The following is a 54,019-nucleotide window of genomic DNA, read 5'->3' as shown; positions in this document are numbered from 1 at the left end:
CAGCCAGACCGCCACGCCCGTCGCCGCGACCACCAGGCTCTGGATCAGGTCGTTGCGCGTGCAGAGCCAGACCGAGCGCACATTGGCGTCGCCCTCGCGATGGCGGACCAGCAGGAGCGCGGCCAGGGCGTTGGCGAAGAAGCCCAGGGCGCCCAGTCCGGTGATGATGAACCCCTCCGGCGCCGCCCCGGACGTGGCGCGCCAGATCGCATAGCCCAGAATGAACAGGGCCAGCGCCGCGAGGCTGGCGCCCTTGACCACGGCGGCGGTGGATCGCACGGCGACCGAGCGGCCGATCACGGCCAGGCTGATGCCGTAAGTGGCGGCGTCGGCCAGGAAGTCGAGGGCGTTGGCGCCCAAGGAGGCCGAACCCTGCAAGGCCGCGCCGCCGGCGATGGCCACGAAGGCCAGGCCGTTGATGGCGATCACCGCCATCAGGATGCGGCGGTAGGCCGGGGTGGCGCCGTCGAATTTGACGGTCGCGCCGCAGCCGCAGCTGGAGGCGGCCGGTTCGGAGGATGAGGGATGTTCAGTCATGGAGCTCCACCTGTCATCCTGAGGATGCATCCTCCAGTCGCTCGAGGATCAAGAGCAAAATGCACACCGTCCCGCGTGGCTCGATCGTCCCCCAGAAAGGGCTTGATCCTCTAGTAGCTAGAGGGCGCACAAGAGAGCGGCAACAGGAGGCCCCATGATCACAGTGTTCCCGGCGCGTCGCGGCCCTGGCCCTCTCCAGGCGACGGCGCTCGCGCTTGCCGCTGTGGCCGCCGCCATCGACCAGGCCGCCAAGGTGCTGGCGCGCGCCCGGCTCGAGACCGCGGTGGACCTCACACCCTTCCTGGCCCTGCGGCTGGGGTTCAATCCGGGCGTTACCTTCGGCCTCTTCGCCGACGCCGGCGCCGCGGGCCGCTGGGCGTTGAGCGGCGTCACCCTGCTGATCATCGGCGCGCTGCTGGCGTGGATCTGGCGGACCCGCAGCCCTCTGACCGCGGCGGCCGCGGGCCTTCTCGTCGGCGGAGCCTCCGGCAACCTGATCGACCGCCTCCGGTTCGGCGCGGTGACCGACTTCATCGATCTGCATTGGGGCGACGCCCACTGGCCCACGTTCAACCTGGCCGATGCGGCCATTGTTTGCGGCGTGGGCTTGCTTCTGCTGACGGCGCGAGGCGTGAACGGCGAGGCCTCGTCGCCTATCCCGGGACGGAGCGCGCTATGACGCCTTCCGCCGAACAGAAGGCCATCCGCGTCCGGTCGGCGCTCGCCGTCGGCCTGACCGCCGCCGCCGTGGCGCTGGCCTGGCTTTGGCTTCCGCCGTCGCTGCTGGGCGCCTCGGCAGGGATGGCGACCGCCGATCGGCTCGCCTACGCCCTGAAGGCGGATCTGCTGGTGTTCCTGTGGCTTGGCGGCTGCCTCAGGACCGTCGCCAGCATTCGTTATCGCTCGGACGCCGACCGACCAGGCGCCGCCTACGGCCCGCCCAGCGCCCGGCTCGCCGTGCCGGCCGCCGTGCTTCAGAACTCCCTCGAACAGACCGTCCTGGCGGTCGGCGCCCACCTGATCCTGGCCACCGTCCTGCAGGGCGAGGAGATGATCCTGCTGCCGGTTCTGGTCGCCCTCTATCTGATCGGCCGGGTGCTGTTCGCGATTGGCTACGCCAGGGGCGCCGGCGCCCGCGCCTTCGGCATGGCGCTTACCGGGGCCTCCACGATCGGCGCCTTCGGCATCACCCTCGTTCTGCTGGCGCTTGGCCGATGATCGGGTCGAAGATGACCCTCCCGCCTTTCGGCTTCTGTTCATCAGGCTTCCAACCCATGATGGCGCGATGACCCCGCCCTCCGCTGTTTCGTCCGGGCTGCGCCCGATCGGCAAGCTTGCCGCCGCCACCGGCGTCAAGGTTCCGACCATCCGGTTCTACGAGCAGATCGGGCTGCTTCCCGCCCCGCCGCGCACCGCGAGCGATCGGCGGATGTATGACGATGGCGCGGAGCGGCGCCTGTCGTTCATCCGACATGCGCGGCAACTGGGCTTCGACCTGGACTCGATCCGCTCCCTGCTCGATCTGTCCGATCACCCCGACCGGCCCTGCGCGGAAGCCAACGTCATCGCCGAGAGTCACCTCGCGGACGTGAAGCAGAAGATCGCGCAGCTCAAAGCCCTTCAGCACGAGCTTTCCCGGATGACGGCGGAATGCGCCGGAGGGCGGGTCTCGGCCTGCAAGGTGATCGAAGCCCTGCACGATCACGCGGCGGCGCTTTAGGCGCGACAGTCTCTCGGCTCGAATGCTAATGCGAGCCGCTCACAACTAGGTTCCCCATGCGTCCTCTGTTCCGTCTGCTCGCCCTGCTGTTCGCCCTGGGGCTGGCCGCGCCCGCCCTCGCCCAGGCCCCGTCCGCCTCCGAGGCCCAGGTCGCCTGGCGACTGCTCGACTATGTGGCGGTCGACTACACAGGCGCGGTGGCGAACGGCGAAGTGATCAATCCGGCCGAATACGGGGAGATGGTCGAGTTCGGCGGCCAGATCCGAACGCGGCTGGACGCTCTGCCCTCCCATCCGGCCAAGGCGGGCCTGGTGCGCGACGCGGTCGCCCTGCAGGCGGCCATTCGAGACAAGGCCGACCCGCGCGTCGTGGGCGATCAGGCGAAGGCCTTGGCCGGCGCGGTGCTGACGGCCTATCCGAGCCCGCTCGCCCCCTCCTTCCCGCCCGATCTGGCCCGGGGCGCGACGCTCTACGCCGAGCAATGCGCGGTCTGTCATGGCGCGACGGGGCGCGCCGACGGCGCCGGCGCCGAAGGCCTCGATCCGCCCCCCATCGCGTTCGCGGACGTGGAGCGGGCCCGTCAGCGCAGCGTGTTCGGCCTCTATCAGGTGATCGACCAGGGCCTCGACGGCACGGCGATGGCCAGCTTCGCGCACCTGCCGGCCGAGGATCGCTGGGCCCTGGCCTTCTATGTGGGCCGTTTCGCCTTTACCGACGCCGAAGCCGCCGAAGGCCAGCGCCTCTGGAACAGCGACCCGGCGATCCGCGCCGCCTATCCCGATCTGGCCGCCATCACCCAGGCCACGCCGGCGGACCTGGCCACGCGCATCGGCGAGACCAAGGCGCGCGCGGTCACGGCCTATCTGCGTCGCCATCCTGAGGCGGCGAGCCGTCCGCAGGGCTCGACCCTGACCCTGGCCCGGACCCGTCTGGCCGAAAGCGAGGCCGCCTATCGTCGGGGCGACCGCAAGGCCGCCACGGATCTGGCCCTGTCGGCCTATCTCGACGGTTTCGAGCCGGTGGAGCCGGCGCTCGGAGCCCGCGACGGCGCCCTGCTGCGTCGGGTCGAGACGGCCATGACCGACCTGCGCGCCTCGATCGGCAAGGGCGCTCCGGCCGAGGAGGTCGCGAGCCGGGTCGCCCGCCTGAACGCCCTGCTGGACACGGCCGAGCGCGCGCTCGCGCCCCAGGAGGCGGACAATCTCGCCAGCTTCCTCGGCGCCTTCACCATCCTGCTTCGCGAGGGGCTGGAGGCGTTGCTCATCGTGGTGGCCATGATCGCCTTCCTCCGCAAGGCCGACCGGCCCGAGGTGCTGCGCTACGTTCACGGCGGATGGGTGGCGGCGCTGGTCGCCGGCGGCGCCACCTGGGCGGCCGCGACCTTCTTCATCTCGATCAGCGGCGCCAGCCGGGAACTCACCGAAGGTTTCGGGTCGCTTCTGGCGGCGGTCGTGCTCGTCTCCGTCGGCATCTGGATGCACGGAAAGTCGCACGCCGACGCCTGGCAAACCTATATCCGCGACAAGCTTTCCGCGGCGCTGTCGAAGCGGTCGGCCTGGTTCCTGTTCCTATTGGCCTTCGTGGTGGTCTACCGCGAGGTGTTTGAGACCATCCTGTTCTATGCGGCGATCTGGAGCCAGGGCGGCCACCTCGGCATGCTGGCCGGGGCCCTCACCGCGGTGGCGATCCTGGCCGTCGTGGCCTGGGCACTGCTGGCCTACAGCAAACGCCTGCCGATTGGCCGGTTCTTCTCGCTGAGCTCGATCCTGATGGCGGTTCTGTCGGTCATCCTCGTCGGCAAGGGCGTGGCGGCGCTGCAGGAGGCGGGCTGGCTCGATGTCCATCCGCTCGCTTGGGTCCCGCGTATCGAGATCCTCGGCCTCTACCCCACGGTCGAAGGTGTCGCGGTTCAACTTCTGACCATCGCCATCCTCGTGGTCGGCTTCGCCCGGACCTCGGCGCCGAAAGCGGTCCAGCCGACCTAGCGAGGCGGATGGCGACCGTCCGCGATGTAGGGCTTGGCTTGAGGGGGCGAGAGCGGCTGTCGTTTCCGGCCTGGCGAGTTCCGCGATCTATTGAGCGGCGATGGCGATGGATGAGAGATCGGAAGCGGCGTCGACCGGAACGCCCGCCGCCTTGCGTTCGGAATAGCGGTCGACGAGTTGGGCGGCATGGGGGCGGGTGAGAATGGTGAAGCGCACAAGCTCCTCCATCACATCGACGATGCGCTCATAGTAGGCCGAGGGCTTCATCCGGCCGGCCTCGTCGAACTCCTGGAAGGCCTTGGCCACGCTCGACTGGTTGGGGATGGTGATCATCCGCATCCAGCGGCCGAGCAGGCGCAGGGTGTTGACGGCGTTGAAGCTCTGCGACCCGCCCGAGACCTGCATGACGGCCAGGGTCCGGCCTTGGGTCGGGCGCATGCCCCCCAGGCTCAGCGGCAGGTGGTCGATCTGCAGCTTCATCAGGCCCGACACCTGGCCGTGCCGTTCCGGACTGCACCAGACCATGCCCTCCGACCACAGGGCGTGCTCGCGTAGCTCGCGCACCGCCGGGTGGGCGTCGTCGCCCGGCGCGCCCGGCAGGGGCAGGTCCGAGGGATCGAAGATGCGTGTCTCGCATCCCATCCGCTGCAGCAGCCGGGCCGCCTCCTCGACGCAGAGCCGCGAATAGGAGCGCTCGCGCAGCGACCCGTACAGGAGCAAAATCCGCGGCGCATGGTCGTGCGGGCCGAGGCCGCGGGCGGGATCGGCGGACAGATAGGCCGCATCCAGGGCCGGCAGATGATCCGGGTCCGGCAACGAGCGCAGGCGGGCGAAGGTCATCACAGGTCCTTGATCAGATAGGCAGCCGACGCCGGGCAGACGTCCGCGAACTCGCGGGTTCGCCGGATCGCGACGGGTGCGGCCGCCCGCTCGGCTGCGGCGAAGCCGCGCCGGGCGAAGAAGGGCTCGGCCGTCGTGGTGAGCAGGTGAAGCCGCTCGCCGCCCAGATCCCTCGCCACGGCTTCGACGGCGGTCAGGATGCGGCTGCCCAGTCCTTGGGCCTTCCGGTCGGCGAACACGACCAGGGAGCGCAGCAGCAGATCCCGCCCCTCCCCTTCGAGTCCGACGTATCCGGCGAGGGCGCCGTGTTCGCGGGCGGTGAAGTAGCGGCCGGCGCCGGGCTCCGGGAGGCCCTCGCCGCCCAGGGCCGCGATTAGCCCGGCGTCATCCCCGTCCACGATTTGCAGGACGACCATCAGCCGGCGTCCCCCGACGGGGCTGTGTCCGGAAACCAGCGTCGGCCCATCCACAGCGCGACCGACACCAGCAGGATCAGCACCGGCACCTCGACCAGTGGGCCGATGACGGCCGCGAAGGCGACCGGCGAGGTCAGGCCGAAGGCCGCGATGGCCACCGCGATGGCCAGTTCGAAATTGTTCGAGGCCGCGGTGAAGGCCAAGGCCGTGGTGCGCGGATAGTCGGCTTCGATCAGCTTGCCCATGAGGAAGCTGACCACGAACATGACGAGGAAATAGATCGTCAGCGGAATGGCGATGCGCAGGGCGTCCAGCGGCAGGGCCACCACCTCCCCGCCCTTGAGGCTGAACATGACCACGATGGTGAACAGCAGGGCGATCAGGGTGATCGGGCCGATGCGCGGCAGAAAGCGCCGCTCGTACCAGTCGGCGCCGCGGCGGGCGATCAGGCTGCGACGGGTCAGGAAGCCGGCCAGGAAGGGAAGGCCGAGGTAGACGAGCACCGCGCCGGCGATGGTCCAGACGCTTATGTCCACCACGCTGCCCTGCAGGCCGAACAGGGGCGGCAGGACGGTGAGGAAGATCCAGGCGTAGAGGCTGAAGAACAGGATCTGGAAGATCGAGTTGAAGGCGACGAGACCGGCGACATATTGGTTGTCGCCGCGCGCCAGCTGGTTCCAGACCAGCACCATGGCGATGCAGCGCGCCAGCCCGATCAGGATCACCCCGGTCATGTACTCCGGCTGATCGCGGAGGAAGATGACCGCCAGGGCGAACATCAGCACCGGTCCCAGCACCCAGTTCTGGAACAGGGACAGGGCCAGCACCCGCTTGTCGGCGAAAACGCGCGGCAGTTCCTCGTATCGGACCTTGGCCAGCGGCGGGTACATCATCAGGATCAGACCCATGGCGATCGGGATGTTGGTCGTGCCGACCGAGAGGCTGTCGACCCAGGCGGGCAGGCCCGGCGCCAGTGTCCCCAGAGCCACGCCGAGCCCCATGGCCGCGAAGATCCACAGCGTCAGCCAGCGGTCGAGAAAGGACAGGCGACGCGGCGCAGCGTCTGTCACGGGCGTATCGATCATCGCTTCACCCTCTGTCCGGCGGCGTCGATGACGACCTCGCCGTCCTCCTTGGCGAAAGGCTTGAGATCATCGGCGGGCAGCAGGTCCAGGACGGCTTCGGAGGGTCGGCACAGGCCGACGCCCAGAGTACTGACGACGATCGGGCGATTGAGCAGGACCGGATGGGCCTCGATCGCATCGAGCAACTGATCGTCCGTCAGGTCCGGGTCGCCGAGGCCCAGTTCGGCGAAGGGCGTGCCCTTCTCGCGCAACAGATCGCGCAGCGGCTTGCCGGTCCGTTCGGCCAGCCAGGCGACCATGGCGCGCGACGGGGGCGTCTTCAGATACTCGACGACATGCGGCTCAATGCCGACGTGGCGAATGAGCTCAAGCGCGTTGCGCGACGTCCCGCAGGCGGGGTTGTGATAGATGACGATGTCCACGGGATCCTCAGGGGCAGCAGGGCGCGAGTTCAGCCAGCAGGGGCTCACACAGGTCCGCCCTTCCGCCGCAGCAGTCCTTGAGCAGGAACAGGACCAGGTCACGGAACTGGTCCAGGTCGGCCCGGTAGATGATCGACCGGCTGCGCCGCTCCGACTTGATCAACCCCGCGCGGGCCAGGACGCCGAGATGGGACGACAGGGTGTTGGCCGGAATCGCCAGATGGTTGGAGATGTCACCGGCCGGCAAACCATCGGGTTCGTGACGCACGAGAAGGCGAAACGCCTCCAGCCGGGTCGATTGCGCCAGGGCGGCGAGAGCGAGAATCGAGGCTTCGGTTTCCATAGTTCCAAATTAGTCGAACTATGGAAATGTTCAACCCCCCTCGCCCATGTGCGCCGTAAGCCTACGGTGGAGAGGTTGCGGCTAGGCCTTCCGCAGTCTTTCGAGTTCGATTCCCCACAGCAACGTGGAGAGACTCGATGGCCCAGGCCGACCCACCGCTGAGGCGCACGATCAAGAAGCCGCAGCTCCGTCAGATGGTGCCGCTAGCCGACAGCACCATCTGGGAGATGGAACAGCGCGGACAGTTTCCTCGCCGATTCCTGCTGACGCCGCGCTGTGTCGTCTGGGACCTCGCCGAGGTCGAGGCCTGGCTGGCGCTTCGCCGGGCCAAGCCCATCCGCCGGGCGCCGCCGCCCGACGTCCGCAAGCGGATCACCCGACCTGTCAGAGCCGCGGATCGAAGCGAGGACCGGCCGTTTCCGGGATGACGAGCACGGGCGTGAACGCTCGCCCCGCCTCCCAGGCGTCCACCGCGTTCGACCACTCTTGGGCCATGTGCCGACGCTGGGCCTCGAACTCGGCCTTGTTGTAGACGCCGCGCGACGATCGCTCCTCGTGGGCGAGGCATTTCTCGATCCAGTCTGAGTTGAAGCCCATCTCGTGCAGAAGGGTCGAAGCGGTCCGCCGCAGGTCGTGGACCGTGAAGGGCTCCAACGGCAGGTCCCGCTCACGTGCCCGTTCGGCGATCGCCGAGGTCACCCGGTTGAAGGTCGCCCGCGACATCGGCGCGTCGGCGTCATAGCGCGACGGCAGGATGTAGCGGGAGTTGCCGGCGCAGGTCTTCAGCGCGATCAGGATGTCGAGCATCTGGGTCGAGAGGTAGACGTTGTGCGGCCGCGACCGCTTCATCCGCTCCTTGGGGATCGACCAGACGGCGTTGGCGAAATCCACCTCGTCCCAGACCCCGTCCTGGAGCTCGCTCTTCCGGACCATGCTCAGCAGGATGAACTTCAGGCCGAGGCGGATGGTTGGCAGGGTCGCCACCTCCCCCAGCAGGTTCAGAGCGATCCGGATCTCGGTCGGCGACAGCGACCGGTCACGCGCTCGGAAGGTGGCGATCGAGGCCGGCCCGACCCCGTCGGCCGGATTGTCGATCTTCTCGCCGTGCAGGATGGCGTAGGCGTAGATCTGTTTGACGATGTCGCGAACGTGGACGGCCGTCGCCGGCGCGCCCCGCTCGACGATGGTCTTGCAGTGGGCGCGAAGGTCGTTGGGCGTGATCTCGTTCAGCAGCCGGTTGCGCCATTGCGGCAGGATTTCCCGGTTGAAGATGGACCGCCGCATGTTGCGGGTGCTGTCCGCCATGGGCGCATGGTCCATCCATCGCTGGGCCACATGCTCGAAGCTTCGGGCGTGCTGCATGCGCCGTTTGGCCCGCTGCTTCTCGAGCGCGGGTGAAACGCCTTCCGCGATCATCCGCTTGGCGTCGATGACCTTCTCCCGCGCCTTCGCGAGGGACAGGCCGGCCGGTCCATAGGCGCCGAGGGTGACGGATTCCCGCCGCCCGTTGAAGCGGTAGTCGTACTTGAAGGCGATGCCGCCCTTGGGCGAAATCAGAAGGTACAGACCGTCCCTGTCGGTCATTTTATAAGGCTTTGATTTCGGGCGAATATTTCGCAATGCGGCGTCGGTAAGCATGCCGTTTTGACTCCAAAAGACCGTCAGGCGCTTTCGAGGTCTTTCGAGATCATTTTCCTTTGCCAAATCCGTAGCTTGGCTCGAAAAAAGACCGTCAGGACCCCGTCGGGCCTCTGACGGTATGGAGCGGAGTCCCGCCGGGCAATGGCGGCGGGACCGTCAGAGCGACCGACGCGAACGAAAGCAGCCCCTCGAAAGGTATCGAGAGGCTGCGAAAGCATTTATCTTATAAGTCAGTGTTTTAGAGCAACTTTCGGAAGCGCTCCGGAAAGATTCAGAATGCCCTGAATCATTCCCACTCGATGGTGCCGGGCGGCTTGGACGTCACGTCGTAGACGACGCGGTTGACGCCACGGACCTCGTTGACGATGCGTGTCGCGCATTTGCCCAGCACATCCCACGGGAACTCGAAAAAGTCGGCGGTCATGCCGTCGGTCGAAGAGACCGCGCGCAGGGCCAGCACCTTCTCATAGGTGCGGGCGTCGCCCATGACGCCGACCGTCTTGACCGGCAGCAGGACGGCGAAGGCCTGCCAGATCTTGTCATAGAGGCCCGCCTTGCGGATCTCGTCGAGGTAGATGGCGTCGGCTTCCTGCAGGGTCGCCACGGCCTCCGGCGTGATCTCGCCGGGGATGCGAATGGCCAGGCCCGGCCCCGGGAAGGGGTGGCGGCCCACGAAGGCGTCGGTCAGGCCCAGCTCGCGGCCCAGGGCCCGGACCTCGTCCTTGAACAGCTCGCGCAGCGGCTCGACCAACTTCAGCTTCATATAGTCCGGCAGGCCCCCGACATTGTGGTGGCTCTTGATGACGTGGGCCTTGCCCGACGACGAGGACACGCTCTCGATCACGTCCGGATAGAGGGTACCCTGGGCCAGGAACTCGGCGCCTTCGATCTTCGAGGCTTCGCGATCGAAGATCTCGATGAAGACGCGGCCGATGGTCTTGCGCTTGGTCTCGGGGTCCGACTGACCCGCCAGTTCGCCGAGGAATTCCTTCGACGCATCAACGTGGATCAGGGGGATGTTGTAGTGCTCACGGAAGAGCGTGGTGACCTGTTTCGCCTCGTCCTTGCGCAGCAGGCCGGTGTCGACGAAGACGCAGGTCAGCTGGTCGCCGATGGCTTCGTGAATCAGCACCGCCGCCACCGATGAGTCGACCCCGCCCGACAGGCCGCAGATGACCTTGGCCGAGCCGACCTGTTCGCGGATTTGGGCGATCTTCTCGTCGCGATAGGCGGCCATGGTCCAGTCGCCCTTCAGCCCGGCGATGCCGTGGGTGAAGTTCTTCAACATCTGATGGCCGCGCGGGGTGTGCATCACCTCGGGGTGGAACTGCACGCCATAGAAGCGGCGGGTCTCATCGGCGATCACCGCATAGGGCGAGCCGGCCGAGGAGGCGACGACGTCGAAGCCCTGCGGGATCGCGACGATCTTGTCGCCGTGGCTCATCCAGACGGTCTCTTCCTCGCCCACCGGGGCCAGGTCGGCCAGCAGGGGCGAGGCCTTCTCGACGGTGATCTCGGCGCGGCCGAACTCGCGGGTGTGGCCGCCCTCGACCTTGCCGCCCAGCTGTTCGCACATGGTCATCTCGCCGTAGCAGATGCCCAGCACCGGCACGCCCGCCTCGAACACGCCCTGCGGCGCGCGGGGGCTGCCCTCCTCGTGCACGCTCTCGGGGCCGCCCGACAGGATGATCGCCGCCGGCTTCATCGCCTGAAGCGCCGCCTCGGCCTTCTGGAACGGATGGATCTCGCAATAGACGCTGGCCTCGCGCAGGCGCCGGGCGATCAGCTGGGTCACCTGGCTGCCGAAGTCGACGATGAGGACCTTCTGGTGGTCGGTAGTCTGGGTCATGAGGTCGAATCCGGGGCGAGCGATTGGGTGGGGACTTGGCCGCCTGAGGCGGCGATATCAAGCGCTGAAAGGCCGCGTTCGGTCAGAACCGGGATCAGGGCGTCCAGCGCCGCCGCCAGGTTCTCGTCGACATGGTGCAGGGTCGAGGTCCAGTCCTCGAGCGCCTTCAGCTCGGCCTTGCCGTCCGAGACGCCGCGCAGGGCGACCAGGGGCACGCCGAAGGTCTGGGCCGAACGCAGCAGGGCGAAGGTCTCCATATCGACCATCTGCGCCTCGATGAGGTCATAGGCGGCGCCGGAAACGACCCCTCCCCCCGTCGACAGGGTCGCGGTCGGCACGCCGGGGATCGGGCACGGCAGGTCAAGGATGGCCGGCAGATCCAGCAGCGGCGTGATCCCTTTCGGGAAGCCCAGCGGACTGGCGTCCATGTCGCGATAGCCGACCGATGAAGCCTGATAGACCGCCGCATGCTCCAGTTCGCGAGACCCGCAGGAACCGAGGGACACGATCAGGTCCGGCAGGCAGTCCGACGCCGCCAGCCGGGCCAGGGCGGCGGTCAGGGCGACCGCGCCCTCCACCGGACCGATGCCGGTCATCAGAGGCAGGATCCGCGCCTGCAGATGGACGCCGTACTCCGCCGGCGCCGCCATAACGTAGAGGACCGAGACGTCGCCGTATCGCTCCAGTCGCCAGGCTTGGCTCATTGCGCCTTCTCGTAGACGGCGGCGAAGAAGCCGTCAGTGCCGGCGGTGGCGGGCGACAGACGCAGGCGATGTCCGCCTGTCGCCAGTTCGGCCAGCTTCTCGCGGCCCGCCTCGGTGAAGTTGGCGTTGTTCAGGGCCTCGGCGATGGCCACCGGGCGGAAGCCGGGGTGGTCCTCCTCGAAGGCCGCCACGCTGACCTCGTTCTCGGCCGTCAGCATCGAACAGGTGGCATAGACCAGACGCCCGCCGGGCTTGAGGAGCTTGGCCGCCCGCGCGACGATGGCGGTCTGCAGGCCCTGCATCCGGTCGACGTCCTCGGGCGTCAGCCGCCAGGCGTCCTCGGGGCGACGACGCCAGGTGCCCGAACCCGTACAGGGCGCATCGACCAGAACCACATCGGCCTGGCCGACCATGTCCTCGACCCCGCCGCCGTTGGGGCCGAGCTGGTGCAGTTCCGCCGCGACGCCCGCGCGCTGCAGGCGGGGCTTGATGTTGTCGAGCCGCTTCTGGACCACGTCATAGGCGACCAGCTTGCCGTCGGTGCGGACCACCGTCGCGGCCTTGCCCTTGGGCGCCTCGACCCAGCCGGTCGGCGTCCAGACCTTGGCCGGCTCTTCCGGTGCGGTCGGCTGCAGGCCCGTCGCGGCGCGCATCTGCATGGCCAGGCCGAGGGTCTTGCCCCCGCCCCCGGCGCAATAGTCGACGACGGTCATGCCCGGCTCGACGCCCGCCAGCCAGCAGATGATCTGGCTGCCCTCGTCCTGAATCTCGATCCGGCCCGCCTTGAAGGCCTCCAGCGCCTGGACGTTGGGCGGCGGCTCGGCCGACAGGCGCAGACCCCAGGCGGACCAGGGCGTTCGCTGCGGCTCCAGACCGGCCGCGCGCAGCTCGGCCTCGACGTCGGCGACCGTGGCCTTGGCGGCGTTGACGCGCAGGTCGATGGGCGCACGCGGGACCATCAGGGCTTTCGCCTCTTCCGCCCAGCCGTCGCCATAGGTGGACTTGAAGTCCTCCATCACGAACTCGGGCAGACCCGCCGCAACCCAGCCGGGCAGTTCATCGGTCGTGGCGGTAAGGCGGCTGCGCTCCTGCTTCGACAGGGGCTTGGGGCCATAGCCGTCGCCCATATGCAGGGCTTCGATCTCTTCCAGCGATAGGCCGTCGATCAGGCTCAGCGAGCCGATGACCAGGGCCCGGCCGTCCTCGCGCCCGCCCATGGCCCAGACCAGACGGCCCCGGGCGCGCAGCACGCGATAGACCCGGTCGGCGACGGCGCGACGATCCTTGGAGCCGGCGTAGCGGTTCTCGGTCCCCCAGGCCTTGAGCACGGCCTCGGCCGGTTGGCGGCCCTGGGCGATGGAGTCTAGGACGGAGGCGGCGGCGGCGAGACGAGCGGCTGGGGTCACTTAAGCTTTCAGACGAAGAGGGCCCAGATGACCATGATCAATCCGGCCAGCGAGACGATGAAGGCCAGCGAGCGCAGGCCGGTCACGCCGAAGGCGTAGAGTGGCACGTACAGGACGCGGGCGAGGAGATAGAGGTGCGTACCCCACAGGGTGAGCGCACCGCCGTCCTTACCGGCCACATGGGCCATGATTACGGCGGCGGCGAACAGCGGCAGGGTTTCGAACAGATTGGCCTGGGCCCTCATCAGACGACCGGCCAGCTTGCCCGGCGGCGGAACGGCCTCATCGCGCGGCCCCGCGTTCCATTTGGCCCCCAGCTCCGCCGTCCGCGCGATGGCGGCAGCGGAAATCTGCAGGATGGCCAGGATCAGAACGAAGGCCAGTGCGATGAACTCGGGCGTCATGTCCATGGTCGTTTCCCCCGGGATCAGCCCTGCCGGTAGTTCGGCGCTTCCCGCGTGATCATGACGTCATGGACGTGGCTCTCGCGCAATCCCGCCCCGGTGATGCGCACGAAGCGGGCGCGTTCCTGGAACTCGGCGATGCTGGGCGCGCCCACATAGCCCATGGCGGCGCGCAGCCCCCCGACCATCTGGTGCAGCACCGGCGAGATCGGCCCCTTGTAAGGGGTCTGGCCCTCAATGCCCTCGGGCACCAGCTTCTGGGTGTCCTGGACGTCCTTCTGGAAGTAGCGGTCGGCCGAGCCGGCGCCCATGGCCCCGACCGAGCCCATGCCGCGGTACGACTTGTAGCTGCGGCCCTGGTACAGGAAGACCTCGCCCGGGCTTTCGTCCGTGCCGGCGAACATCGAACCCATCATGGCGACCGAGGCGCCCGCCGCGATGGCCTTGGCCAGATCGCCCGAATATTTGATCCCGCCGTCGGCGATGACCGGCGTGCCGCTCTCCTTGGCCGCGCGAACGGCGTCGATGATGGCGGTCAGCTGGGGCACGCCCACGCCCGCGACGATGCGGGTGGTGCAGATGCTGCCCGGGCCGATCCCCACCTTCACGGCGTCGGCGCCGGCGTCGATCAGGGCGCGCGCGGCGTCATAGGTGGCGATATTGCCCGCCACGATCTGCAGCCGGTTGTTCTCACGCTTGATGCGCTCGACCACGCGCGACACCTGGGCCGAGTGGCCGTGGGCGGTGTCGATCACCACCACGTCGCAGCCGGCGTCGGCCAGGGCCATGGCCCGCTCGTAACCGGCGTCGCCGACGGTCGAGGCGGCGCCGACCAGCAGCCGGCCCTGATCGTCCTTGGCGGCGTTGGGGTGGGCCTGAGCCTTCTCGATGTCCTTCATCGTGATCAGGCCGGTGGCGCGATAGGCCTCGTCGACGACGATGACGCGTTCGATCTTGCGGTCCCGCAGCAGCGCCCTCGCCTCGTCACGGCCGGCGCCTTCGCGCACCGTGATCAGGTCGCCCTGGGTCATCAGTTCGGCCGCCTTGCGGGTCGGATCGGTGTCGAACCGCATGTCGCGGTTGGTAAGGATGCCGACCAGCTTGCCCGAGGCCGGATCGACCACCGGGAAGCCCGAAATCTTGCGCTCGGCGACGATGGCGCGGATCTCGCCCAGGGTCGTGTCCGGATGGATGGTCACCGGGTTGATGACCATGCCGCTTTCATAGCGCTTCACCTGCCGGACCTGATCGGCCTGTTCGGCGATGGTCATGTTGCGGTGAAGCACGCCCAGACCGCCAGCCTGCGCCATGGCGATCGCCAGACGGCTCTCGGTCACGGTGTCCATCGCCGAGGAGGCGAGCGGGATGTTCAGTCGGATGTCGCGTGTCAGCCGTGTCGAGACATCCGCGTCTGCGGGCATGGTCTCGGACGGGCCGGGTTCAAGCAAAACATCGTCGAAGGTAAGGCCTTCGCGAATCTCCATGGGAGTCTCCGTTTTGCGGGCCGCCTATCCTCTTTCGCGGGTGCGAAGTCAACTGTCTCGCGGCGCCTGAAGCGGAACGTCACAAAGGTTTATCGCTGGACGCCGTTCGCCCCTTGCAACTTCTGAGAACCATTCTCATTTAGACGACATGGTTCAAGCCATCGTCCAGTCCGTCCGCCGCCTCGCGCTCAAGATCGCCAGTTACGGGATCATGCATCTGGTCGTCGCGATCCTGGTGGCCTTCGCCATCACCCGCGACTGGCGGCTGGCACTCGCGGTGGGGGTGGTGGAGCCCCTGTTCCAGACCGTCGCCTATTCGATCCACGACCGCGTCTGGCACCGGATCGAGCGCCGCAAGACCCTTTCCCTGCCCGAGGAGACGGTCGAGGCCGTGGGCGCCCGGCTCGATCTCATGGACCCGAAAGAGCAAACCCGCAGCCACGGACATCATGGGCACAGCCACGCCCTGCCCCGCTCGCTGGGCCGGGTCGCGCTGAAGACCGTCACCTATGGCGTCATGCATTTCACCGTCGCGGTCAGCGTCGCCTTCGCCCTGACCCGCGACATCCGCATCGCCCTGACCATCGGTACGCTGGAGCCATTCGTCCAGACCGGCTTCTTCGCCATCCACGACCGGATCTGGAGCCGTATCGAGGCGAACCGCGCCCGCCGTCAGGCTCCGGCCGCCCCGGACAGTCAGGCCGCCTGATCGAACACCGCGCTGCCAAACGCTGCGTCCGGCGTTATGGTGCGACATGCACGCCTTCGAGACGATTCTGGCGGTCCTGCTGGGCGCGGTCCTGCTGTCGCTGGTCGCGCGCAGGCTAAAGGCGCCCTTCCCGCCCTTCCTCGCCCTGGGCGGCGCGGCCGTGGCCTTCCTGCCCTTCGCGCCCGAGATGACCCTCGACCCCGAACTGGTCCTGGCCCTGTTCGTGGCCCCGATCCTGCTGGATTCCTCGTTCGACAGCTCGCCGCGCGACCTGAAGCGCAACATCGTGCCCATCACCCTCATGAGTTTGGCCGCCGTCGGCATCACCGTCGTCGCTGTGGCCCTGACCGCGCGTCATCTGGAGCCCGAGATGGGCTGGGCGGTGGCGATCGCGCTCGGCGCCATCGTCGCCCCGCCGGATGCGGCCGCCGCCACCGCCGTCCTGCGCGCCGTGCCCGTCCCCTACCGGATCCGCACCATCCTCGAGGGCGAGAGCCTGTTCAACGACGCCAGCTCGCTGCTGACCTACCGGCTGGCGCTGACCGCGGCGCTCGGCGGGATGGCCGTGGGCTGGGGGCTGGCCGCGACCATCGTCTGGGCCCTGGTCGGCAGCGTCGTCTTCGCCATGGCCGTGGCCTGGATCACCACCCGGCTGACGCGCGGCATCACCGACGCCCCGGCCGCCATCCTGATCCAGTTCATCGGCACCTTCGGCCTGTGGATCGCGGCGGAGAAGCTGGGCCTGTCGGCCATCGTCACCGTGGTGGTCTACGGCCTGACCATCGCCCGGCTGGCGGCCCGCAACGCGGCGACCATCCGCGCTCCGGCCTATACGGTCTGGGACACGGTCGTCTTCGCCCTGAACGCCATGGCCTTCGCCCTCGTCGGCCTGCAGATCGGCCCCATCTGGCGAGGGCTGGAGCCGGCCCAGCGCGGCGAATACGCCCTGTTCGCCGTCGCCGTCCTGATCGTCGCCGTCCTCGCGCGTCTGGTCTGGGTCATGGGCTACAACACCTTCCTGCGCCTCAAGAACCACTGGTTCGGCGTCAACCTGCCGGAGGGGGTCAGCCCGCCGACCCCGGCCAGCGGCGTGATCATCGGCTGGGCCGGAATGCGCGGCGTGGTCAGCCTGGCCGCCGCGTACGCCCTGCCGATGAATTTCCCGCACCGCGACCTGCTGCTGCTGGCCACCTTCGCCGTGGTGATGGGCACGCTGGTGGTTCAGGGCCTGACCTTGGGCCCCTTGATCAAACTGCTGCGCGTCGAGGACGACGGCCTGCTGGAGCGCGAGATCAAACACGCCCGCCAAGTCGTGACCCAGGCCGCCGTCGACCACCTCAAGGGTTGCAAGGGCCGCGTCGCCGACCGTCTGAAGGACGAGTACGACGAGCGGCTGGACGCCGTCATGAGCGCCGACGCCGACGAGGGCCGGGTCGAACTGGAGTCCGACCAGATCCGCGACGACCTGCTGACCACCAAGCGAGACGCCCTCATGGCCCTGCGGACCTCGGGCGAGATCGGCGAGGCCGCCTACTACCAGATCGAGGAAGAACTCGACCGCTACGAGCTCAGCTGGACGCCGGTGGTGCGCTAGGGGCTGTAGAAACCGAAGTCGGTGCAGCCGGACCGGTAGGCCACGCTTCGCCTCTCGGCGTTGATGCACAGGGCGCTGACCAGACGGAGCCCGGCCGCCGCCTTGCCGTCGGCAAGCCAGACCACCCGCCCGTCGCGAACCCCGATCAGGGCCGCCCGGTTTTGCCGAGACAGGTTGTTGCTGGGCTCATCCCCCAGATTGATGGCCAGGACCTCATAGCCCGGATCGACCGCATCGGCGTAGCGGCGCACGCCCCGGTTCGCTCGCGCAAAGCCCTGTCCGCCGCCGGGCAGGACCTGCCCCAGCTGCATCCGGCCGTACAGTGCCGGGCCGGCGACCAGGGCCTCGCGCCGTTCCGCATTCAGGGCCGGCAGTTGCCAGGCGAAGGGCAGCAGGAACAGTCCCTGGATCAGGCCGGCCCTGTCGAAGCTCGCCGGGCGCCTGCGTCCCCGGTTGATCGTCGGCAGGGGTGGCAGGGGCGGCAGAGGCTGGCAGGCGTGCGTCAGGACGGCGTCCGCGGGCACGATCATATCCGGCCGGCGCCGCAGAAAGCCGTCCGCATCGGACAGGGGCAGACGGCCGGGCGTGACTGAAAGAACAGGATCGTGCCCCTCGACGATGGTCGCACGGATATAGGCGGACCGGTCCTCTCCGGGCCCGCGGACACGGTCGTGGATTCGTGGCGGATTGATCCAGCCGATCACCTCACCGTTTCGCACCATGGCATAGGCGGCCGCGATCGCCCAGGAGGCGTCGGGGCTGGTCAGCCGCACCCCGCAGGAATGTTGCTCGGGCGTCGGCGGCATCAGCTCTTCGACGGGATAGAGGTCCATCCGCCCCTCGGCGGTCTGCAGCGTGACCGCCGGCGCCGGATCGCGGGTCGCGCCGAGCCGGGTCAGGACCTCGGCCAGCGGCCGCCCCTGCACGGCGCTGATGGGCGTCACCGTGGGGTCAGCAGCCGCCGCCTGAAGCGGGACGCCGGCGACGGCCAGGACAACGGCGAGTATCCGCTTCATCACGCACCCCCGGCCACCCAATCATAGCGTGCACCATGGGGCTGGCCTCGCGCGAGCGCAACCGCTTCCTCCTGACCCGGCCAGGTCCGCAGGCGCAGCATGGGACGGCGCTCGAAACCGTCCTCCTCGGCCTCGAAGGTCAGCCAGGCGAGCGGCGCCTCCGCCGTCGCCCGCGCCCCGACGGCGGCCATATGGGCGCGGATGCGGGCTTGGGCCTCGAGCGGGAAATACTGGAAGGCGATGGTGTGCATCACCACGCGGCAGACGCCTGGAGCCGGTTCAAGCGACAGCCGCGCCTCCAGCCAGTCGGCGGCGTCGGCGGTCGCGATCTCCGGCGGTGTCTGGACGGCCAGGTCCAGCGCCGCATTGAGCCGGGCCAGCCGGTCTCGCTGATCGGTCCAGACATAGGCCGACAGGGTCCGTCGGGTCGCGGGATCGGTCACGTCCAGCGGATGGCGGTCCACGGCCTGACGCGAGATCACCCGCACCTCGGCCGAAGGCGGCGCCGCCCCGGTCCAGACCGGCTTCAGCTGCACCGGCGAGGCCGGATCGCCGACCCGGGTCCCGCCGAGGTCGTAGCCATAGCGGTCCAGCAAACTGTTCAGCCCGGCGCTGGCGCCCAGCTCATAGAGGTCGAACGGCAGGCCGAACCGGTCCGCCAGCGCCAGCAACCCGGCCATCAGCCCCGCCGACCGCCCGACCTCATTGGTCTGGGGCGGGCCGTCCAGCCAGGGATCGAGCGCTTGAGCGTGCGTCGCGATCGCCTCGGCGATCACGGCCCAGACCGCGTTATCGTCTTCGGGCGCGGTGTTCGGCGGGTAGATCGCGCTCAGGGCCGGATCGACGCCCGACCGTGCCAGATCATGCAGGCCGCCGCAGAACCGCAGCGGCAGGGCGTCGCCCTCATGCGAGGGATTGCCGGGCCAGTCCAGCACCCGCCGCCCGATCGGTCCCGACCGGTCCAGACGCGCCCCGACCAGTTCGCAGACCCGCCCGGTGAACGGCGCCCCGGCGGCGGCGCAGATCGCCGCCTGTTTGGCGAAGGCCTCCCGAACCCTGGCCTCGCCGGCGGCGTCGCTCATCGTTTGAGCTTGTTCAGCGCCACCAGATAGACCTCCGAGGAGCCCTTCCGGCTGGCCTCGGGCTTGACGTACTTCACGTCCTGGAAGTGGGCGCGCAGGTCGGCCAGCACGTGGCCCGCGTCGCCGCCCTGGAAATTCTTGGTCACGAAGGCCCCGCCGGGACGCAGGGTCCGGATGGCGAAGTCGGCCGCGATCTCGATCAGGGCGATGATCTTCAGATGGTCGGTCTGGCGGTGGCCGACCGTGTTATGGGCCATGTCGGAGATGACCAGATCGGGCGGGCCGCCGAGGGCGTCGATCAGCTGCTGGTCCACGCCGGGCTCGGTGAAGTCGGCCTGAATCAGGGTCGATCCCGGGATCGGCTCGATCGGCAGCAGGTCGACCCCGACCACCGAGGCTGCGCCTCGGTTGACGCAGACCTGGACCCAGCCGCCGGGCGCGGCGCCCAGGTCGATGACCCGCGAGCCCCGCTTCACCAGATGGAAGCGGTCGTCGATCTCGGCGAATTTGAAGGCGGCCCGGCTGCGCCAGCCTTCGGCGCGCGCCTTCTCGGACCAGGGATCGGCCAGCTGGCGCTTGATCCACTGGATGGAGGACATCGACTTCTTGTCCGCCGTCTTGATCTGGGTCCCCATGCCCCGGCCCTGGGCCGTTCCGCCGGTCGGCGGGCGCACCATCTTGCGGCGCGCGGGCGGCGTTTCAGTCGCCGGGGGGGTCTTTTCGTCCTTACTCATGCTTCCCACATAGCCCCGACGGACTTCCCGGGCTATGACCCCCGACCGGAATAGAAGAACCGGACCAGAATAAAGGAGCGCGCCCATGGCCGACGAAACCCTGACCCTTTCCCTCGACACCGGCGATGTCGTCATCAAGCTTCGGCCTGATCTGGCCCCCGGCCACGTCGCCCGCATCACCGAACTGGCCAAGGAAGGCTTCTACGACGGCGTCGTCTTCCACCGCGTGATCCCGGGCTTCATGGCCCAGGGCGGCGACCCGACCGGCACCGGCACCTCGGGCTCCAAGAAGCCGAACCTGAAGCAGGAGTTCTCCTCCGAGCCCCACGTTCGCGGCGTCTGCTCCATGGCCCGCACCTCGGACCCGAACAGCGCCAACTCGCAGTTCTTCATCTGCTTCGACGACGCCACCTTCCTGGATCGCCAGTACACGGTCTGGGGTCAGGTGATCGAAGGCATGGAAAACGTCGACGCCCTGCCCAAGGGCGAGCCGCCGCGCGAGCCGGGCAAAATCCTCAAGGCCACCGTGGCCTGAAACTGAAAAGGGCGGGTCGCAGGACCCGCCCTTTTTTTGATTCAGTCCCCGCCGTACCAGCGGAATTTCTGATTGCCGAAGGCCGAACCTCCGGCGCGGACCGTGCCGGTCAGGACCGGCGCCTCTTCCCCCAGATTGCGGCGGGCCGTGGCCAGGGCGCCCTGATCCAGCGTTCCGTTGAAGGCGACATTGCCCAGAACCGGATCGGTCCCCTCGAAGCGCACCCGGCCGTCGGTGACCTCATAGGTCTTCGGCAGAACGCGAATGGTCTCGGCGCCCTCCTTCTCGAACTCGATCATGACGGGGGCGAAGGTCGCAGACTTCGATGCGCCCTCCCAGGCCGCGAAGTCGGCGGACTGGCCCAGAAACAGGGCCTTGACCCGATAGCCGTCGATCGAAATCGGGGCGGCGGGAATGTAGTAGCCCGACAGGTCGCCGCTGATCTCATGCTTGAAGGTCGTCGCGGCCGGGACCGGGGCAGGCCCCTTCGCCGCCGGGGCGGGCTTGAAGTCGTCGCAGGCGGCGAGCGCCAGCGCCGTCAGCAGGATCGCGCCGGAACGCTTCATCAGGTCCCTCACGGCAGATGCAGCAGCGGGGCCAGCCAGCCGATGTCCTGCAGATGCTCGATCCCCTCGAAGATCGGGATCGCCAGCAGGAAGACCAGGCCGTCGCGCAGGGTCGTCAGGAAGAATTGCGGCCGCACTTCGAGCGACGGATTGTCCCACCAGCGCGAGAAGTCCGGCCCGTTGCGCGGCACCCGGCGCATATAGTCGGCATAGGGGGCGCCGAACGCGTTCAGCAGCCAGGCTTCCTCCCGCCGGACGGTGAAGTGGAACACCACCACCGAGATCAGGGTGAACAGCAGGGCCAGGACCAGGCTGCCGGTCTGGGCGCCGATGCCGAATGCCGCGAGGTGGCTGAAGAGGTAGAGGGGGTTGCGGCTGACCGAATAGGGGCCGGTGTCGACGATCTCTGCCTTCTTGCGCCCGCCGATATAGAGCGAGCACCAGGCGCGCCCCACGATGGCCACGACGATCGCGCCCAGACCGATGCTTTCCAGACCTTCATGGAAGACCCCGTCGCCCCACTCGGTGACCGTCACCATCGACAGCCCCACCGCGGCAAGAAGACAGCCTCCGATGGCCCACTTCCGCAGCCGCTGGATATGCTGAAGATCGAATCCCGTAACCGTCATCCCCCGTTCCTCCCTGTTTTTTCGAGGTGAACGCCTGTGACCGCCCGGACGCAAGCGCCAATGTCCGGTTACAGTCGAAAGTCAGCGATCCAGCGAGCGGTCCAGGGCCCGGAAGGCGGCGATGGCCAGTTCGGTCGAGGAGATGAAGGCCGAGGGAGTGATCTTGTCGAAATCGTCCGACGGGCGGTGATAGTCGGGGTGGTCGACGACGCCCATATAGATGAAGGGCAGGCCCGCCTTGAAGAATGGGCCGTGGTCCGAGGCGTCGGTCCAGTTGTCCGAGCCTGTGTCCTGCGGCGTGTCGTGGCCGAAGGCGAGCGAGATCGCGCCACTGGGGGCGACGGCATCGAGGATCGGGCGGAAGGTCGGGTTCTGATAGGTCCCCGAAACCCACAGATGACCATCGGTCTCGGCCCGCGACGTCATGTCGAAATTGAGGTTCAGGGCGATGGACGACAGAGGGACCGGCGGCGCCTGTACGAAATGCTTCGCCCCGATCAGTCCCCGCTCCTCGCCGTCGAAGGCGACGATCAGGACGGAATGCTCGGGCGCCTGGGCCTTCAGCCGGCGCGCCAGCTCCAGCATGGTCGCCACGCCCGAGGCGTTGTCGTCGGCCCCGTTGTAGACCAGGCCGTTGGCGACCCCCACGTGATCATAGTGGGCGCTGACGACGATATAGCGATCCGTCGCCCGGGTTCCGGGGATCAGGCCGATGATGTTGGTCCCCTTGTAGCGCACCAGCCCGGAGCGGCTCGGAACCTCGGCCTCGAACGGCTGCAGCCGGCCGACCGGCGGCGCTTCAATGCCCATGGCCTCCAGCCGCGACACGATATAGGCCCGCGCCCGCTCGCCGCCCGGCGAGCCGGTGTCACGTCCCTCCATGTCATCGGCCGACAGGATGCGGACGTCGTCCAGCAGCTGCTGAGCATTGGCCGGGACGGCGGGCGCCGGGGCCGGGGCGGGTGTCGGCGTCGTGGTCTGACAGCTCGCCAGCAGGGCGGCGGCGGCAAGGACGACAAGGCGACGCGACATGGCAGACTCCGAAGGACCGGCCCGCCCCTAGCGAGCGTCGGCAGGCCGGTCAGCATACGGTTCTGTCATGAGCCGCAAAAAACCGGTCGGCGGGAGTCCAATCCCCTCCCCTGCGGGTGGTATGAAACCCGCGATGGCCCAGACGAATCCGAACGCATCCTTTCCGGTCGATGACCTGACCGAAGACCAGGCCGCCGCCGAACTGGCCCGGCTGGCCGTGACCATGGCCCGAGCCGACTTCCTGTACAACGAGGCCAATCCCGAGCTGACGGACGCCGAATACGACGACCTCAAGGCCCGCAACCTGGCCATCGAGACCCGCTTCCCGGCCCTGATCCGCGCGGATTCACCGTCGCGGAAAGTGGGCTCGCCCGCCTCCAGCCAGTTCTCCGAAGTCCGCCACGGCGTGCCCATGCTGTCGCTGGACAACGCCTTCGACGAGGGCGACGTCGTCGACTTCGTGGCCCGCATCCAGCGCTTCCTGAAGCTGCCTCACGCAGATCCCGTGGCCTTCGTCGCCGAGCCCAAGATCGACGGCCTGTCCGCCAATATCCGCTATGAGAAGGGCGTGCTGGTCCAGGGCGCGACGCGCGGCGACGGCCGTACGGGCGAGGACATCACCGCCAATCTGAAGACCATTTCCGACATTCCGGTGAAGCTCGCAGGCTCCGGCTGGCCCGACCTGATCGAGGTGCGCGGCGAGGTCTATGCCCCCAACGAAGGTTTCACCGCCTTCAACACCGCCGCCGAAGCCGAGGGCAGGCGCACCTATGCCAACCCCCGCAATTTCGCCGCCGGATCGCTGCGCCAGATCGACCCCAAGGTGACGGCGGCCCGCCCCCTCGCCTTCTTCGCCTATGCCTGGGGCGAGACCTCGGCGCCGTTCGCGGAGACGCAAGACGAAGCCTTGGCGGCGCTCAAGTCCTGGGGCTTCAAGGTCAATCCGCGCTCGGTCCGGATCGAGGGCGTCGACGGGCTGATGGAGGTCTATCGCGGGCTGGAGACCGACCGCGCGGGCCTCGGCTATGACATCGACGGCGTGGTCTACAAGGTCGACCGGCTGGACTGGCAGGAGCGGCTGGGCTTCGTCTCGCGCAGCCCGCGCTGGGCCATCGCCCACAAATTCCCGGCCCAACAGGCCACGACGGTGCTCCGGGGCATCGACATCCAGGTCGGCCGAACCGGCTCCCTGACCCCGGTGGCGCGGCTCGAACCCGTGACCGTCGGCGGCGTGGTCGTCAGTAACGCCACCCTGCACAATGAGGACGAGATCGCCCGCAAGGACGTCCGCATCGGCGACACCGTCGTCCTGCAGCGCGCCGGCGACGTCATCCCCCAGATCGTTGAGGTGGTGCTGGATCGCCGCCCCGCCGACGCCGAAGCCTATGTCTTCCCGACCCACTGCCCGGTCTGCGGATCGGAGGCGGTGCGGCCCGAGGGCGAGGTGCGCCGCCGCTGCACCGGCGGCCTGGTCTGCAACGCCCAGCTGGTCGAACGGCTCAAGCATTTCGTCTCGCGCCGCGCCTTCGACATCGAGGGTCTGGGCGAGAAACAGCTGATCGCCTTCCATGAGCGCGGCTGGATCCATGAGCCCGCCGACATCTTCCGCCTGGCTCGCGACAAGGAGAAGCTGGACCTGTTGCGCGCCGAGGACGGCTATGGCGACACCAGCGTCAAGAACCTGGTTGCGGGCATCGACGCGCGGCGGGTGATCGCCCTGGAGCGGCTGATCTTCGGCCTGGGCATCCGCGACATCGGCGACCAGACCTCCCTGCTGCTGGCCCGGCATTTCGGAAGTTGGGATGCGTTCTACGCCGCGGGGCTGGAGGCCGCCGCCGGCATTCCGTCGCCCGACTGGACCCGGCTGGCCGAGGGCCATGGGGTTTCGCAGCGGACCCTGTCGGTGATGGCGGCGGCCGAACTGTCGCCCGCCGATCCCTGGCCCGAGGCGCCGGTCGACCAGAAGCTGGCCTTGGCCTTCCCCGGCGTCGCCACCCCCGCCCGCCGCGCGCTGGCCGAACTGGCGCCCGACTGGTCCGCCGTGCTGGAACTGGCCCGGATCGCGCGCGAGGACGGCCCGTCCGAGACACTCGGCCAGATCGCCGGGATCGCCGGCGTCGGCCCCGTCGCCGCCCGCGCCGTCGCCGAGTTCTTCCACGAGGCCCACAACCGCACGGTCGTCGATGCCCTCATCAACGAACTGACCGGGGTCGTCGACGCCGAAAAGCCGAAGACCGACAGCCCCGTCGCCGGCAAGACCGTCGTCTTCACCGGTTCGCTGGAGAAGTTCACCCGTGACGAGGCCAAGGCCCGCGCCGAAAGCCTCGGCGCCAAGGTCAGCGGATCGGTGTCCAAGAAGACCGACTATGTCGTCGCCGGCCCGGGCGCGGGCTCCAAGCTGAAAGACGCGGAAAAGCACGGGGTTAGCGTCCTGAGCGAGGACGACTGGCTGGCGCTGATCGGTTAGAAACTTGACCTAAGGTCCGGTTTTTTATCGACAATCAAGGAACCGTGATCGGCGGATCAGCCTTGTTTAGAACGGAAACGCGGGTCAGTCTGACCTCAACGGGCCGACACGGTCCGAACCAGGGAAACGATCATGAAAGCCACCCTTTTCGCCGCCGCCGCCCTCTCGGTCGCCGCCCTCGCCGCCTCCGCGGTCGCCGCCCCGCCTCCCGGCGATCCGACCGGCCTGTGGCAGACCCCGACCAACGGCGGTCAGGTGCGCATCAGCCGCTGCGGCCAGGCCCTGTGCGGCGTGCTGGTGACCTCGGACCACATCCGCGCCAATCCGGGCATGACCGACAGCCACAACCGCGATCAGGCCCAGCGCGCCCGTCCGCTGCGCAATCTGCAGATGCTGAGCGGCTTCACCGGCGGCCCGACCGAATGGCGCAACGGCTCGGTCTACAACCCCGATGACGGCGGCACCTATCGCGGCACCATCACCCTGACCAACCCGAACACCCTGCGCTTGCGCGGCTGTATCGTCGCGCCCCTGTGCAAGACGCAAACCTGGATGCGGGTTCAGTAGCAAACGAATCTCCTCCCCCTTCTGGGGGAGGGGGACCCCGACGGGGTGGAAGGGGGCCAGCCGCAGACACCGAGTCTGGATCAGCCCCCTCCGTCACGGCGCGAAGAGCGCCGCGCCACCTCCCCCGGCGGGGGAGGATTTCAGATCACCGATTCAACGCCGCCTGCCCCGCCGGCGCGTAGCGGTCGCCGGACGCCGAATCCTTCGGGAACACCGCCTCGATGGCGGCGAGGTCCTCGGACGTCAGGACCACATCGGCCGCCGCCGTATTGTCTTCCAGCGTCGCAATCCGCCGCGTGCCGGGGATCGGAACCAGATCCGACCCCTGCGCCAGCACCCAGGCCAGGGCCAGTTGCGCCGCCGTCAGACCCTTGGTCGCGGCCAAGGCCTTCACGGCGTCGACCAGATCGAGGTTCTTCTGGAAATTGTCGCCGAGGAAGCGCGGGTTGGAGCGGCGGAAGTCGTCGGGCGCCAGGTCGTCGATCGACTTGATCTCCCCGGACAGGAAGCCCCGGCCCAGCGGGCTGTAGGGCACGAAGCCGATGCCCAGCTCGCGCACCGTCGGCAGGATCTCCGCCTCGGGCTCGCGGCTCCACAGCGAGTATTCGGTCTGCAGCGCGGTGATCGGATGAGTGGCGTGGGCCTTGCGGATGGTCGCCGGCGCGGCCTCCGACAGGCCCAGGAAGCGGACCTTGCCCTCCTTGACCAGTTCGGCCATGGCCCCGACCGTCTCCTCGATTGGCGTGTCCGGATCGACCCGGTGCAGGTAGTAGAGGTCGACGTGGTCCATGTTCAGCCGCTTCAGGCTGCCCTCGATGGCGCGGCGGACATTGGCGGGCGAGCCGTCGATCTTGAGCGCCGTGCGGTCCTCGTTCCAGTTGATGCCGAACTTGGTGGCGACGAAGGCCTGGTCGCGCCTGCCCTCCAGCGCCTTGCCGACCTGCATCTCATTGGTGTGCGGGCCGTACATCTCGGCCGTGTCGAACAGGGTGACGCCGAGCTCGAGCGCGCGATGGATGACGGCCGTGGCCTGGGCCTCGTCCGACGGCTGTCCGTAAAAGGACGCCATCCCCATGCAGCCGAGACCGACGGCGCCGACCTCCGGGCCGGATTGTCCAAGCGTGCGGATCTTCATGGGGCGCTCCTTTTCGGTGAAGGCTTCAGGTCGTCACGACGCCGCCGAACCGCAAGGCTGGATCAGAGCGGCACCGCCTGAATTTTCAGCCACTCCAGCGCTTCACCATCCAGCAGCGGCCCGACCTTGGCCAGGGTCTCGGCGTGATAGGCGTCGACATAGGCGCGCTCGGCGTCGGTCAGCATCGACACGTCGATCAGGCGGCGGTCCAGCGGGGCGAAGGTCAGCTGTTCGAAGCCATGCATCGGCCGCTCGCCGCCCGGGATGGGCTCAGGCGCGGTGACGACCTGCAGGGTCTCGATACGGATGCCCCAGTGGCCCTCGCGGTAATAGCCGGGCTCGTTGGACAGGATCATGCCGGTCAGCAGCGGCTGGGTGTTCACCGCCTTGGCGATGCGTTGCGGCCCCTCGTGGACGCCGAGATAGCTGCCGACGCCGTGGCCGGTGCCGTGATCGTAGTCGAGGCCGGCCATCCACATCGGGGCGCGGGCGACGGCGTCCAGCTGGTGCCCCGTGGTGCCGACCGGGAAGCGAATCACCGCCATGGCGATATGGGCCTTGAGCACCAGGGTGAACATGCGGATCTGGTCCGCCGTCGGCTCGCCGATGGCCATGGTCCGGGTCACGTCGGTGGTGCCGTCCAGATACTGGCCGCCGCCGTCGACCAGCAGTAGGGAGCCCCTCTCGATGCGGCGGATCTTGTCGCCGACGGGCTTGTAGTGCGGCAGGGCGCCGTTGGGGCCCGCCCCGGCGATGGTGTCGAACGACAGGTCCTTGAGCGCGCCCGTGGCCTCGCGGAAGCCCTCCAGCACGCCCGCGATCTCACGCTCGTCCGGAAGCGTTTCCTGGGCCGTCGTGCCGACCCAGTGCAGGAAGCGGGTCAGGGCGGCGCCGTCGCGGATATGGGCCTGACGCGTGCCCTCGATCTCGACCGGGTTCTTGGCCGCGCGCGGCAGGGCGCAGGGGTCCATGGCGCGCACGATCGTCGCCCCCGCCCCTTCCAGCCGGTCGAAATACCAGGCCGAGGATTGCGCCGGGTCGATCAGCACCTTGCGGCCTGAAAGCTCGCCCAAGGCTTCGTCGAGATGGCCGGAGGGCTTGAGCGCGACGTCGTCGCCCAGCCAGCCGGGCAGTTCATTGGTCACCTTGGCCGGGTCGAGGAACAGCTGGGCCGAGCCGTCGGCGGCGACAATGGCCTGTCCCAGCGGCAGGGGCGAACGAATCACGTCGCCGCCGCGCACATTGAACAGCCAGGCGATGGAGGACGGGGCGGTCAGGACGGCGACGTCGGCGCCGGCGTCGGTGACGGCCCGGCCGATGCGGGCGCGCTTGGAGGCGCTGCTCTCGCCGGAATAGCGGTCCTCGTGCGGGACCACCGGCGCCTGGGGCTGGCCGGGACGGGCGTCGCCCCAGGCCTGGTCCAGCGGATTGACGTCGACGGGCTTCAGCTCCGCGCCCGCGCGGGCGGCGGCGCGGGTCAGGCCGGCCAGGGCGTCCGGGCTGTGCAGCCGGGCGTCATAGCCGATGACGGCGCCCTTGGGCGCGCCGGCCAGATAGGCGGGCACCCCGCCCTCGACGAGGTCGAGGATCTCGAACTGGCCCGGATCGACCTGGGCGCGGACCTGCACCGTATAGCGGCCGTCGGCGAAGACGGCGGCGCGGTCCTTGAGCACCACCGCGGCGCCCGCCGAGCCGGTGAAGCCGGTCAGCCAGGCCAGACGGTCGTTGGCCTCGGGCAGATATTCGTTCTGGTGCTCGTCCTCGTGCGGGACCAGCAGGCCGTCCAGGCCCTGCTCGGCCAGACGGGCGCGAACGAGCGGAAGGTGTTTGGCCCCGAAGGACGGATCGGTGGTTTCATCGAAGGACTGGCGCATGGCGCAGACCTAAGCCCGGAAACGCGTGGGCTCAAGTCGCTGAAACGTCCTGCGACGGCGACGCGGGGTCCAACGGCGTTTCCGGCGCGCTGTCAGGCGACCGGCGCCCTCTCAGCGCGAGGATCAGAGGCGTCAGGAACAGTCCGCCCACGAGGGCCAGGACACCGCCGATCACGCACATCATCGTCTGCGTGGACCCGCTTTCCGTCTCCTGAAATCCGGGTGCGCGAACCAAGGCGAAGGAGATGATGATATAGCCCACCCCGGCCAGCGCCAGCACCAGTCCCACCACCGCCAGGACGGCTCGCGGCAGAAACACCAGCAGCAGACGACGCGCCGGGGGCCGCCCGCCGGTGACGTAGGTCCGCCGATACAGCCACAGACGCCAGACGATGACCGCCGCCGCAGCCGTGAAGGCCGCCACGACGGCCCACCGCGAAGGCGCCCGCGGCATGGCGACCGCGCCGGCGATGGTCAGCAGGCACAGTACCAGACCGATCCCGTAGACCGTGACAAGCGACGATCGAAACAGCTGGCTCCGCGCCAACCTCCGACCGAGCTTCTGACCCGGATTGATCAATGTCCCGCCATCTCGTTGAAGGCGAGATAGAGCCACAACAGCGCCAGGGTGCTGAAGGTGAAGGTGGTCATGACGAACAGGGCCGTCATCCGGCAGACGGTGCCGAAGGCGCTGCGCTCATAGGCCCCCTTCATGTGCAGATACAGATGCACCGGCATGATCAGGATCAGCCACCAGGCCCAGCCGCCGATCAGCATCGACAGCAGCAGGATGACCGTCACCAGCAGCATCTGGAACGACAGGGAATGCATCGAGAAGACCAGATGGTCGAAGACGAAGAAGCGCCGGTTGAAGATGAACAGCAGGCTCAGCATCAGGGCCGAGACCGGCAGGGCCAAGATGGCCACGCGGTGCAGCCAGATCTCCATGATCAGGGAGAAGCGCTTGGGGTCCTCGCGGATCGCGTCGATGCGCACCTCGGCCCAGTGTTTGAACGCCTTCATCCGGGCGCTGTCGTTCGGGCTTGTGTCGATCATATGCCCGTCGGCGGCGGCCTCGGCCGTCTTCTGGTCGGCGACCGCCTGACCGAATTTGGCCCAGTCGCCATTCACGGCCATCAGCGCCGTCCGCTTCTCGGCGGCGGTCATGGTCGGATCCATGGCGATCTCGGCCCGCGCCTCATCGAGCGCGGCCCGGGTATGGGGCGTGTTCGGCAGGGGCAGCAGGCCCGTCGGCTTGTTCTGGGTCGGCTCCGTCGCCGCCTCGCCGGCTCCGTGATCCCCGCCCGGGGTGTTCACATGAACGGCGCTGTTGGTCGTCCCGTGAGCGCCCTCCTCCGCGCCATGCTCGGTCTTCTTCTGCGCCAGATGGCTGACGAACAGCACGACCAGAAGGATGACCAGGAACATGCGGAACGGCTGGACCTGCGAGGCCCGCTTGCCGTCCAGGAAGTCGCGGGTCAGCTTTCCGGGCCGACGCAGCAGATTGGGCAGGGTGCTGAACAGCTTGCCGTCGAGGTGCAGCAGGCTTTCCACCGCCTCGACCAGCAGGTGCCAGGAGTTGCGGTGGAAATCCTCGGCCAGTTGGCCGCAGGTATGGCAATAGGTCCCCTGCAGCGGCGTTTCGCAGTTGGCGCAGGGCGTGCCGACCGGAATGTCCGCATGTTTGCGCTTCCAGCGCAGCCAGCCGCCCGCCGAATCCAGCGCCGCCGCCTCAAGTTCCGCTGACATGACGCCCCCGTCTAGAATCTACACAGCCCAGACGGGTTTACGTTTTTCGAGGAAGGCGCGCACCCCCTCCTGCCCTTCTTCTGAAACACGAGCGCGTGCGATGCGCTTGGCCGTGTCTTCCATGAGACTGTTGTCCAGCTTGTGGGCGGCCACATGGTGCACCAGGGCCTTGGCGTCGCCCATGGCGCGGGGCGCGCTGCCCGCCAGGCTCTCGGTCAGCATGCTGACGAAGGCGTCGATCGAAGCCGTGTCCGGCAGGACCATGTCGATCAACCCCAGATGGGCGGCATAGTCGGCGTCGAAGGTGTTCCCGGTCAGGAACAGGGCCCGGGCCCGGCGCGCGCCGACCGCTTCGACCACATAGGGGGCGATGGTCGCGGGGATCAGGCCCAGCTTGACCTCGGAGAAGGCGAATTTGGCGCCGTCCACGCCGACGGCCATGTCGCAGGCGGCGACGATGCCCGCCCCGCCGCCCATGGCCGCGCCCTCGACGACGGCGACCGTCAGGGCCGGGACGTCGTGCAGGGCCTTCAGCATCTTCGCCAGCCCCATGGCGTCGTCGCGATTGTCGCTCTCGGACCAGTCGGCGGCAGAGCGCATCCACGACAGGTCGGCGCCCGCGCTGAACGTCCCGCCGGCGCCCCGGATGAAGACCACTCGCACCGTGTCGGCCCCGTGCAGGGTCAGGAAGGCCTCGTGCAGGGCGGCGATGGTCTCGGCGTTGAAGGCGTTCTTCTTCGCCGGCCGGTTGATGGTGACGAAGACCACCCCGTCCGTGGTCGACTCGATCAGGACCAGATCGGTGTTCGCATCGGGCGCCGGGTCGATGACCAGGGGCTGGGCGATGGGGTTGGCGTCGGCGGCGGCATTGGCCGCATCGCTGGCGTTGAGGTCGGTCTGGGGGGAGTTGGCGTCAGTCATCGGGGGTCCTCGTTCTCCCGGTCTGAACGCCCGGGCGCGGCTTTGGTCCGCCTTAGGCCGAAAGAAGACGACGGCAAAGCTCCTCAGGCGCCGCACCGGTCTGCTATCACGGGGCGGCACACAGAATCCGCCGACGGAGACGACCATGAGCCTGACGGGCGCCTATGACCCCGAGAACATCTTCTCCAAGATCCTGTCGGGCGGCATTCCCTCGGTGAAGGTGTGGGAGGACGAAGACGTCCTCGCCTTCATGGACGTCTTCCCCCAGTCGGAGGGTCATGTGCTGGTGATCTCGAAGACCTCCCGGGCGCGCAATCTGCTGGAGGTCGAACCCGAGGTGCTGGCCAAACTGACCGCCGCCGTCCAGCGCACGGCCAAGGCCGTGACCAAGGCCCTGGAGCCCGAAGGCTTCTCCATCATGCAGTTCAACGGCGAGGCGGGCGGCCAGACCGTCTACCACCTGCATTTCCACATCATCCCCCGCTGGTCCGACCGCCAACTCAAGGGCCACGGCCATGCGCCGATGGCCGACGCGGCCGTGCTGCGGGGGCTGGCGGACCGGATCGCGGCGGCGCTGGACTGAGGCCTGCGCGCTCAGACCAGCAGCATGATCGCATTGCCGAAATTGTGCATCAGCACCGGCAGCAGCAGGCTGCGCGTCTTCAGCACCAGCCAGACCCCGATCAGGGACGGCAGGCTGGTCAGGGCCATGGTCATCGGGTCGAACGAGAAGGCGCCGTCCGAGAAGCCGAAGGCGTGGGCCAGTCCGAACAGGGCGCAGGACAGCAGCGCGCCCAGACTCCAGTCGACGCCGAGCAGTCTCAGCCGCCCCGAGAAGGCCTGACCCAACGCCACGAGCAGGACGCCGCGATAGAACGGTTCCTCCTCAAGCCCCGGCATGGTCAGCTGGAAGGCGATCGCCTCCTTCGAGGCGCTCTCGTTCGGGAAGATCAGCGCCATCACCAGAAACAGACCCGCATAGGCCGCCGTCACGGGCAGGGCCGTCTTCCAGCTTCCGGGCGCCTGCGTCAGGGTCAGGCCCGACCGCTTCCACCCGAGCATCGGCAGGGCGGCGACCGCGAGGGTGACCGCCAGCGCCATCAGCTTGCCCTGCCAGTTCCAGTTGCTGTGCGGAATTACATCCGGGATCAGGCCCCAGACCCGGGTCAGCATGGCGTCGTTGACGAACACCAGCCCCGCCGCCGACAGCAGCCAGAGCCATGAGATCCTGCCCGGCAGCAGCAGGCCGAAACCGCCGCCCACGACGAGCAGAAGGGCGACCACGCCCAGAATACCGATAAAGCCGTCCACGCCGTTCACTCCACTGGCTGCGAGAGCGCGACGGATAGGATGGTCGGCAGCGACCGGCTTCTCAGAACCCGGCGAACCGCATCTCAAAACCTTGTGACGGTCAGATTCAGGCGGCGGGCGCCGTCCGGCCGGCTTCCGCATCGGAGGTCGAGAGCCGCGCCGACCGCCAGGCGCCGGGGCTGGCGCCCTCCACCTGCTGGAACACCCGGTTGAACGACGGCAGGGAGGCGAAGCCGCTGTCCATGGCGATGACGATCAGCTTCTCGTCGCGCCGCGCCGGATCGGCCAGCAACCGCCGCGCCTCTGCCATGCGGGCGGCGTTCAGGAAGGTGCGGAAGTGGTCATGGCCCAGCCGGTCGAGGATCAGCCGCCGCACCGCCCGCTCCGAGGCGCTCATCATGCGCACGAAGGCCGCAAGGTCGAGGTGGGGATCGAGCCAGACCTTGTCGACCTCCATCAGACGCCGCAGCCGGGCCTCCAGCGCGGTCGCTTCGGGATCGGAAGCGGTCGGCGCCCGGACGACGGCAGGCGACGCGGCCACACGGTCTCCTCCGAGAGCCAGAAGCCACCCCGTGAAGGCCAGCACCGCCGCGTTCTGGGCGATGGAGAAGAGCTGCGGCTGCCAGTCCAGACCGAAGGCCAGGTCGGCGCCCATGTCGGCCAGAAGCTGGGCGGCGGGCAGGATCGCGACCCACAGGCGCGAGCGGCGGCGGCTGTCGATCAGATCGCCCTCGCGGTCGCGGACCAACCGCCAGGCCAGATACGCCATCATCCCCAGCCCCATGGCGATCAGGACCCACGACAGGCCGCGCTGGGCGATCGCCTCGCCGAAGACGCCGCGGTCGGCGCAGGCCACGACCATCCACATCAGGCCGACGATCAGCACGGCGCCGCGCGGCCGGAAGGTCCAGTCGAACACCGACAGGCAGAACCACCAGAGGAAGGCGACCGTCAGACCGCTGAGCAGCACTGCCAGATGGCCGATGGGACCGCCCAGCTGCAACGCCGACACCGGCGTATTGCCCGCCAGAAACCCGCACAGACACAGGGCCAGCGGCGCGAACCAGCGATCATCAGACCTGTCCCCTCGCCGCCACTTGCCGATCGCGGCGACCACCAGAAGAGTCGCCCCGGCGATACGGATGATGACATCGAGCTGATCCAGCGGCATGGCTGGAGCCTATAGCCCGGCGTGGGTTCAGAAAATCCCCACCGCCCCCTGGGCCCAGACGAACAGGACGACGGCCAGGATCGCCAGCCCCAGGGCCAGCCGCAGCTGAAGCCCGCGCGCCCGCCAGAAGACCAGTTCGAAGGCCAGACCCGCGCTGATCAGAAGGGCGCCGGCGACGAGGAAGTCGAAGGTCGACCAGTTCACCTCGTGGATGAAGCGCATGGCGACCGCCGGGATCGCCAGCAGCACCGCGATCAGGCTCCAGCCGATCACCCGCACCGGGTTGAGGAAGGGCTTGCCGGAAGCCTGCGAGGAAATGTGGGTCATGGGGTTCGTCCGTGTGCTCGTGTCCCCTCCCCTATGCCGCGCCACAGCCGGAAAGGCATGTGGAGGTTCGGAGGATTTTCCCTGCACTGAAAATCCTTACGCCCCGCCCCCGTCCTAGAACGGCCCCCGGAAGATGAACCAGGCCCCGCCGAAGATCATGGCGAAGCCGACCGCATGGTTCATCGTCAGCTTCTCGCCCAGCACCGTCACCGAGAAGACGGCGAAGACCAGAAGGGTGATCACCTCCTGCATCGTCTTCAGCTCGGCCGCCGAATAGACCGTGTGGCCGATGCGGTTGGCGGGCACGGCCAGGCAGTATTCGAAGAAGGCGATGGCCCAGCTGACACCGACCACGATCCACAGCGGTTTGGAGCCGAACTTCAGGTGGCCGTACCAAGCGAAGGTCATGAAGACGTTCGACGCCACCAGCATCAGAATCGGGGCGAGATAGGGAAACGACAGCCGCATGGCGCCAATCTGCTTGCCCGCGACGCTTTCCGCCAGCATAACCCGCGCCGGACGCGGCCCGACCGCCTCCTCCTTCGCTGAAGGGCCGGCTTAGCTCAGTTGGTAGAGCGCCAGTTTTGTAAACTGGATGTCGCGGGTTCGATTCCTGCAGCCGGCACCAGCCGCCCTCTCCGCAGACCTAGGCCGGGCGTTCGGTGACGCGGGCGGCGGCGCTGACGATGGCCTGGTAGTCCGGGTCGGCGCGCTCGGCGCCCAGGACGTCGCAGGACGGATAGCGGCTGAGGATCTGGTTGAGCACATAGCGATGGCCCTGCATGGCCCGATCCCAGTCGGCGGCGGCGCGGTCGACCTCCGCCTGTTTGATCGCGCCGCGCGCGGCCATGGACTTGAGCTCCACGAGATCGAGTTCGCGGTCATGCGGCAGGGTCCGAACGGCGCGGAAGGCGCCGACGGCGAGGACGGCCAGCCGCTCGCGCGCGTCGTTCAGGCGGGCCCGGACCTGGGGCTCCGAGACGGCGCCCGGATCGTTCAGCCCGGCGGCCAGCTCAGCGTAGCACTGGTCGGAGACCGGAACGGCCACGCCGGCGGCAGCCGACTGAAGCGTCCATGCCATAAGGATGGCGATCATCGGTATCGGCGCCAGTCGGGTCGGAGGGGATCGCGGAGCCTGCCCGGGGGGCCTCGCGATGAAAGCGTGACAATGCGCCGGATTTTTACAATCGCAAGAGACGTTGCGGCCGGGGTCGTCCCGCTGGTGGAACGCTCAGTCGCCGGCGCCGCTGACGATGGGGATGTCGATCTCGAAAATCGAGCCGCCGCGCGGGCGGGTGCGGTGAAGGGCGCGGCCCCCGTGCGCCTCGGCGATGGCGCGGACGACCGCCAGGCCCAGACCGGTTCCCGAGGCCGCGCGCCCGTGCCGCTGGAAGGGATTGAAGGCCCGCCCCTCGAAACCTGGCGGCAGGCCGGGCCCCGCGTCCATCACCTGAAGGACGGCCCGATCGCCCTCTTGGCGGACCCCGATGGTCAGGGCGCCCGGCGTGGCGTGCACCCGGGCGTTCTCGATCAGCACAAGAGTGGCCTGACGCAGCCGAACCGGGTCGCAAACGGTCAGGACCCGGTCCAGCCGCCAGCGCGGCCGGAACCCCGCCTCGATCAGCCCCGGCTCGGCGACGCCGCGCAGCTCGCCGACGACCTCGGCCAGATCGACCAGCTCCTGCAGCAGGGACAGCCGCCGGCTGTCGGCCAGGCTGACGATGCGCAGGTCCTCGACCAGCCGGGCCAGGCCGTCGACCTGGCGCAGCAGGCTGGTCAGGTGGCCTCATCCATCTCGAACACCCCGTCCCAGACACCCTGAGCCTGCCTTTCAGGATGGTGACGGGGGTCCTGAGTTCATGGGCGATGGAGCCGTTCCAGGTGATCATGTCCTCGGCCTGGGTCTGCATCCGGGCCGCCATGGTGTTGAAGTCGTCGACCAGGACGGCGGTCTCGCCCAGCGACCGGTCGCCGACCGCGGCCCGGGCCGAAAGGTCGCCCTCGGTGATCTTGCGCGCAGCCTCAAAGGCCTGCAGCTTGTCGATGTCCTGATCCAGGGCGGTGATCATGACCACGGGGGTGTCGCCCCGGCGGCGCAGTTCGCCCAGCACGTCCCAGCCGTCCCGCTTGGGCATGCGGACGTCCAGCAGGACCAGGTCGGGCTTCAGGGCGGCGTGCAGGTCGGCGGCCACCTCCCCGTCGGCGGCGCAGACCGTGCGGAAGCCCTCGCGACGCAGATAGGCGTCCAGGATCTCGGCGATCTCGACTTCGTCTTCGGGATCAGGATCAGGGCGGGCATGGGATCTCCTCAGGCCCCGCCCATCGCGCGCGCGCGTTCCGGCGTCCAGCGAAAGGATGATTCGTCCATCGAAACGCCCGTAAACCTCCACACAATATCCAATAATGATCAGAAAATTCGCGATGCAGCCATCACGCGATCGCGACCAAAACGGCAAACCCCTCCGCCGCTGGAGCGACGGAGGGGCGGGAGATCGAGGAGAGGCGGACCTGGGGGCCGCCCTGCCCGGTCCTAGTATTTCGCCGTCAGCTGGATGCCGAATGTGCGCGGGGTGTTGAAGTTGCCGTAGTCGCCGATGGTGGCCCGGTTCGAGGGGTCACGACGGTAGACGTACTGCTCGTCCAGCAGGTTGCGCGACCAGACCGAGACTTCCAGCGAGGGCGCGCCGGGCGCCGTCTGGATGTCGGTGATGGCGACGCGGCCGTTCACGATCAGCGACTGGTCGTTGGTGATCGCGAACTGGTCGAAGCTCTGGGTGGCGTCGGCGTAGTTGACGTCCAGGTGAGCCTTGAAGGTCGCGCCCATCAACGGGGTGTCGAAGTCGGCGGCGACGCTGAAAGCGTTTTCCGGCGTATAGGCGATGAACACCTTCTGCAGGACGTTGTTGAACGGGTTCACCGTGTCCGGGATCTTGGCGTCGGTATAGGCGTAGGAGGCCGACAGACGCAGGTTCTCGGTGGCCTGGAACTGACCTTCCAGCTCGGCGCCGCGGATGGTCGTGGTGCCAGGGGCGTTGATCGTTTCCAGGGTGTTCCGGGTCGAGGCGCCGACGACGGTGACTAGGCTGAAGTCGATCTGGCTGTCCGTACGGTCCATCGCATAGACGGCGGCGTTCAGGCGCAGGCGGTTGTCGAGCAGGTCGCTCTTCACGCCGACTTCGTACGCCTTGACCTCTTCCGGATCGAACGAGCGGTAGGTCAGCGAGCGCGAGGAGGCGCCGCCGGCGCGGTAGCCGGTCGAGTATTTGGCGTAGACGTTGACCTGATCCGACACGTCATAGGCCAGGGTGACCATCGGGTCGAAACGGTCCACCGAGGAGTCGAACGTGAAGTTCGTCGCGGCGTTGTTGACCATGTACAGGATGCCGTCCTTGTCATCCCAGGTGTAGCGGCCGCCCACCGTCAGGTGCAGGGAGGCCATGCTGGCCGGGGTCCAGGTCGCCTGACCGTAGATGGCCTTGGATTCCGAATGGGCGGTCGAGGCGCGGTCGATCGAGCGGAAGCCTCGGATGGTCGGGGTCGGATCGTTGATCGTGTAGCCTGTGCCGTCGGCGTTCCAGCGGTTGGTCGACGGGGTCGCCGCGTCGTCCGAGACGGTTTCCTTGAAGTAGAACAGGCCGGCGACGTAGTCGATGCTGTCGCCCAGCGAACCGACTGCCTGGAGCTCCTGGCTGAACTGGTGCTGCCAGAAGCCGGCCAGGGAGTAGCGGCTGAAGTTGGTGTTCGGGCCGACGATCGGCGGACGGTGAGCGCCGGCGATGTTGTCGTACTGCTCGACGTCGACTTCACGGTAGGCGGTGATCGAGCGGATCTCGACGCTGTCGTTCGGGTGGTAGGACAGGTGCAGATCGGCGCCGCGGGTGTCGTCGACGCTGTACTGCTGCGGCACGCCGATGTCGGCGACGCGCATCACGCTGGTGCCGTTGACCTGGACGATCGGGGCCAGGGCGCGGATCGAGCCTGACGGAACGGTGGCCGAGGTGAACGGCACCACGGTCAGGTTGTTCGGGTTGAAGTTCAGCAGCTGGCTGTAGAACGGGGTGTTCTTGTCCTTGCCGATGTCGGCGGCCAGGTCGGCCGTGAAGTTGCTGGTCGGGGTCCAGCGCGTCTGGATGCGCAGGCCGCGGCGGTCATATTCGCCGAAGCCGGTCTGGCCCGGCAGCGGGTTCTTGGTGATCGGACCCTGGACCGAGATCACGCCGTCGACCTTGAAGGCGAAGTCGTTGAAGGCCGGGAAGTTGACGTGCAGTTCGGAGTTGTACGAGCCGTAGTTGCCGACGCCGGCGACCGCGCGCATGTCGAAGATGCCGGTCGGCTTGCGCGTCACCATCGAGAGCGCGCCGCCCTCGGTGTTGCGGCCGAACAGGGTGCCTTGCGGGCCCTTCAGGACTTCGACGCGTTCGATGTCGAGCAGGGCGGCGCCGAGGCCGTGCTGGCGGGCCAGATAGACGCCATCGACGTAGACGCCGACGCCCTGTTCACGGGCGGGCTGGTTGGCGTCGTTGGGCACGATGCCGCGGATGCCGATGGTCAGGGCCGACTGGCGGGCTTCGAAGGTTTGGACGCGCAGCGAGGGTACGGCGCCGTCGGCGAGGTCCATCAGGCTCTGCACGTGACGGTCGGCCAGCGCCTCGGAGTTGACCACCGAGATCGAGATCGGGGTGTCCTGCAGGTTGGTTTCGCGCTTCGTCGCGGTGACGACGATGTCGTCCAGGGCCGTCGATTGCTCTTCCGTGGCGGCGGGAGCGGTCTGGGCCTGGGCGAAGGCCGGAATAGCGGCAGCCATGATAGCGCTCCCCAGCAGAAGCCGGAGGCGCAGATGTTTTTGGCGGTTCATTATTGTCCCCTGAGTGAGGACGCCAAAACTAGGGCGGAATTGTTTTGGTCAGTTCACAGCTCAAAGACAGCAAAATGTATTCTGCGTGACGCGGAAATGTACTGCAGGTGACGCCTGCATGTCCCGATCATGTCGGTTTTGATACATGGCGGAGCCTCCCCCGCCCTCTGACCGCGCCGCTTCCCCGACGGCGCCCGTGCAGGGAAAGCGAGGTATATCCAGAACTTCGCCGACCCTACGGCGAGTTCATGTCGCCGCCTCAATCCCGACCCAATTCGCTACGCATGTAGCGCTACAAACGTAGCGTCGCGATGCGCGAGGAGTTGTCATGATCGAGTCCCTTCCCCGGCGGGAACGCGAGGTGTTTGAAACACTGTGTCGGCTGGAGTCGGGCGCGGTCGCCGATGTGCGCGACGCCCTGGCCGACCCGATCAGCGATTCCGCCGTCCGCACCCTGCTGGCGCGGCTGGAGACCAAGGGTCTCGTCGCCCGGACCCAGACCTCCGGCGGCGTCAGCTACCGCCCCGTCCCGCGCACCGACACGGTCGCCGCCGGCGCCCTGCAGAAGATGATCGACACCTTCTTCGCCGGTTCGGCGGCCAGCGCCGCTACGGCCCTGCTGGGTCTCGGCCAGCGGCTGACGCCCGAGGAGGCCGCCGCCCTCGAGCGCGCCATCGACGACGCCACCGAAAGGAAGGGAGGCCGCGAATGACCCTCGCCCTGTTCCTGTCCCTGCTGATCAAGTCCAGCCTCGTCGCCGGGGCCGGTCTGGCCGCCGCCCACTGGGTCGCGGGCCGGGCCGCCGATCGGGTCGACATCCTGCGCGCCACCGTCTGCGTCCTGCTGGCCCTGCCGGTGATCGCCGCCCTCATGCCGTCGCTGCAACTGGCCATCCTTCCGGCGTCCGCCGCGCCCGCCCCGTCCCCCTCCGCTCTCCCGGCGGCATTCTGGGCCGGAGACATCGGTCCGGTCGCGGGCGTCGAGGTGTCGGGCGCCCTGCCCGCGCCTTCGCCCGCTCAGATCGCAGGCCTGATCGCCGCCGTGATCTGGATCCTGGGCGTCCTGGCCGTCGCGGGCCGTTTCCTGCTGGGTCTGGCCACGCTCGACCGCTGGACCCGCGAGGGCCGCGCGGTCACCGCCCCGTCCTGGCTGACGCCCCTGGCCCGCCTGTCGCCCGCCCCGCGCCCGCGCCTGGTCAGCAGTGACCGCCTGTCCAGCCCACTCAGCTGGGGCGTCTCGCCGGGCGTGATCATCGTCGATCCGGCCAGTCTCGCCGCCGCCGAGACCGCCCCCGCCGTGCTCGCCCACGAGCTGGCGCATCTGAAGCGGCGCGACTGGGTCTTCCTGATCCTGTCGCGGCTGGCGCTGGCCCTGTTCTGGTTCAACCCCCTGGTCTGGCGGCTGCACGCCGTCCTCGCCGCCCGCTCGGAAGAAGCCGCCGACGCCGAAGCCCTGCGCACCGTCGACGCCCCGACCTATGCCCGCGCCCTCGTCCGGCTCGCGGCCTGCCCGCCCTCTCTCTCGCACGCCGCCACCCCCATGGCCGCGAACACCCGCACTCTCAAAAGAAGGATCGCCTGCATCATGAGCGCCTCGCCCAACCGCCGCCGCCCCCTGACCGTCGCCCTGACCGTCGCCGCCCTCGCCGCGGTCGCCACCCCGCTCGCCGCGCTCGAACTGCGCGAGCACGGCTTCGAAGCTCCGCCCCTGCCGCCCATCCCGGCCCTGCCCGCCATGAGCGCCGTCGTCGCGCCCCTCGCCCCGCTCGCGCCTCTGACCTCATGGTCGGATCAGGACGACGCCTTGCCCGCCCCGCCCGCGCCGCCGGCTCCTCCGGCGCCGCCCCCGGCTCCGGCTGCGTCCGACGAGTGGTCGATGAGCGCGCCTCCGGCCCCGCCGGCGCCGCCCGCCCCTGTGTCCATGCCCGCCCCGCCTGCTCCGCCGGTGCCCCCGCGCCGCCCCGGACGATCACCTACAGCTACGGCAACGGCTATTCGGTCACCCGCGAGGCCACGCCCGAGGAGCAACGCGCCGCCGCTGCGGCCCGCGCCCAGGCCGCCGAGGCTCGCCAACAGGCCAATGTCGCCCGTCAGGCCGCCGCCTCCGCCCGCGCCGAAGCCGCCCAGGCGCGGTCCCGAGCCATGGCCGACGCCCGCGCCAGCGCCGCGCCCCGGGCTGAGGCTCGCGTCCGCGCCGACGCCGCTCGCGTTCAGGCCGATCAGGCCCGGGCCCAAGCCGAGGTCGCCCGCCAACAGGCCACCCGCGCCCGCGCCGACGCCCGCGTCCAGATGGGCGCCGGCGCCCGCCAGATGCACAACGGCGCCGATCAGATGCGTGCAGAAGCCGCCCGCCTGCGCGATCCCGCCTATCGCGCCCGCCAGATCGCCGAGGCCCGCGAACAGGGCCGCACCGTCACCGACGAGCAGTTGCAGGAGCTGTCGCGCACCCTGCCCGGTCGGGCCGACGAACTGGAACGTCGTGCTGACGAGCTTCAGCGCCGGGCCGCCAATCCGGCCTGAGCGGCCGGCCTGAGACCAACCCGACCTAGGACTGGGACCGGTCGGTGATCGCGTTGCGGGCCTGGGTCTGGGCCAGGTCCTGGTTCGGCGCCAGGCCCGTGACGATCTTGCGGCCGTCCTCGTCGATCACCGTCCAGACCCAGGGCCCGACGCCGGGCGAACCCGCGTCCTCGGGCTGGATGGAATAGGACAGGGCGGTATCGACGGGCAGATCCATCGCTCAGCCTCTTTGGAGCGCAAACGGCGAGGTCGCCGCCGGAGACAGCGGGCACGATAGCGCCGGTCCGCACCCGTTACCAAGCCGTAAATATCTGGGACCGGTGTCAGCGCTGACGCAACCTCCCAGCGTGCCGCGCGTTGACGCGCCGCTTCAAATCTGGCGAAACGAATGGATGGTCCGGAAACGGCCCATTTCCTCCCCCTCGCTCGGACTGAGAGCGAACGCGCCCCGCCGGACGACACTTCCCCATGGCCCCGACCAACATCAACAAGCTCGGACACCGGATCGGCGCCCGCGGCGGCCGGACCCGAGCTTCCATCCTGTCCGCCACGCGCCGCCTGCTCGACAGCCGGCATCTGGGCGAGATCCGGGTCGCTGACGTCGCCGCCGAGGCCGGTCTGTCGCCGTCGAATTTCTACACCTATTTCAAGACTGTCGAAGAGCCGGTCCTGGCGCTGTGTGAGGATTGCGCCACCGACTTCCAGGTTCTGGCCCGCCATCTGGACGGCGACTGGTCGGGCGAACAGGCGTTCAACGCCGCCCGCGCCTATGTGGTCGACGTCCTCGCCTTCTGGCACGAGCACGGCCCGGTGCTGCGCATCGAACATATGCTGGCGGACAAGGGCGAGGCGGGCTTCATCGAGAGCCGGGTCAAGCGCCTGCGCCGTGTCCACCTCGCCTTCGAACGCCGCATCGCCCAAGCCCACGCCACCGGCTATCACGCCAAGGGGCTGGACCCGCGGCTGACGTCCTATCAGGTCGCCAACCTGGTCGAGGCCATGGCTGACGGCTTCGAGCTGCTCAAGCGCGGCGACACCCCGCCCGACGCCATCATCGACACCACGGGCCATATCGTCGTGAAGATCGTCACGGGACGCTGATCCGGGCCGCTAGAGCCCCAGCGGACCGTACAGCCAGGTCAGCCAGGCGCCGATGGCCAGGAAGGTTCCGAACGGCATCCGGTCCGCGCCCCGCACGGAATGCCGGAGCAGCAGCCGGGCCAGCACCAGGCTCAGTCCGACGACGCTGGCCCACAGCAGGACGCTGGGCAGGCCGGTCCAGCCGACCCAGGCGCCCGTGGCCCCGAACAGGATCGGATCGCCCCCGCCCAGGCCTTCACGCCCGCGCACCCGGCGATACAGCCAGGCCAGCAGCCAGAGCAGACCGAAACCGGCGACGGCGCCGACGATCTGGTTCCAGGGCAGCCCCCCCGCTAGAAGGCCCGAGGCGATCAGTCCCGTACCGATCAGCGGCATCGTCAGGACGTCGGGCAGCCAGAAATTCTCGGCGTCGATGATGGCGATCAGCAGCAGTTGCCAGCCCAGCAGGGCCGTCGCCCCGATCATCAGCCAGGACTGGCCGTTCAGCGCGCCCCAGACCCCGACGCCGCCCGCCGCGAGTTCGATCAGGATATATCGGCCCGAGATCCCCGCCCCGCACTGGCCGCAGCGGCCGCGCAGAATCAGCCAGCTGAACACGGGGACCATCTGCCAGGGCTTGAGCGGCTGGCGGCAGCTCATGCACCGCGACCGCCCCGCCACCACGTCCTCTTCCCGCGGCAGGCGCACGCTGACGGCCGCGAGGAAACTGCCGATGATCAGTCCGGCGAGACCCAGCAGAACGGCCGTGACGGCGGGTAGCGGCATGGACGAATCCGGCGCCGCGTCGCGCGCGGCCCTCCGGGCTTAGCCCCCGACCGCGCCGCCGCCAAGGGCGACCGCGACGTGATAGGTGACGAAGGAGGCCAGATAGGCCAAGCCGAACATGTAGGCGACCATCACCCACATCCAGCCCCAGCTGTTGGTCTCGCGCTTGACCACGCCCAGGGTCGCCACGCACTGGGGAGCGAAGATGTACCAGGCCAGGAAGCTGAGACCGGTCGCCAGCGACCATTGGGCCAGGATCGTCGTGCGCAGGGCCTCAAGGGCAGTGACCGAGGCGTCGACGTCGCCGACGGCATAGACCGTGCCCAAGGCCGCCACGGCGACCTCGCGCGCGGCCATGCCGGGCACCAGGGCGATGACCATCTGCCAGTTGAAGCCGATGGGCCGGAAGATCGGCTCGAGCGCATGCCCGATCATGCCGGCGAAGGAATAGTCGATGGGCGCCCCGGTCGCGCCCTCTGGCGGATAGGGGAAGGTCGACAGGAACCAGATCAGCACCATCAGCGGCAGGATGATCCGCGCCGCCCGCTCCATGAAGACCCGCGCCCGAAGCCACAGATTGAACAGAACGCTCTTCACGTCGGGGACCTTGTAGGTCGGCAGTTCCATCATGAAGGGCTCGACCGCGCCGCGCCAGAACACCTTGCGAATGACGAAAGAGACGGTCAGGGCCGAGACGATGCCCGCCACATACAGGCCGAACATCACCAGCCCCTGCAGGCTCAGAAAGCCCCAGACCGTCTGCTGCGGAATGAAGGCCCCGATGATCAGGGTGTAGACCGGAATACGCGCCGAACAGGTCATCAGGGGGGCGATCAGGATGGTGGTCATCCGGTCGCGCTTGGCCTCGATCACCCGCGCCGCCATCACGCCCGGGATGGCGCAGGCCACGCTGGACAGCAGGGGGATGAAGGCCCGGCCATGCAGGCCGGCGACGCCCATGATCCTGTCCAGCAGGAAGGCGGCCCGGGCCATATAGCCGAAGTCTTCCAGCAGGATGATGAAGGCGAACAGGATCACGATCTGGGGCAGGAAGACGAGCACGCTGCCGACCCCGGCGATGACGCCTTCGACCAGCAGGCTCTGCAACAGGCCCCACGCACCCTCGTCCGGAATCACCGCGCTGACGGCGGTTCCCAGCAGGCCGAAGCCCGCCTCGATGCCGTCCATCAGGGGTGCGGCCCAGGTGAAGACCGCCTGGAACATGACGAACAGGATCGCCGACAGGATCAGCAGGCCGAGTACCGGGTTCAGCAACACCCCGTCGATCTTGCCCGTCAGGGTGTCGGGCCGCTCGGGCGGGCGCACGCAGTCGCGCATGATCTGTTCGGCGCGGCGGTGGGCGGCGCGGATTTCCGACGCATCGGGGGCGTGCCAGCCGCCCTCACCGGTTTCACCCCGCGCGGCGGTCAGGGTCAGGTTCTCGACCTGGGCGACCAGGTCCTCGATCCCGCGTTTGCGCGTCGCCACGGTCGTCACGATCGGCAGGCCCAGCTCGGCCTGCAGCTTCTCCAGGTCGATCCTCAGGCCCTGCCGCTGGGCGATGTCGTACATGTTGAGGGCCAGCACCATCGGCCGCCCGACCTGCTTCAGCTCCAGCACCAGACGCAGCACGAGGCGCAGGTTGGTGGCGTCGGCGACGCAGATGATGGCGTCCGGTTCGGCCTCTCCGACCAGTTTGCCGAGGACGGCGTCGCGGGTGACCTCCTCGTCCGGGCTGCGGGCGCGCAGGGAATAGGTGCCCGGCAGGTCCAGCACCGACAGGCTTCGGCCCGAGGCGGAGCGGATGATCCCCTCCTTCCGCTCGACGGTGACGCCGGCGTAGTTGGCGACCTTCTGGTGGGCGCCGGTCAGGGCGTTGAACAGGGCGGTCTTGCCCGAGTTGGGATTGCCGACCAGGGCGACCCGGGCGGGACGTACGGCGATATCCATTATTCGGCGGCTTCCGCGATGTCGTCGCCGAGGCTAAGCGTCAGGCTGGCGGCCTCCTTGCGGCGCAGGGCCACGCGCATGTCATCGACCTTGACCGCGATCGGGTCGCGCCCGAACAGGCCCTGATGGATCAGCTCGATCCGCGCGCCCTCGACCAGGCCCAGCTCCAGCAGCCGCCGCTCCAGCTCGGTCTCCGCCGCCTCGTGATGGCAGTGGGTCCCCACGGAGGTGATGACGCCGCGATCGCCCAACCGGGCCTCGCTGAGCTTGATGACATTGGAGGGCATTCAGGATCACTCGGACGCGAAGGCTGGCGACGATAAAGGTCGCCGTAGCTGTGACTGATTATCAGGTGCGATACGGTCGCGTCCATAGGTCAAGCTGACCGATTGCGCCCCGCCCCGCCTCGGCTATCAATGACGCGCACAGGCGGGAGACGATCATGCGGTGGGCGATGCGACTGGGGATTGTGACGCTCGCGGCGGCAGGCTTGCTGGCCGGCTGCGGCTCCGGCGAGACCACGCCTGCGGCGCCGCCCGTGGCCGTTCCGCCGCCCCTGACCGGCGCCCAGCGAGCGACTATGCTGGCCGCCCTGCCCGCTCCCTACAACACCGCCGATCTGGAGCACGGGGCCAGGGTCTTCGCCCGCTGCAAGGCCTGCCACACCGCCACCGCAAACGGTCCGAACATGACCGGTCCCAACCTCTATGGCGTCATCGGCCGGGTCGCCGGGACCCATCCGGGCTACAACTATTCGAAAGCCGTGAAGGGCGCCGGCTTCGCCTGGGACGACGACCACATCGACCACTGGCTGGCCAATCCCCGCAGCGTCCTGCCCGGCAACAAGATGACCTTCCCCGGCCTGCCCGACGCCACGGACCGCCGCGACGTCATCGCGTATCTGAGCGTCGAGGCGGCGAAACGCTGAGAGTGAACGGTGCTGGTGAGCAAGAGGTGAGCAAGAAAGAGCGAGACCGCACCGTCCCCCGCTCACGCCTTGCTCACTAGCACCCCTCGCTCACTGAAACGCCTCCCCCCTACTCCGCCGCGTGCGGGACCCTGTCGTTGGCCGTCGTTTCCTGGGCTTCCCACTCTTCAATCTTGCGGGCCGTCCATTCGGGCGACTTGGTGAAGCGGGCCAGCGCCCCGTAGATCACCGGCACCACGAACAGGGTCAGCAGGGTCGAGAACATCGCGCCGGTGAAGATCACCACCCCGATGGTCTGGCGGCTGCCCGCCCCCGCCCCGTGCCACAGCACCAGCGGCAGGGCGCCGAAGGCCGTGGCGATCGAGGTCATGATGATGGGGCGCAGACGCAGCGTCGAGCTCTCGATGATCGCCTCGCGAATCGACCGGCCCTGGTCGCGCAGCTGGTTGGCGAACTCGACGATCAGGATGCCGTTCTTGGCCGCGACCCCGATCAGGATGATCAGGCCGATCTGCGAATAGATGTTCAGGCTGGACCCGGCCATCAAGAGGCCGAACAGACCGCCGGCGGCCGCCAGAGGCACCGTCAGCATGATCACCGCCGGGGTGATCCAGCTCTCGAACTGGGCCGCCAGCACCAGGAAGACCAGCAGCAGGGCCAGGCCGAAGGCCGCGCCCACCGCGCCGCCCGCCTCGGCCTGATCCCGCGCCGCCCCGCCCCACTGGATCGCCACAACCCCTTGAGGCTGTTTGGCCGCTTCCGCATTGAGGAAGGCCACGGCGTCGGCGATGGTCTCGCCGGGGTTCAGGTCGGCCTGCAGGCTGATCGAGCGCTGCCGGTCCAGACGACGCCGGTCGGGCGTGTCGCCCGAGGTCTTGGTGTCGACCACCGAGGACAGGGGCACCAGCGTCCCCGATCCGGTCGAGACATAGAGGCCCTCCAGATCGCCGACGCCCGAGCGGTTCTGCCGGTCCGTCTGCAGGATGACGTCATATTCCTGACCGCCGCGGATATAGGTCGTCGCGCGGCGGGAGCCGAACATGGTCTCCAGCGTGCGGCCGATCTCCTGCGAGGAAACGCCCAGGGCCGCCGCCTTTTCCGGATCCACATCGACCAGCAGGCGCGGGGCGTTGGGCTCATAGTTCAGGCGCGGGCGCGAGAAGCCGGGGTGCTCCAGCGCGGCGGCCAGCACGGGCTGCAGCCAGCGATAGATGTCCTCGTATTCCGGCCCGGTGACGATCATCTCGACCGAGTTGGAGTTGCCCCCGCCACCGCCGCCGCCGCGCTGGAAGGCGCCGGGGATGGAGGCGTTGACCTGGGCGCCCGTCTGGCCGCGCAGCTTGCCGTTCAGCTCCTGGGCGATCTCGTCGGCGGCGCGCTTGCGCTCGGACCAGTCCTTGAGGATCAGGGTGGCGTTGCCGGAGTTGTAGCTGCCGCCCCCGAAGCCGGGCGAGGAGATCAGATAGCTCTCGACCTCGCCGTCGGCCTTGTACTGGGCCAGGATCGGCTCGAGCCCGAGCATGATCTTCTTCGTATAGTCGAAGCCGGCGCCTTCCGGCCCCTGGACCCGCACCTGCACCCGGCCGCGGTCTTCCTGCGGCACCAGTTCGTTGGGCAGGATGAAGAACATCCCGACCGCTCCGCCCCCGACCACCAGGATCAGGGCGATCACGCCGATGACGGCGACGCGGCTGCCGACCAGCAGGTCCAGCGAGGCGCCGTAGCTGTTCTTGAGCCCGTCCATCGCCTTGTCGACGTTGCGCGCCACCCAGCCGGACCCGGCCGCGGGCTTGAGGATCTTGGACGCCAGCATCGGCGACAGGCTCAGCGCGAGGAAGGCCGAGAAGGCCACGGCCGCCGCGATCGCCGCCGCCAGTTCGACGAACAGCCGCCCGACATATCCGGGCAGGAACAGCAGCGGCGCGAATACCGCCAGCAGCACGATGGTCGTGGCCACGACGGCGAAGAAGACCTGACGCGCCCCGCGCTCGGCGGCGACCAGCGGCGGCTCGCCGTGATCCAGACGGCGCTGGATGTTTTCGGTCACCACGATGGCGTCGTCGACCACCAGACCGATCGCCAGCACCAGCGCCAGCAGGGTCAGGAGGTTCAGCGAGAAGCCCAGTGGCGCCAGCACGATGAAGGTCGCCAGCAGACAGATCGGGGCCACGATCGACGGGATCAGGGCCGCCCGCAGACTGCCGAGGAAGATGAAGTTCACCAGGGCCACCAGCGCCAGCGAAATGCCGATGGTGATCCAGACTTCGGAAATGGCGTGGGAGGTGAAGACCGAGTTGTCCGAGCCGACGACCAGCTCCGTGCCGGGCGGCAGACTGGCCTGCATGTCCTTCAGCGCCGCGTTGACCCCGTCCGAGATGGCGAGGTCGTTCGACTGGGCCTGACGCGTCACGCCCAGACCGATCTGGTCCAGGCCGTTGCCGCGGAACAGACGCCGCGCCTCGGCCGGCGCCTCTTCCACCCGCGCGATGTCGCCCAGGCGGGTGACATAGCGGTTGGCGCCGATGATCGCGCCCGTCGTGCCCGAGGTCGAGGGCTGGGTCGTGTTCGTATTGGTGTTGGTCGCCGCCGTCGGGGCCGAACCGGCCGTGCCGATGGGCAGCAGGGCGAAGTCCTCGGCCCGGGCATAGGTGCGGGCCACACGAACCGTATAGTCCTTGTCGGTCGACTCCAGCGAACCCGCGGGCAGTTCGACGTTCTGGGCGTTCAGGGCGTTCTCGACCTGGGTCACGGTAATGCCGCGCGCGGCCATGGCCCCGGCGTTCAGCCAGATGCGCATGGCGTAGCGCTGCTCGCCGAAGATCTGGGCCTGGGCCACGCCCGGCACGGTGGCCAGACGGTCCAGCAGATAGCGGTCGGCGTAGTCGGTCAGCTCCAGCCGGTTCATCGTCGACGACCGCAGGAACAGGATCATGATCGGCGAGGAATCGCTGTCCGCCTTGGACACCTCCGGCGGATCGGCCTGTTCAGGCAGGCGGCCGACGACCCGGGCGACGCGGTCGCGCACATCGTTGGCGGCGTCGTCGATATTGCGGTCCAGCGAGAATTCGATGGTCACGTTCGACCGGCCGTCGCGGCTGGACGAAGTGATCCGCTCGACGCCCTGAATGCCGGCGATCTGCTGCTCCACCGGCTCGGTGATGCGGTTCTCGATGACCTCGGCCGAGGCGCCGGCGTAGCTGGTGCTGATCGAGACGACCGGCGGATCGACGTCCGGCAGTTCGCGCACCGGCAGGAAGAAGAAGGCCGCCGCGCCGATGACGCACAGCACGATGGCGGCCACCGCCGCGAAGACGGGCCGCCGGACCGCGACGTCGGAGAGCATCATCGTGCGGCGCCCTGGCCAGCAGGAGCCTGACCACCGCGGCCACCGCCGCCCCCGCCCTGTCTGGCGCCGCGCGCGCCGCCCACGGTGACCGGGGCGTTGGGCTGGATGCGGTTCAGACCGCCGCCGACCACCTTCTCACCGACGCTCAGGCCTGAAACGATCTCCACGAACCCGCCCTCGACGGCGCCGGTCTCGACCTCGACACGCTGGGCGGTGGAGCCCCTCTCGCCCTTGGCGATGCGATAGACGAAGGCGCCCTGGCCTTCATACTGGATGGCGGCCTCGGGCACGGCGGCGCTCTGGCGCTCGCCCTGGGCGACCGCGACGCGCATCAGCATGCCGGGGCGGATCCGGCCGCCGGGATTGGGGAATTCGGCCCGGGCGGTGACCGCGCGGGTGGTCTCGTTGATGCGGGTGTCGATCAGGGCGATGCGGCCCTGGAAGGCCTCGCCGCCGAAGGCGTCGGCGGTGGCGGTAAGGGAAAGCCCCGGGCGCAGCACGCCCAGATACCGCTCCGGCACCGGGAAATCGACGCGGATGACGCTGGTGTCGTCCAGGGTCGTGATCACCGCGCCCGGATTGATCAGGGTGCCCGAGGTGACCGTGGTCAGGCCCAGCACGCCGGCGAAGGGCGCGCGGATCATCCGGTCGCCCCGACGCGCCTCGGCCGCCGCCAGAGAGGCGCGCGCCGTCGCCAGTGCCGTCTCGGACTGTTCGGCGGTCACGCGCGGCGCGATCCCCTTCTCGGCCAGGGCGCGATAGCGTTCGTATTCGCGCTCGGCCTGGGCGACCTCGGCGCGGGCCTCGATGATGCCGGCGTCTTCCTCGCGCGCCTGCAACTGCACCAGCGGCGCCCCGGCGGCGACGCGCTGGCCGTCGCGGAACAGGACCGCGGTGATCAGCTCGGTCGAGTTGGAGGTGATGTTCACCGACTTCAGCCCCCGGGCCACGCCCAGAACCCGGATGGTGTCGCTGAACGAGCGCGAGGCGACCGTCGCTTCCGACACCTGCTGGCCGCGCCCGCCGCGACCGCCACCCGGCGCGGCCTTGGCCGACCCCTCATCCTTGGCGAAGGCGATGTGCAGCACCGCCGCCAGGACCATAAGACCCAGCATGACGCCGGCGGCGACAAGGAAGAAATGGCGTTTGATCACGCGGGTACTCTCGGGAGCCGTGGGGGACGGACGTCTGAAGACTTTTCAGGCGGGGTCGGACATAGCCGGTCCTGCCGTCGAGGCAACTAAAGTCTGTGTAACGCGCGCCGTTCGTAACTCCGTCGGTCGCGGATGTCGCAGTTTCGGCTTTTTAGCGGTGATTTCAGAAGCGTCGCCATACCGCCAGCACCGGCCCGCCCGACACCGGCGTCTCCCGGCCCGCCGCCGTCTGTCGCCAGCCGGCCTGCAGGCTCCAGTCGCCGAGCCTGCGCACCACCGAGGTCTCGACCGACAGCCAGCGGGCCCCCTCCGCCGAGCCGTCGTCGTCGGCCGCCCCGCCGAAGGCCTGGGCCAGCACCATCCAGCTCTCGCCGAAATGGCCGCCGACAGTGAAATCCACCCGTGTCTCGTCCGGCAGGCCGTCGCGCATCCGCCGCGCCGCCTGCAGTTCGACGAAGGACCGGTCGGGGCCCCAGCGCACAGGCTGGCCGCCGAACGACCGCCCGACCGAGACCCGCGCCTCGAAATCATGATCGCCCACGCCCGGCGCCGCATAGCCGGCGTTGCGCCCCTCCCCGGCCGACGCATAGCCGCCATAGAGGCTGACGGCGGTCGCGTCGTCGCGCCAGACCTGCCAGGTCAGGCCGATCTCCAGCGGCCCCCGCCCCTCGTAGTTCAGGAAGATGTCCTCGCCGTCCTGCCAGTCGCCCTTGAACTGCACCGTCAGCCGGTCGGTCAGCCCATATTCCGCGAACACCCCCGCCGAGCTGTCGCGCCGCTCCTGAGGCAGGTCGACGCGATTACCGTCCGGGTCGAACCCCTGATCGGCACGCATATCCTCATATTTGACAATGATCTGGCCCTTGCCCTTCGGCTGGGTCCACGCTCCTGCGTCGGCCACTGCCGGAGACAGAAGGACCGCGACGCCTGCAAGAAGCGCCGCGGCCGCGTTCAAGCGTCGTAACCCGGGGATTTGCGGTCCAGCATCCGCAGCGCGCCCGGCCAGGCCAGGGCCGCGACGAAGGGCAGCCCCCCGCCCTGCTGCTTGGTCTCTTCCTGCGCCGCGTCCGGCGCGATCAGGACGTGCTCGCGGCCACCTGATAGCGCCGCCACCTGCTGGGCGCAGGCCCGCTCCAGGAAGAACATGCCGATCCAGGCCGCCGCCGCCGTCTGACCGACCGCCAGCGTCCCGTGATTGCGCAGCAGCATCAGCGGCTTGTCGCCCAGATCCGCCACCAGCCGCTCACGCTCGTCGTGGTTCAGCGCCAGCCCCTCATAGCCGTGATAGGCGACCTGATGCTGCAGCAGGCAGGCGTTCTGGCCGATCGGCAGCAGACCCTCCTGCTGCGCCGCCACCCCCACCCCCGCCGTGGTGTGCAGGTGGATGACGAAATGGGCGTCCTCGCGCGCGGCATGGACCGCCGAGTGGATGGTGAAGCCCGCCGGATTGATGAAGCTCTGGGTCTCCTGAACGATGTTGCCGTCCAGATCGACCTTCACGAGCGCCGAGGCGGTCATCTCCTCGAAATACCAGCCGTACGGATTGATCAGGAAATGGTGCTCGGGTCCCGGCACCCGGGCCGAGATATGGGTGAAGATCATGTCGTCCCAGCCGTGCAGGGCGACCAGCCGGTACAGCGCGGCCAGCTCGACCCGGGCCTGCCATTCGGCCTCGGAAACGCGGGACTTCAGACTTTGCGGGGCGGCGCCGTCGGCCATGGGGGTATCCTTCCTGTCGCCTCTCCGGACGTGACGGCCACCGTCCTCCCGTGACGCCGACCCGTCAAGCGTGACGCCGGGGAAGGCTCGGTAAGGTTGATGCCCGGTTAACCGAGTTTTCATGACCGGTACCGCACCATTCGATCCAGAATCGGACCTGATCCGACCGGAGTTCGCCGTGACCGCTGTCGCCTCGTTGCAAACCTTTGCCCCTTCGCGGCCGGAGAGCGTCTCGCCCGCCGATCTGCTGGCGTTGGCCAAGAGCCGCACCACGGACGACCGGCAACGGCTGCTGCTGGGCATCGCCGCCCTGTGCGACTCGACCCCGGCGGGCGCCGAGGTCTCTCCGGTCCTGACCGAGATCTTCCTCACCCTGGCCCGCCAGGCCGAGCACGACATCCGCAAGTCCCTGGCCGAGAGCCTGGCCGGCGCCGAATGGGCGCCCCTGGCCCTGGTCAATATGCTGGCGCTCGACGAGATCGAGATCGCCCGGCCGATCATCGCCAACAGCCCCCTGCTCAAGGATCACGACCTGATCCGCATCCTGGTCGAGGCCACGGTCGAGCATCATATCGAGGTCGCCCGTCGCCCGATGCTGAGCGGCGCCGTCGCCGACGCCATCATCGACGCCGCCGAGCCCGCGACCATGACGGCGCTGGCCTCCAACCGCACCGCCGAGATCAGCGAGAGCGGCCTCGGCCGTCTGGTCGAGCAGTCGCGCCGCGTCGCCGCCCTGCGTGCGCCCCTGACCCGCCACCCGCGCCTCAACGACGTCCTGGCCCGCGAGCTCTACGGTCTGGTCGGTCAGGCCCTGCGTCAGGCCATCGGCGAGCGCTTCCGCGTCGACGACGCCTATCTGGCCAAGGCGATCGAAACGGCCGTGATCAGCGTCGGCCCCGGCCGCATCCCGGTCCCCGCCACGCCCCAGCCGACTCATTCCGAGCGTGAGGAGATGGAGCGTCGCCTCGTCGCCAAGCTGCAGAGCGCGGGCCAGCTCCGCCCCGGCTTCCTGATCCGCGCCATCCGCGAGAAGCGCCTCAGCCTGTTCGAACATTCGCTGGCGGCCCTCGGCGGCTTCAGCATCGCCCAGATCCGCGCCGCGGTCAGCCGCCCCTCGCCCCAGGCCCTGTTCCTGGCCTGCAGCGCCGTCGGCATCGACCGCGCCGTCTTCCCGGCCGTGCTCGACGAAATCCGCAAACTGACCAACGGCCTGCCGGGCTGGGGCGGGGAATGGGGCATGGCCGGCGGTTCACAGGCCGACGCCGCCCGCGAATTCCGCGCCATGGTCGCCGACGTCGCCGCCTGACGTCGCACTTCGGTATTTGACTTCGCGGCTGGCCTCGGCTTGCGTGCGGCCGTGACCGAAACCACCCCCTCCCCCCCGATGGCTATCGCCTTCACCGCCAGCGAGCGTCCCGAGGCGCAGT

The 54,019-nt window shown here is 68.7% G+C and carries 56 protein-coding genes, 1 tRNA gene and 1 pseudogene (2 of these 58 cut by a window edge); 19 read left to right on the top strand and 39 right to left on the bottom strand.

Annotated features, from left to right (window positions below):
- On the bottom strand, nt 1-537 hold the 5' portion of the coding sequence (locus IFJ75_RS04135; RefSeq protein ID WP_207931408.1) for a cation transporter. 114 nt of this gene lie to the left of the window's left edge; only the first 537 of its 651 coding nucleotides appear in the window; its start codon is at nt 535-537; its stop codon lies off the left edge, out of view.
- A gap of 154 nt (nt 538-691) precedes the next feature.
- Between IFJ75_RS04135 and lspA the strand changes: the two genes are divergently transcribed.
- The 4 genes from lspA to IFJ75_RS04115 all read left to right on the top strand — a co-directional run bounded on the left by lspA (nt 692) and on the right by IFJ75_RS04115 (nt 4,242).
- Nucleotides 692-1,216 carry a signal peptidase II gene (gene lspA, locus IFJ75_RS04130; protein WP_207931407.1) on the top strand — a complete coding sequence of 175 codons (525 nt, stop codon included), beginning with the start codon at nt 692-694 and terminating at the stop codon, nt 1,214-1,216.
- Nucleotides 1,213-1,755 (top strand): MAPEG family protein, encoded by a 543-nt coding sequence (locus IFJ75_RS04125; RefSeq protein WP_207931406.1) that lies wholly within the window; start codon nt 1,213-1,215, stop codon nt 1,753-1,755. Before lspA ends, IFJ75_RS04125 begins: the two co-directional genes overlap by 4 nt.
- Before the next feature lie 67 nt (nt 1,756-1,822).
- Nucleotides 1,823-2,257 carry a MerR family transcriptional regulator gene (locus tag IFJ75_RS04120; protein WP_207931405.1) on the top strand — a complete coding sequence of 145 codons (435 nt, stop codon included), beginning with the start codon at nt 1,823-1,825 and terminating at the stop codon, nt 2,255-2,257.
- Between the two features lie 56 nt (nt 2,258-2,313).
- Entirely contained in the window at nt 2,314-4,242 is a 1,929-nt protein-coding gene (locus IFJ75_RS04115; RefSeq protein WP_207931404.1) for a cytochrome c/FTR1 family iron permease, read from the top strand.
- Nucleotides 4,243-4,329: 87 nt separating this feature from the next.
- Here IFJ75_RS04115 and arsH read toward each other — a convergent pair whose 3' ends face one another.
- Genes arsH through IFJ75_RS04090 form a run of 5 tightly spaced genes read right to left on the bottom strand, consistent with a single transcriptional unit; the run spans nt 4,330 to nt 7,348 of the window.
- Nucleotides 4,330-5,082, bottom strand: a complete 753-nt coding sequence (gene arsH, locus IFJ75_RS04110; RefSeq protein WP_207931403.1) for an arsenical resistance protein ArsH — start codon at nt 5,080-5,082, stop codon at nt 4,330-4,332.
- Nucleotides 5,082-5,498: a GNAT family N-acetyltransferase gene (locus tag IFJ75_RS04105; RefSeq protein ID WP_207931402.1), complete on the bottom strand. Its 417-nt coding sequence runs from the start codon at nt 5,496-5,498 to the stop codon at nt 5,082-5,084. The genes arsH and IFJ75_RS04105 overlap by 1 nt, the downstream gene beginning before the upstream one ends.
- Nucleotides 5,498-6,583 (bottom strand): ACR3 family arsenite efflux transporter, encoded by a 1,086-nt coding sequence (arsB, locus tag IFJ75_RS04100; RefSeq protein WP_207931401.1) that lies wholly within the window; start codon nt 6,581-6,583, stop codon nt 5,498-5,500. Before arsB ends, IFJ75_RS04105 begins: the two co-directional genes overlap by 1 nt.
- Nucleotides 6,580-7,005, bottom strand: a complete 426-nt coding sequence (gene arsC, locus IFJ75_RS04095; protein ID WP_207931400.1) for an arsenate reductase (glutaredoxin) — start codon at nt 7,003-7,005, stop codon at nt 6,580-6,582. The genes arsB and arsC overlap by 4 nt, the downstream gene beginning before the upstream one ends.
- Nucleotides 7,006-7,012: 7 nt before the next feature.
- Nucleotides 7,013-7,348 carry an ArsR/SmtB family transcription factor gene (locus IFJ75_RS04090; protein ID WP_207931399.1) on the bottom strand — a complete coding sequence of 112 codons (336 nt, stop codon included), beginning with the start codon at nt 7,346-7,348 and terminating at the stop codon, nt 7,013-7,015.
- A 137-nt stretch (nt 7,349-7,485) separates the two neighbouring features.
- On the opposite strand from IFJ75_RS04090, the gene IFJ75_RS04085 reads away from it, so the two are divergent.
- Nucleotides 7,486-7,776 carry a helix-turn-helix transcriptional regulator gene (locus IFJ75_RS04085; protein WP_168047914.1) on the top strand — a complete coding sequence of 97 codons (291 nt, stop codon included), beginning with the start codon at nt 7,486-7,488 and terminating at the stop codon, nt 7,774-7,776.
- On the opposite strand, the gene IFJ75_RS04080 is transcribed toward IFJ75_RS04085, so the two are convergent.
- The 6 genes from IFJ75_RS04080 to guaB form a co-directional block, all read right to left on the bottom strand.
- Nucleotides 7,733-8,932, bottom strand: a complete 1,200-nt coding sequence (locus IFJ75_RS04080; RefSeq protein ID WP_449727647.1) for a tyrosine-type recombinase/integrase — start codon at nt 8,930-8,932, stop codon at nt 7,733-7,735. The two genes, IFJ75_RS04085 and IFJ75_RS04080, sit on opposite strands and share 44 nt — an antisense overlap.
- A gap of 343 nt (nt 8,933-9,275) precedes the next feature.
- Nucleotides 9,276-10,838 carry a glutamine-hydrolyzing GMP synthase gene (guaA, locus tag IFJ75_RS04075; protein WP_207931397.1) on the bottom strand — a complete coding sequence of 521 codons (1,563 nt, stop codon included), beginning with the start codon at nt 10,836-10,838 and terminating at the stop codon, nt 9,276-9,278.
- On the bottom strand, nt 10,835-11,542 hold the full coding sequence (locus tag IFJ75_RS04070) for a 5'-methylthioadenosine/S-adenosylhomocysteine nucleosidase (RefSeq protein ID WP_207931396.1): 708 nt from the start codon (nt 11,540-11,542) through the stop codon (nt 10,835-10,837). The genes guaA and IFJ75_RS04070 overlap by 4 nt, the downstream gene beginning before the upstream one ends.
- Complete coding sequence (locus IFJ75_RS04065; RefSeq protein WP_207931395.1) at nt 11,539-12,948, bottom strand: RsmB/NOP family class I SAM-dependent RNA methyltransferase; 1,410 nt, start codon at nt 12,946-12,948, stop codon at nt 11,539-11,541. The genes IFJ75_RS04070 and IFJ75_RS04065 overlap by 4 nt, the downstream gene beginning before the upstream one ends.
- Nucleotides 12,949-12,956: 8 nt before the next feature.
- Nucleotides 12,957-13,358 carry an MAPEG family protein gene (locus IFJ75_RS04060; RefSeq protein ID WP_225896979.1) on the bottom strand — a complete coding sequence of 134 codons (402 nt, stop codon included), beginning with the start codon at nt 13,356-13,358 and terminating at the stop codon, nt 12,957-12,959.
- A 17-nt stretch (nt 13,359-13,375) separates the two neighbouring features.
- The gene (gene guaB, locus IFJ75_RS04055; RefSeq protein WP_207931394.1) at nt 13,376-14,836 is read right to left on the bottom strand and encodes an IMP dehydrogenase; all 1,461 of its coding nucleotides are present in this window, start codon (nt 14,834-14,836) and stop codon (nt 13,376-13,378) included.
- A gap of 148 nt (nt 14,837-14,984) precedes the next feature.
- On the opposite strand from guaB, the gene IFJ75_RS04050 reads away from it, so the two are divergent.
- Nucleotides 14,985-15,545, top strand: a complete 561-nt coding sequence (locus IFJ75_RS04050; RefSeq protein ID WP_207931393.1) for a DUF2061 domain-containing protein — start codon at nt 14,985-14,987, stop codon at nt 15,543-15,545.
- 46 nt (nt 15,546-15,591) lie between these two features.
- A complete protein-coding gene (locus tag IFJ75_RS04045) occupies nt 15,592-17,139 on the top strand; it encodes a cation:proton antiporter (protein ID WP_207931392.1) in 1,548 nt (515 codons plus the stop codon).
- Here the strand turns inward: IFJ75_RS04045 and IFJ75_RS04040 are convergent.
- The 3 genes from IFJ75_RS04040 to IFJ75_RS04030 are packed head-to-tail and all read right to left on the bottom strand — an operon-like array spanning nt 17,136 to nt 19,971.
- Complete coding sequence (locus IFJ75_RS04040; protein ID WP_207931391.1) at nt 17,136-18,155, bottom strand: hypothetical protein; 1,020 nt, start codon at nt 18,153-18,155, stop codon at nt 17,136-17,138. The genes IFJ75_RS04045 and IFJ75_RS04040 overlap by 4 nt on opposite strands.
- Nucleotides 18,155-19,237 carry a DUF2332 domain-containing protein gene (locus IFJ75_RS04035; RefSeq protein WP_207931390.1) on the bottom strand — a complete coding sequence of 361 codons (1,083 nt, stop codon included), beginning with the start codon at nt 19,235-19,237 and terminating at the stop codon, nt 18,155-18,157. The genes IFJ75_RS04040 and IFJ75_RS04035 overlap by 1 nt, the downstream gene beginning before the upstream one ends.
- A complete protein-coding gene (locus IFJ75_RS04030; protein ID WP_207931389.1) occupies nt 19,234-19,971 on the bottom strand; it encodes an RlmE family RNA methyltransferase in 738 nt (245 codons plus the stop codon). Before IFJ75_RS04030 ends, IFJ75_RS04035 begins: the two co-directional genes overlap by 4 nt.
- 85 nt (nt 19,972-20,056) lie before the next feature.
- Here IFJ75_RS04030 and IFJ75_RS04025 point away from each other — a divergent pair, with 85 nt between their 5' ends.
- A complete protein-coding gene (locus IFJ75_RS04025) occupies nt 20,057-20,506 on the top strand; it encodes a peptidylprolyl isomerase (protein ID WP_207931388.1) in 450 nt (149 codons plus the stop codon).
- A gap of 41 nt (nt 20,507-20,547) precedes the next feature.
- Here the strand turns inward: IFJ75_RS04025 and IFJ75_RS04020 are convergent, their stop codons facing one another.
- The 3 genes from IFJ75_RS04020 to IFJ75_RS04010 all read right to left on the bottom strand — a co-directional run bounded on the left by IFJ75_RS04020 (nt 20,548) and on the right by IFJ75_RS04010 (nt 22,733).
- Nucleotides 20,548-21,072: a hypothetical protein gene (locus IFJ75_RS04020; protein WP_207931387.1), complete on the bottom strand. Its 525-nt coding sequence runs from the start codon at nt 21,070-21,072 to the stop codon at nt 20,548-20,550.
- 8 nt (nt 21,073-21,080) lie between these two features.
- The gene (locus tag IFJ75_RS04015) at nt 21,081-21,701 is read right to left on the bottom strand and encodes a methyltransferase family protein (protein ID WP_207931386.1); all 621 of its coding nucleotides are present in this window, start codon (nt 21,699-21,701) and stop codon (nt 21,081-21,083) included.
- A gap of 81 nt (nt 21,702-21,782) precedes the next feature.
- Entirely contained in the window at nt 21,783-22,733 is a 951-nt protein-coding gene (locus tag IFJ75_RS04010; protein WP_207931385.1) for a M20/M25/M40 family metallo-hydrolase, read from the bottom strand.
- A 133-nt stretch (nt 22,734-22,866) separates the two neighbouring features.
- Between IFJ75_RS04010 and ligA the strand changes: the two genes are divergently transcribed.
- Complete coding sequence (gene ligA, locus IFJ75_RS04005) at nt 22,867-25,200, top strand: NAD-dependent DNA ligase LigA (protein WP_207931384.1); 2,334 nt, start codon at nt 22,867-22,869, stop codon at nt 25,198-25,200.
- A 132-nt stretch (nt 25,201-25,332) separates the two neighbouring features.
- Nucleotides 25,333-25,767, top strand: a complete 435-nt coding sequence (locus IFJ75_RS04000) for a DUF2147 domain-containing protein (RefSeq protein ID WP_207931383.1) — start codon at nt 25,333-25,335, stop codon at nt 25,765-25,767.
- A gap of 145 nt (nt 25,768-25,912) precedes the next feature.
- Here the strand turns inward: IFJ75_RS04000 and IFJ75_RS03995 are convergent, their stop codons facing one another.
- The 5 genes from IFJ75_RS03995 to IFJ75_RS03975 all read right to left on the bottom strand — a co-directional run bounded on the left by IFJ75_RS03995 (nt 25,913) and on the right by IFJ75_RS03975 (nt 31,446).
- On the bottom strand, nt 25,913-26,902 hold the full coding sequence (locus IFJ75_RS03995; RefSeq protein ID WP_207931382.1) for an aldo/keto reductase: 990 nt from the start codon (nt 26,900-26,902) through the stop codon (nt 25,913-25,915).
- Nucleotides 26,903-26,964: 62 nt separating this feature from the next.
- Complete coding sequence (locus IFJ75_RS03990; RefSeq protein WP_207931381.1) at nt 26,965-28,776, bottom strand: aminopeptidase P family protein; 1,812 nt, start codon at nt 28,774-28,776, stop codon at nt 26,965-26,967.
- A 31-nt stretch (nt 28,777-28,807) separates the two neighbouring features.
- Entirely contained in the window at nt 28,808-29,323 is a 516-nt protein-coding gene (locus tag IFJ75_RS03985; protein ID WP_207931380.1) for a hypothetical protein, read from the bottom strand.
- 29 nt (nt 29,324-29,352) lie between these two features.
- The gene (locus tag IFJ75_RS03980) at nt 29,353-30,525 is read right to left on the bottom strand and encodes a DUF3667 domain-containing protein (protein WP_207931379.1); all 1,173 of its coding nucleotides are present in this window, start codon (nt 30,523-30,525) and stop codon (nt 29,353-29,355) included.
- Nucleotides 30,526-30,543: 18 nt separating this feature from the next.
- Nucleotides 30,544-31,446 carry an enoyl-CoA hydratase-related protein gene (locus IFJ75_RS03975; RefSeq protein WP_207931378.1) on the bottom strand — a complete coding sequence of 301 codons (903 nt, stop codon included), beginning with the start codon at nt 31,444-31,446 and terminating at the stop codon, nt 30,544-30,546.
- 145 nt (nt 31,447-31,591) lie between these two features.
- Between IFJ75_RS03975 and IFJ75_RS03970 the strand changes: the two genes are divergently transcribed.
- On the top strand, nt 31,592-32,029 hold the full coding sequence (locus IFJ75_RS03970) for an HIT family protein (protein ID WP_207931377.1): 438 nt from the start codon (nt 31,592-31,594) through the stop codon (nt 32,027-32,029).
- Between the two features lie 11 nt (nt 32,030-32,040).
- Here the strand turns inward: IFJ75_RS03970 and IFJ75_RS03965 are convergent, their stop codons facing one another.
- The 4 genes from IFJ75_RS03965 to IFJ75_RS03950 all read right to left on the bottom strand — a co-directional run bounded on the left by IFJ75_RS03965 (nt 32,041) and on the right by IFJ75_RS03950 (nt 34,762).
- Nucleotides 32,041-32,757: a CPBP family intramembrane glutamic endopeptidase, BDIM_20840 family gene (locus IFJ75_RS03965; protein WP_207931376.1), complete on the bottom strand. Its 717-nt coding sequence runs from the start codon at nt 32,755-32,757 to the stop codon at nt 32,041-32,043.
- Nucleotides 32,758-32,863: 106 nt separating this feature from the next.
- Nucleotides 32,864-33,928 carry a helix-turn-helix transcriptional regulator gene (locus tag IFJ75_RS03960; protein ID WP_207931375.1) on the bottom strand — a complete coding sequence of 355 codons (1,065 nt, stop codon included), beginning with the start codon at nt 33,926-33,928 and terminating at the stop codon, nt 32,864-32,866.
- A gap of 27 nt (nt 33,929-33,955) precedes the next feature.
- On the bottom strand, nt 33,956-34,255 hold the full coding sequence (locus IFJ75_RS03955; RefSeq protein WP_207931374.1) for a hypothetical protein: 300 nt from the start codon (nt 34,253-34,255) through the stop codon (nt 33,956-33,958).
- A gap of 114 nt (nt 34,256-34,369) precedes the next feature.
- Nucleotides 34,370-34,762, bottom strand: coding sequence for a DMT family protein (locus IFJ75_RS03950; protein ID WP_404822074.1), 393 nt, complete (start codon nt 34,760-34,762; stop codon nt 34,370-34,372).
- Between the two features lie 45 nt (nt 34,763-34,807).
- On the opposite strand from IFJ75_RS03950, the gene IFJ75_RS03945 reads away from it, so the two are divergent.
- Nucleotides 34,808-34,883: transfer RNA gene (locus IFJ75_RS03945), tRNA-Thr, on the top strand.
- A gap of 18 nt (nt 34,884-34,901) precedes the next feature.
- On the opposite strand, the gene IFJ75_RS03940 is transcribed toward IFJ75_RS03945, so the two are convergent.
- Together IFJ75_RS03940 and IFJ75_RS03935 are read right to left on the bottom strand one after the other, a co-directional pair.
- Complete coding sequence (locus IFJ75_RS03940) at nt 34,902-35,351, bottom strand: RND family efflux transporter (RefSeq protein ID WP_207931373.1); 450 nt, start codon at nt 35,349-35,351, stop codon at nt 34,902-34,904.
- Nucleotides 35,352-35,486: 135 nt separating this feature from the next.
- Nucleotides 35,487-35,771 carry a sensor histidine kinase gene (locus IFJ75_RS03935; RefSeq protein ID WP_263973016.1) on the bottom strand — a complete coding sequence of 95 codons (285 nt, stop codon included), beginning with the start codon at nt 35,769-35,771 and terminating at the stop codon, nt 35,487-35,489.
- Between IFJ75_RS03935 and IFJ75_RS03930 the strand changes: the two genes are divergently transcribed.
- Nucleotides 35,766-36,077, top strand: a complete 312-nt coding sequence (locus tag IFJ75_RS03930; protein ID WP_207931371.1) for a hypothetical protein — start codon at nt 35,766-35,768, stop codon at nt 36,075-36,077. The two genes, IFJ75_RS03935 and IFJ75_RS03930, sit on opposite strands and share 6 nt — an antisense overlap.
- Before the next feature lie 256 nt (nt 36,078-36,333).
- On the opposite strand, the pseudogene IFJ75_RS03925 reads toward IFJ75_RS03930, so the two are convergent.
- Together IFJ75_RS03925 and IFJ75_RS03920 are read right to left on the bottom strand one after the other, a co-directional pair.
- Nucleotides 36,334-36,645 (bottom strand): annotated as a pseudogene (locus tag IFJ75_RS03925) (response regulator); the annotation flags it as partial.
- A gap of 140 nt (nt 36,646-36,785) precedes the next feature.
- On the bottom strand, nt 36,786-39,059 hold the full coding sequence (locus IFJ75_RS03920) for a TonB-dependent receptor (protein WP_207931370.1): 2,274 nt from the start codon (nt 39,057-39,059) through the stop codon (nt 36,786-36,788).
- A gap of 379 nt (nt 39,060-39,438) precedes the next feature.
- Here IFJ75_RS03920 and IFJ75_RS03915 point away from each other — a divergent pair, with 379 nt between their 5' ends.
- Entirely contained in the window at nt 39,439-39,822 is a 384-nt protein-coding gene (locus tag IFJ75_RS03915; RefSeq protein ID WP_207931369.1) for a BlaI/MecI/CopY family transcriptional regulator, read from the top strand.
- On the top strand, nt 39,819-41,642 hold the full coding sequence (locus IFJ75_RS03910) for a M56 family metallopeptidase (RefSeq protein WP_207931368.1): 1,824 nt from the start codon (nt 39,819-39,821) through the stop codon (nt 41,640-41,642). Before IFJ75_RS03915 ends, IFJ75_RS03910 begins: the two co-directional genes overlap by 4 nt.
- A 12-nt stretch (nt 41,643-41,654) precedes the next feature.
- Here IFJ75_RS03910 and IFJ75_RS03905 read toward each other — a convergent pair whose 3' ends face one another.
- Nucleotides 41,655-41,846 (bottom strand): hypothetical protein, encoded by a 192-nt coding sequence (locus IFJ75_RS03905; RefSeq protein WP_207931367.1) that lies wholly within the window; start codon nt 41,844-41,846, stop codon nt 41,655-41,657.
- A 251-nt stretch (nt 41,847-42,097) separates the two neighbouring features.
- Between IFJ75_RS03905 and IFJ75_RS03900 the strand changes: the two genes are divergently transcribed.
- Complete coding sequence (locus IFJ75_RS03900) at nt 42,098-42,730, top strand: TetR/AcrR family transcriptional regulator (RefSeq protein WP_207931366.1); 633 nt, start codon at nt 42,098-42,100, stop codon at nt 42,728-42,730.
- A gap of 9 nt (nt 42,731-42,739) precedes the next feature.
- On the opposite strand, the gene IFJ75_RS03895 is transcribed toward IFJ75_RS03900, so the two are convergent.
- Genes IFJ75_RS03895 through IFJ75_RS03885 form a run of 3 tightly spaced genes read right to left on the bottom strand, consistent with a single transcriptional unit; the run spans nt 42,740 to nt 45,732 of the window.
- Nucleotides 42,740-43,495 (bottom strand): prepilin peptidase, encoded by a 756-nt coding sequence (locus tag IFJ75_RS03895; protein ID WP_207871427.1) that lies wholly within the window; start codon nt 43,493-43,495, stop codon nt 42,740-42,742.
- A 39-nt stretch (nt 43,496-43,534) separates the two neighbouring features.
- Nucleotides 43,535-45,445 (bottom strand): ferrous iron transporter B, encoded by a 1,911-nt coding sequence (gene feoB / locus IFJ75_RS03890; protein WP_207871425.1) that lies wholly within the window; start codon nt 45,443-45,445, stop codon nt 43,535-43,537.
- Nucleotides 45,445-45,732, bottom strand: a complete 288-nt coding sequence (locus IFJ75_RS03885; RefSeq protein WP_207871423.1) for a FeoA family protein — start codon at nt 45,730-45,732, stop codon at nt 45,445-45,447. Before IFJ75_RS03885 ends, feoB begins: the two co-directional genes overlap by 1 nt.
- Before the next feature lie 155 nt (nt 45,733-45,887).
- On the opposite strand from IFJ75_RS03885, the gene IFJ75_RS03880 reads away from it, so the two are divergent.
- On the top strand, nt 45,888-46,373 hold the full coding sequence (locus tag IFJ75_RS03880) for a c-type cytochrome (RefSeq protein ID WP_225896978.1): 486 nt from the start codon (nt 45,888-45,890) through the stop codon (nt 46,371-46,373).
- A 109-nt stretch (nt 46,374-46,482) separates the two neighbouring features.
- On the opposite strand, the gene IFJ75_RS03875 is transcribed toward IFJ75_RS03880, so the two are convergent.
- From IFJ75_RS03875 to IFJ75_RS03860, 4 genes are all read right to left on the bottom strand, one after another.
- Entirely contained in the window at nt 46,483-49,716 is a 3,234-nt protein-coding gene (locus IFJ75_RS03875; RefSeq protein ID WP_207932455.1) for an efflux RND transporter permease subunit, read from the bottom strand.
- Nucleotides 49,716-50,873 carry an efflux RND transporter periplasmic adaptor subunit gene (locus IFJ75_RS03870; RefSeq protein WP_207871421.1) on the bottom strand — a complete coding sequence of 386 codons (1,158 nt, stop codon included), beginning with the start codon at nt 50,871-50,873 and terminating at the stop codon, nt 49,716-49,718. Before IFJ75_RS03870 ends, IFJ75_RS03875 begins: the two co-directional genes overlap by 1 nt.
- A 163-nt stretch (nt 50,874-51,036) precedes the next feature.
- Nucleotides 51,037-51,774: a hypothetical protein gene (locus tag IFJ75_RS03865; protein WP_225896977.1), complete on the bottom strand. Its 738-nt coding sequence runs from the start codon at nt 51,772-51,774 to the stop codon at nt 51,037-51,039.
- A 50-nt stretch (nt 51,775-51,824) separates the two neighbouring features.
- Nucleotides 51,825-52,592 (bottom strand): class II aldolase/adducin family protein, encoded by a 768-nt coding sequence (locus IFJ75_RS03860; RefSeq protein ID WP_207871417.1) that lies wholly within the window; start codon nt 52,590-52,592, stop codon nt 51,825-51,827.
- A gap of 178 nt (nt 52,593-52,770) precedes the next feature.
- Here IFJ75_RS03860 and IFJ75_RS03855 point away from each other — a divergent pair, with 178 nt between their 5' ends.
- On the top strand, nt 52,771-53,898 hold the full coding sequence (locus IFJ75_RS03855; protein WP_207871416.1) for a DUF2336 domain-containing protein: 1,128 nt from the start codon (nt 52,771-52,773) through the stop codon (nt 53,896-53,898).
- A gap of 78 nt (nt 53,899-53,976) precedes the next feature.
- Nucleotides 53,977-54,019, top strand: the beginning of a protein-coding gene (locus IFJ75_RS03850; protein ID WP_207932454.1) for an NAD kinase. It continues 716 nt past the right edge of the window; only the first 43 of its 759 coding nucleotides appear in the window; its start codon is at nt 53,977-53,979; its stop codon lies beyond the right edge, outside the window.

Origin of the sequence: Brevundimonas goettingensis, assembly GCF_017487405.1 — a bacterium.
In the GTDB taxonomy this organism is placed as follows: Bacteria; Pseudomonadota; Alphaproteobacteria; order Caulobacterales; family Caulobacteraceae; genus Brevundimonas; species Brevundimonas goettingensis.
The sequence above is the reverse complement of the archived record's forward strand: the minus strand, read 5'-3'. Positions and strand labels throughout refer to the sequence as shown.

Bases quoted from the DNA above. Each gene is read 5' to 3' on its own strand.
- lspA (WP_207931407.1), top strand. From the start codon at position 692: ATGATCACAGTGTTCCCGGCGCGTCGCGGCCCTGGCCCTCTCCAGGCG.
- IFJ75_RS04125 (WP_207931406.1), top strand. From the start codon at position 1,213: ATGACGCCTTCCGCCGAACAGAAGGCCATCCGCGTCCGGTCGGCGCTC.
- IFJ75_RS04120 (WP_207931405.1), top strand. From the start codon at position 1,823: ATGACCCCGCCCTCCGCTGTTTCGTCCGGGCTGCGCCCGATCGGCAAG.
- IFJ75_RS04115 (WP_207931404.1), top strand. From the start codon at position 2,314: ATGCGTCCTCTGTTCCGTCTGCTCGCCCTGCTGTTCGCCCTGGGGCTG.
- arsH (WP_207931403.1), bottom strand. From the start codon at position 5,082: ATGACCTTCGCCCGCCTGCGCTCGTTGCCGGACCCGGATCATCTGCCG.
- IFJ75_RS04105 (WP_207931402.1), bottom strand. From the start codon at position 5,498: ATGGTCGTCCTGCAAATCGTGGACGGGGATGACGCCGGGCTAATCGCG.
- arsB (WP_207931401.1), bottom strand. From the start codon at position 6,583: ATGATCGATACGCCCGTGACAGACGCTGCGCCGCGTCGCCTGTCCTTT.
- IFJ75_RS04090 (WP_207931399.1), bottom strand. From the start codon at position 7,348: ATGGAAACCGAAGCCTCGATTCTCGCTCTCGCCGCCCTGGCGCAATCG.
- IFJ75_RS04085 (WP_168047914.1), top strand. From the start codon at position 7,486: ATGGCCCAGGCCGACCCACCGCTGAGGCGCACGATCAAGAAGCCGCAG.
- IFJ75_RS04080 (WP_449727647.1), bottom strand. From the start codon at position 8,932: ATGACCGACAGGGACGGTCTGTACCTTCTGATTTCGCCCAAGGGCGGC.
- guaA (WP_207931397.1), bottom strand. From the start codon at position 10,838: ATGACCCAGACTACCGACCACCAGAAGGTCCTCATCGTCGACTTCGGC.
- IFJ75_RS04070 (WP_207931396.1), bottom strand. From the start codon at position 11,542: ATGAGCCAAGCCTGGCGACTGGAGCGATACGGCGACGTCTCGGTCCTC.
- IFJ75_RS04060 (WP_225896979.1), bottom strand. From the start codon at position 13,358: ATGGACATGACGCCCGAGTTCATCGCACTGGCCTTCGTTCTGATCCTG.
- guaB (WP_207931394.1), bottom strand. From the start codon at position 14,836: ATGGAGATTCGCGAAGGCCTTACCTTCGACGATGTTTTGCTTGAACCC.
- IFJ75_RS04050 (WP_207931393.1), top strand. From the start codon at position 14,985: ATGGTTCAAGCCATCGTCCAGTCCGTCCGCCGCCTCGCGCTCAAGATC.
- IFJ75_RS04045 (WP_207931392.1), top strand. From the start codon at position 15,592: ATGCACGCCTTCGAGACGATTCTGGCGGTCCTGCTGGGCGCGGTCCTG.
- IFJ75_RS04040 (WP_207931391.1), bottom strand. From the start codon at position 18,155: ATGAAGCGGATACTCGCCGTTGTCCTGGCCGTCGCCGGCGTCCCGCTT.
- IFJ75_RS04035 (WP_207931390.1), bottom strand. From the start codon at position 19,237: ATGAGCGACGCCGCCGGCGAGGCCAGGGTTCGGGAGGCCTTCGCCAAA.
- IFJ75_RS04030 (WP_207931389.1), bottom strand. From the start codon at position 19,971: ATGAGTAAGGACGAAAAGACCCCCCCGGCGACTGAAACGCCGCCCGCG.
- IFJ75_RS04025 (WP_207931388.1), top strand. From the start codon at position 20,057: ATGGCCGACGAAACCCTGACCCTTTCCCTCGACACCGGCGATGTCGTC.
- IFJ75_RS04020 (WP_207931387.1), bottom strand. From the start codon at position 21,072: ATGAAGCGTTCCGGCGCGATCCTGCTGACGGCGCTGGCGCTCGCCGCC.
- IFJ75_RS04015 (WP_207931386.1), bottom strand. From the start codon at position 21,701: ATGACGGTTACGGGATTCGATCTTCAGCATATCCAGCGGCTGCGGAAG.
- IFJ75_RS04010 (WP_207931385.1), bottom strand. From the start codon at position 22,733: ATGTCGCGTCGCCTTGTCGTCCTTGCCGCCGCCGCCCTGCTGGCGAGC.
- ligA (WP_207931384.1), top strand. From the start codon at position 22,867: ATGGCCCAGACGAATCCGAACGCATCCTTTCCGGTCGATGACCTGACC.
- IFJ75_RS04000 (WP_207931383.1), top strand. From the start codon at position 25,333: ATGAAAGCCACCCTTTTCGCCGCCGCCGCCCTCTCGGTCGCCGCCCTC.
- IFJ75_RS03995 (WP_207931382.1), bottom strand. From the start codon at position 26,902: ATGAAGATCCGCACGCTTGGACAATCCGGCCCGGAGGTCGGCGCCGTC.
- IFJ75_RS03990 (WP_207931381.1), bottom strand. From the start codon at position 28,776: ATGCGCCAGTCCTTCGATGAAACCACCGATCCGTCCTTCGGGGCCAAA.
- IFJ75_RS03980 (WP_207931379.1), bottom strand. From the start codon at position 30,525: ATGTCAGCGGAACTTGAGGCGGCGGCGCTGGATTCGGCGGGCGGCTGG.
- IFJ75_RS03975 (WP_207931378.1), bottom strand. From the start codon at position 31,446: ATGACTGACGCCAACTCCCCCCAGACCGACCTCAACGCCAGCGATGCG.
- IFJ75_RS03970 (WP_207931377.1), top strand. From the start codon at position 31,592: ATGAGCCTGACGGGCGCCTATGACCCCGAGAACATCTTCTCCAAGATC.
- IFJ75_RS03960 (WP_207931375.1), bottom strand. From the start codon at position 33,928: ATGCCGCTGGATCAGCTCGATGTCATCATCCGTATCGCCGGGGCGACT.
- IFJ75_RS03955 (WP_207931374.1), bottom strand. From the start codon at position 34,255: ATGACCCACATTTCCTCGCAGGCTTCCGGCAAGCCCTTCCTCAACCCG.
- IFJ75_RS03950 (WP_404822074.1), bottom strand. From the start codon at position 34,762: ATGCTGGCGGAAAGCGTCGCGGGCAAGCAGATTGGCGCCATGCGGCTG.
- IFJ75_RS03940 (WP_207931373.1), bottom strand. From the start codon at position 35,351: ATGATCGCCATCCTTATGGCATGGACGCTTCAGTCGGCTGCCGCCGGC.
- IFJ75_RS03920 (WP_207931370.1), bottom strand. From the start codon at position 39,059: ATGGCTGCCGCTATTCCGGCCTTCGCCCAGGCCCAGACCGCTCCCGCC.
- IFJ75_RS03915 (WP_207931369.1), top strand. From the start codon at position 39,439: ATGATCGAGTCCCTTCCCCGGCGGGAACGCGAGGTGTTTGAAACACTG.
- IFJ75_RS03910 (WP_207931368.1), top strand. From the start codon at position 39,819: ATGACCCTCGCCCTGTTCCTGTCCCTGCTGATCAAGTCCAGCCTCGTC.
- IFJ75_RS03905 (WP_207931367.1), bottom strand. From the start codon at position 41,846: ATGGATCTGCCCGTCGATACCGCCCTGTCCTATTCCATCCAGCCCGAG.
- IFJ75_RS03900 (WP_207931366.1), top strand. From the start codon at position 42,098: ATGGCCCCGACCAACATCAACAAGCTCGGACACCGGATCGGCGCCCGC.
- IFJ75_RS03895 (WP_207871427.1), bottom strand. From the start codon at position 43,495: ATGCCGCTACCCGCCGTCACGGCCGTTCTGCTGGGTCTCGCCGGACTG.
- feoB (WP_207871425.1), bottom strand. From the start codon at position 45,445: ATGGATATCGCCGTACGTCCCGCCCGGGTCGCCCTGGTCGGCAATCCC.
- IFJ75_RS03885 (WP_207871423.1), bottom strand. From the start codon at position 45,732: ATGCCCTCCAATGTCATCAAGCTCAGCGAGGCCCGGTTGGGCGATCGC.
- IFJ75_RS03880 (WP_225896978.1), top strand. From the start codon at position 45,888: ATGCGGTGGGCGATGCGACTGGGGATTGTGACGCTCGCGGCGGCAGGC.
- IFJ75_RS03875 (WP_207932455.1), bottom strand. From the start codon at position 49,716: ATGCTCTCCGACGTCGCGGTCCGGCGGCCCGTCTTCGCGGCGGTGGCC.
- IFJ75_RS03860 (WP_207871417.1), bottom strand. From the start codon at position 52,592: ATGGCCGACGGCGCCGCCCCGCAAAGTCTGAAGTCCCGCGTTTCCGAG.